Origin of the sequence: Enterocloster sp. 210928-DFI.2.20 (assembly GCF_020554465.1) — a bacterium.
In the GTDB taxonomy this organism is placed as follows: Bacteria; Bacillota; Clostridia; order Lachnospirales; family Lachnospiraceae; genus Enterocloster; species Enterocloster bolteae.
The window spans coordinates 57,672-115,342 of sequence record NZ_JAJCHK010000008.1; the positions used below are offsets into that span (position 1 = coordinate 57,672).

Genomic DNA, 57,671 nt, shown 5'->3' on the forward strand with positions numbered 1-57,671 from the left:
TGGTTATGCTGTGTGTGGGCAGATTGGTTATATCCTGTCCGTTAAACTCCACATTGCCCTTTTTTACCTTCACCCAGCCCACGATGCAGTTCATAAGCGTGGTCTTTCCAGCGCCGTTTGAACCGATGATGGATATAATTTCGTCATCGCCTATTTCAAGGGAAATATCATGCAATGCACAGACATCGCCGTAATAAGCGTCAATCCCATTGACTTTTAACATAAGAATCCCTCCGATTATCTGGAATCCTGCTCCACATACCGGCTTCCCAGGTATGCGCGGATAACCTCTTCATTGCTCTGTACTTCCTTTGGCGTGCCTTCTGCTATCATGCGCCCGAAACTCAGCACAGTTATGTAGTCGCTGATTTTCATGACCACATCCATGTTGTGCTCAATCATGAAAAACGAGTATCCGTCCTCATAGGCCTTATAGATAACATCCACCAGCTCGGCCCGCTCCGACGGGTTAAGGCCGGCCGCAGGCTCATCCAGAAGAATCAGTTTGGGATCATTCATCATGGCCCGTCCAATCTCCGATATCTTCTGGCGTCCATAGGGCAGGTTCTTCATCAGAGAGCCCCGCAGCTCATACATACCGATGCGTTTAAGGACCTCTTCAGCCTTCTCCTTAAGCCTCTTTTCCTCTGCCCGTGATCCTCTGATGTCAAAAATCCCCCGCATCATTCCCATGGGGGCCTGCTGGTGACCCCCCACCATCACATTCTCAAGCAGAGTCATGGTTGGAAATACTTTTATGTTCTGAAAGGTCCTTCCGATTCCCTGCCTGGCAATATCATGGGTGGTCATGCCGGTAATGTCCTTTCCCCCAAATTCCACCTTGCCTGACGTCAGAGGCAGCACTCCTGTAATCAGGTTTACGGTGGTGGTCTTGCCTGCTCCGTTTGGTCCGATGAGGGCGTGTATGGTGTGCTCCTTCATGTCGATGCTGACATTGTCAACCGCCACAAGGCCCTGGAATTTTTTTGTGATTCCCGTCACTTTCAACAGACTTTCCATTCTCTTATTCACCGCCTTCTGCATAGCTCTTTCCGCTGATTCTCTGATACATCTTCATGAACAGGCCTGTTGCCGCACTCACCCAGCCGTCCGGGAAGAATATGGCCCCCAGCAGGATGATAGAACAGAACACGATTTGATAGTAATTGCCCAGGAAACGCAGCATTTCCGGAAGGATGGTGACAATGGCTGATCCAAATATAGTTCCCACCACGGACCCCAGTCCTCCCACCATCAGCATAACCACATAGTTGGTGGACAAATCCAGGTTAAAGGTGGATGGGTTTATATAGCCCATATAGTGGGCATACATGGCTCCTGCCACGGTACCGAATATAGATGCCACGGTAAATGCCTTGATCTTGCAGGAAGCGATGTCCACACCGCTCATCTCCACTGCCTCCACGTTATCCCGCAGGGATTTGAAAATCCTCCCCCACTTGGAATAGGCAATGCGCCAGGCAATAAAAAAAGCAATGGCGGTAAATACCAGAAACAGGTAATACATTTCCTTCTGGCTCTGTATCTGGTAGCTTCCGATGTTATAGGGCCGTATATTGCGGATGCCCTGGGTGCCTCCTGTGAATTTCGGCGTATTGGAAATCAGCAGGCGCACCACCTCCCCGAATCCAATGGTGGTCAGGGACAGATATACCCCCCTGACTCTCAGGCTGGGATATCCCAGTCCCCTGCCGATAAGGATTCCCATGATAACTGCCGCAATCAGCCCCAGCCAGGGCGTCAGATTCGTGTATCTGGTAAACAGGGCAGAGGAATAAGCGCCCAGCGCAAAGATTCCCGCTGTGCCCAGATTCATCTGGCCGGTCAGACCAGTGATGAAATTCAGGCCTAATACCACGATAATATTGATGAGCACGCGGTTAAGGACCATCATGTAGTAATCATTTTTAATGAATATCGGCAGAAAAGCGCCAATCACAAGGGCTCCCACGGCGAAATGCAGTGATTTAAGTTTCAGCTTTTTCTTCATCTTCCCTTACTCCTTTCACGCCTTCTTGCCTAAGAATCCGCTGGGATGTACCAGCAGGAATATGATTAACAGGACAAATGACACAATATCTTTATAGACAGCCGGAAGAACCACCACCGCCAGGTTTTCCACCACTCCGATGAACAGACCGCCCAGGATGGCTCCAGGCAGGTATCCGAATCCTCCGATGACTCCGGCTGAAAAACCTTTGAGGCCTATGCTGGCTGCCATGGTGGTGGATATATTGAACAGCGGTATGATCAGCATTCCGATGACGCTGCATATAATGGAGCTGACTGCCGTTGTCACGCAGATGTTCTGGGCCACATTGATGCCCATAAGGGCCGCGGCCTTCTTATTCTGGGCCACACAGCGCATGGCCTTTCCTATTTTTGTAAAATTCATAAACAACTGAAGGGCCGCCACTACCAGGATTGCCACCACACATATGATGACATTGGCCTTTGTGACCATGAGTGTACCGATCTTAATGGTACCGCTGAGCCAGTTCTCAATGGTGAAGGGAACCGGTCCGTATATAAGCCGGATGGCCTCTGCCAGAATCCTGCCTAACATCATGGTTCCCATAACAGCAAAGATATTGGAACGCATATGCCGCAGCGGATTGAAGATTCCGGAAGCGATTACAGACCCCAGAATTCCCATGAGCATGAAAGTAAGCACAATGGCTAAGGGCTTGTTCATATTGAATTTAATGATGAAGGTAGCTGCAAATATATACGCCCCCACGGTGATGATTTTGTCATGGCTGAAGTTAAGCAGTCCTGTGGAATTCCATATCAGGGTATACTCGATGGCAACCAGGGCATAGATGAATCCCATGGCAATACCGCTTATCAATAGCTGAAGTATAGTGCCCATCATTTACCTCCTTTTCGTCATGACAGGGGCCGGATTCAGATTCAGGCCGGGTCCGTCCCCTGTCCTCCATAAGCCAGAAACTATTCCACAGAAACAGCTTTAATAAACTTTGGAATCTTGTTTTCAATCCGGGCCACATTGATATTGTGGACTAAATCATTATTCTCGTCACAGGTAATGACTCCTACGGGTACCTTTAAGTCTTTCAGTCCCTTGACAGCTTCCATAACAGCCTTGCGGTCCGTGGTTCCTGCTGCTTTGATTCCTTCTAAAAGGGCCACTGCGCCGCCGTAATAGGATGCTGCGTATAATTCCGGTTCGATCTCATACTTTTTCTCAAAGTTCTCTTTAAATGCAACAAGGGTGGGGTCGTCGCTGGTGGACACATAATCCGTCACTCCATACCAGCCTTCTATGTATTCCGCCTTACACATATCAATTACCTGCTGCATGGTAACGCCCGGAGAAGACACTACCTGCACATCCAGTCCCAGCTCGTATATCTGGCGGGCATGGATTGCCAGCTCCGCATCGTGGGTCCATATGATGACCGTATCCACGCCCGCGTCCTTCATCTTCATAACCTGAGGAGTAAAGTCCTTGTCTCCCGTGTTATGTCCTTCTTCCACATACTCCATGCCGTTGTCCGCACAGTATTGCTTGATAACGCCCTCTGCTCCTGTTCCAAAATCGTCATTGTTAAAGAACAGTCCCAGTTTCTTGCAGCCAAGCTCTTTTGCGTAGGCTGCCGCCGCCTCTGCGAAAATACTGTCAGAAGCCCTGCAGCGGAACAGATAATCATTGTCCAGAGTACTGATCTGCGGTGTGGTGCCGCCTGTGAAGGCAGCTACGCCCGCCTGCTTTACCACTGCCTCCACTGCCAGGGCATTGGTGCTTCTGTGGGGTCCCACGATACCCACCACGCCTTCGCCGATCAGCTTATTGGCACAGGTAACAGCCATGTCCTGGAGGGTCTGGTCGTCCACAATAGTCAGTTCTATCTGCTTTCCGTTGATACCGCCTGCTGCGTTGTACTCGTCCACAGCCATCTGTACCCCCTGGTTCATACGCTCCCCGTTCAGCGGATTGTCTCCTGTCATCATAGAAATAAGGCCAATCTTGATGACATCGCCCTCATCCGCGGAAACCTCACCGCCGGAGGATGCCTGGGTATCCCCTGCCTGGGAACCTGCGCTGCCGGAAGATGCCCCCTGCTGTCCTCCGCATGCTGCCAGTGACAATGCCAGGCTTACACTCAACGTAACTGCTGCCCATTTTTTCAACATAATACCTTCTCCTTTACTTTTGAATTTTTATGTTTTTAGTTACATGATATACTTAAAACCATCCCGGATTTGTTCCAGAAGTTCCATGTCATCCGGAATCGTAACCCGGTGAACATACGTAATCAGCTCCTCCAGCCCATCTTGGGGCATCCCGGCCTCCCTTATGCTGACAGGTATGCCCACCTCCCTGAGAAAAGCCTTCAGTTCTTCTATTTCCGCCTCCGGACGTCCGTTGACAGCCAGCTGAAGAGGCAGGGCCATGGCAACGATTTCCCCATGAAGATATTTTCTTCTCACGTCCTTGTACATACAGCAGACTGCATCATAAAAATTATGTGCAACGGCCAGCTGCTTGCCTCCTGTGGACAGGTCTGACACCATGCCGGTCAGCATGATATTCATGTTCACCATATCATCTATGAGCATGCTGTCCTTCCCGTCATCGAAATCCTTAAGGGCCTGTCTGGTGTCCCTCATGTACTTACTGTAGGTAAAATCCGCAATCTTTGTGGCTATCTCCGAGGTGGCAATCATACCTTCATCCTTCAGATGGGCCATGGTAAAGCTGAATTCCGGTTTTTTTGCCATGGCATCCACGATGCCCGACACAAAATAGCGCCTTGGACAGTCATTGACAACCAAATCCATGTCCACAATGACCCCGCTGATTTCATGATTCAGGAAACCGCTGTGGTCTACATTGCCGTCCTCGCCGTATACCACATACAGAACAGCGTAGGCCGCGCATGTGGCTGCGGATGTGGGTATGGTAAAGATACTGGCATCTGCCATATCCCCGGCTGCCTTGGCAATGTCTATGATACGGCCGCCCCCGATTCCTGCCACGATTTCAGCTCCCGATTCCCTGACCCTGGCAGCTACCTCTCCAAAGCTCTTTTCCGTGGAAGGTCCCTCAAATATCTCCGACTGAAATGTAATCCCGGATTTCCTGAGGCTTTCCTCCAGGACCTGGCTGGACTTTCCCTTCACCACATCGTCCCCGTACAGCAGGTAAGCCTTCTTTCCGAAAAATACCATCTCCTCTCCCGCACGCTTCAGTGCGCCATGGCACTGGATATAACGTCCGGCCCCTACCTGAATATGTTTACCTTCAAACATCTCTGTCCTCTCCTTTAACGCAATTTTTAATTTGTTATGGCAAAATAATAAATTAAAAATTAAAATTTTTTATTTGAGAGTACACGTTACCAAACTAAGTGCCGGACAACCCATGAACTCCTGACCTGAATTCATGGAAACATGGATTGCCTGATTCTTAGCTTAATGCCAAACTTCTTATATTAGATTACTGCATATAGATTACTGTTTTTTAAGCTGCTTCGTCCTGGAGCGCTGCGTGTCTTGGTCTGCTGCGTCTTTGACTGCTGCTTCTTGGTCTGCCGCGTCTTGGTCTGCTGCTTCTTGGTCTGCTGCGTCTTGGTCTGCTACTTCTTGGTCTGCCGCGTCTTTGATGACTGCATTTACTGCTTCCGCATCTGTTACTTCTGATTGGTGATGATGTAGAATATGTTGTTTATATGGCCGGCAATCATCTTTTCAGACTGCTCCATATCCTTATTCCTTAAGTACTCCAGAAGTTTATAATGGTCATCCACTGTGGAACGGAAATTCCTGTTTCTCAACGGCAGCACAAGGTAATTGGCCACCAGGAACTGGCCCTGTATCCTCTTATACAGCTCTGACAGATATTCATTCCTGGCCCCGGATACCAGCACACGGTGAAACCTCAGGTCTGTCTTGGACAGCTCCAGGAAATCCCCCTTATCCAGATACTCCTCACACTTTTTAGCACATATCTCTAGCTGGTCAAGCAATGAGGACACATCTGCTGCCGCTGAAAGATAATGCTCTATGGCATGCTTTTCAATCATAAGCCTTACATCACAGATATTCTTAATCTGGTTCTGGTCAAAGGTGGGAACCACCACACGCCCGTTGCTGAGCTTTTCCAGTACTCCGTCATTGACTAAAAGCTTCACCGCCTGAACCACCGGTGTTCTGCTGACTTCATACTTTTCGCATAAAACGTCAAGTGAGATAGCGTCATCCATCTTATATTCACCGAGGATAAAACTATCAATAATCTGATCGTAGATAATCTTATCTAAATTCTTTTTTACCCTCATCTCAACAACTCCTTTACTCGTACTATCATTATAAAGGATAGAATGAAATAATGCAATATTAAATTTTTAATTTTTAATTTATTTTTGTTGCTAATATACATTCTCCCCCTGTTTATCTCGTTCATCTTTAGTCAAATTGCGGATTGTTATCTTCATCCCCCATTGATATACTGGTTATAATCTATAAACCAGCGCTGTATTGTATCCATAACAGTGATTAGAGTGCCTGATACCACCATAATTCACACAATGCAGTACACACCAACAGAAGCGGAGGGTTTTGTATGAAACTGGAAAACATCTCAGATGTAAAAGCTTTTTTTGAAGCAGTGGACCAGTGTAAAGGAAAAATCGAACTGGTATCCCCGGAGGGCGACAGGATTAACCTAAAGTCAAAGCTATCCCAGTATCTTTCCATTGCCAATATGTGTTCCAACGGATATATTAAGGAATTGGAATTAGTGGTTCATGAAAAAGAGGACATGGACCGGCTGATAGAATTCATGTTAAGCGGTGAAAACCTGAAATAGAGCAAAATAAAAAGACAGGCCGCCGTGACAGCTGTTATTCGGCTGTCCCCGGCGGCCTGTTCTCTACCGACCTGCCCTATATGCCCATTGCCCTACATCACAAGCTTTCGCGGAAAGGTTCTGCGCATGGCTCCTATCATTCTCTCATTTGGTTCAATCAGTACCTTAAAATGGTCCGGACCCTTCTGGTATATAAGGGCGTACACCTTGGCATCCTTCCTGCCGGACGAAAAATCCTTTATCTTCATGCCCTGCTTCTCATAATCCTTAAGCACAAAGGAATCTGCCGGCGCCACAATCTGGATGTCATCCTTCTCACAGTCAAATATCTTCTTTCTCTTTGCCTTTCCCAGGATACGGTCCACCGACAGACCGCCCTCTGCAAACAGATATTCAAACTCCACACTCAGGTTCAGGAACACAAAATAGGTAGCCACACCTGCTATGGTCATAACAATTACTCCAAACACAGTCTGCAGCGCTGAAAGGACGGAAAATATACAGACCACAATCATGAGTATTTTTACAGGAACGGCATATGCCGGATCTTTTCTCTTCACAAGCCACTCTACATAGTTATCATCGTTCATAATGTCTCTCCTTTATCATTTTGCATATTACACATTATACAATACTTTATCCCATTTTTCCAGTCATATCATTCTTATGCCGGAGGAAAGAAAGAGCCTGCTCCATATTTTCCACGGTCCTGTGATTGATAAAATGTTCAATCTTTTCCACCAGCTCCAGTTCATCCTCCGTATGGTTGAGGGTACAGAAAAAATCCTGGAGCACCCGGTGTCTGTGCAGCAGATACCTGCCCTCCTCATATCCCTTATCCGTGACCATGATGGAGCCGTATTTCTTGAAATCAATATATCCGGCTTTTCTCAGATTATCCAACATTTTTGAGGCGGATGAGGGCCGTACGTGAAGGCTGGCAGCCAGGGAACTGACACGGATGGGTTCCCCCTCTTCCTCCATTCTGCACACCATCTCCAGATAATCCTCCATGGATGAAGTCATCTCATCGGAAGCAGAGCGTTCATATCCTTTCATGGTATAGAATCCATCTTTATCAGTAACCAAAGTGTCCCTCCTGTAATACTATATGAGTAAGAAAAAGTTTCCCTATCCTAAATCTATTGCGAGGTATTGTAATTATGAAAGAATTTCTATGTTTGAATGATATAAAACCCGGAAACCGGGCACGTGTAAAAGAGCTTACTTCCACAGGCAGCATACGCAGGCGTCTTCTGGATATCGGCCTGGTTGAAAATACGGAGGTGGAGTGCCTTGGGCAAAGCCCTCTGGGAGACCCCTGCGCCTACCTGATTCGCGGTGCTGTCATCGCCATACGCTCAGAGGACTGCCGCGGGATACTGGTTCAGCCCTGCACTGGTTTCAGCGAGCAGGAGGTAATGGAGGGCTGCACCAGCCTGTGAATTATCTCCCCAAAAACAGCTGTCGTAAGAAACATCATCTGACTCAGGTCAGATATGGAATTGCCTAATAAAAAAAGAAAAAGGAGTATTAAAATGGGTCTGACCAAACAATCCGTCGGAATGGGAGCTGTGGATTCCGGACTGGAGATAAAAAAACAGACACCTGATGATAAAATAATCGCCATAGCAGGCAACCCCAATGTAGGTAAAAGCACCCTTTTCAACAATCTCACGGGAATGAACCAGCATACCGGAAACTGGCCTGGAAAAACCGTGACCAATGCCCAGGGCTACTGTAAGACAAAGGAGCACAGCTACGTGCTGGTAGATATCCCCGGCACCTATTCCCTCATGGCCCACTCCGCGGAGGAGGAAGTGGCCCGCAACTTTATCTGTTTTGGCGGAAGCGACGGGGTTGTGGTTGTGTGCGACGCCACCTGCCTGGAGCGCAACCTGAACCTGGTACTTCAGACCATGGAAATATCGGACCGGGTCCTGGTATGTGTGAACCTGATGGACGAAGCCGCCCGCAAGAATATCACCATTGACTTGAAGGGGCTGTCGGAAAAGCTGGGCGTACCGGTGGCCGGCACCATTGCCAGGAAAAAGCGAAGCCTTGACCAGCTGATGAAACAGCTGGATGACCTGGTGGAAGGTACACAAACCGCCTCTCCCTACCAGGTGGAGTACTCCCCCATTATTGAACAGGCCATCGCCATGGCAGAGCCTGCCGTAAAGGCCAGGGTGGAGGGAAAGGTCAGCTCACGCTGGCTCACCTTAAAGCTTCTGGACAGCGACCCGTCCCTTATGAAAGAATTAAGGGAATATCTGAATGAGGATATACTGGAAGTGCCTGAGATAAGCCTTGCCCTGTCACAGGCCAGGGAGCATCTGGCCAAGTACGGCATTACCAATGAAATTCTAAAGGACCGCATCGTGGCTGCCCTGGTGGCATCGGCAGAAAAAATATGCCGTGATACGGTCCAGTTCCACAAAAACGGCTACAATGAGGGGGACCGTAAGCTGGATAAGATTCTCACCAGCCGGTTTACAGGCTATCCCGTCATGATAGGAATGCTGGCCGTGGTATTCTGGCTCACCATCACAGGCGCCAATTACCCCTCCCAGATGCTGGCGGACGCCCTGTTCCGCCTCCAGGATCAGCTCACCAAAGCCTTCATGGCCGCAGGCGCCCCCCAATGGCTTCACGGGCTGCTGATATTGGGAGTCTACCGGGTTCTGGCCTGGGTTGTCTCGGTAATGCTGCCGCCCATGGCCATCTTCTTTCCTCTGTTTACCCTGTTGGAGGACTCGGGTTATCTGCCCAGGATTGCCTATAACCTGGATAAACCCTTTAAGAGCTGCCATGCCTGCGGCAAACAGGCTTTAACCATGTGTATGGGATTCGGATGCAACGCAGCGGGCATTGTGGGATGCCGTATCATTGATTCCCCCAGAGAACGGCTTATTGCCATGATAACCAACAACTTTGTGCCATGCAATGGAAGGTTTCCGCCACCATACAAAGGGAAACAAAAATGTTCCTCGGCGCTGACAATGAAGAAACAGCCGAATTAATCCTACCAATATATGGCTTTGAGGATTGGGCTTCAAAACTGAAGGCCTATCGTAAAAAGAACCATATCACGCAACAAGAGCTTGCACAGCTTATGGACGTAAAACATCTTACCATTCGCAGCTGGGAACAAAAACAAGCAAAGCCACCTTACAATGTATGGCGGCTTCACAAACACTTATTTGATGATTCCATCAAACTCACGTGATTTCAGGTTATCCAGTATTTTATCAATGACGGCTATCTTATCATCGGTCGTTAGATTAGAACTGTTTAGCCTGCGTTCCACCACCTCTAAATGGAACTCATTGATTTTATCGGAAAGTGCGTGCAGATCCATATTGTCAGGAATATGGACAATAACATTCTGAACACAGTTCCTTTTCACTCACGCTCTCCCTTCGATAAATACCAGTCATTTTATGTTATGAAAATATCGGTATGTCCTATTACATCTTACGAAGCTGTTCCAATCCGGCACAGCTTCATTTTATGCTTTAAGTCAGCACCACTCCCTGTTTCTGCCTCTCCTCCCAAAATATCCCACCAGACTCCGGTACCATATCCAAGCTGATTCCTAACGAGATGTCAACCGCCCTCATATCTCTATGATCTAAGTGTCCTATGTACTCCAATAGCCTTGACTTATCAATTGTGCGAATTTGTTCCAACATGATAATGGAATTCTTTTGCAGAACGGAATTCCTGTTAATAAATACGTGGGTCGGCAATGGATGCTTCTCCATCCGGCTTGTAACTGCTGCCACAATTACGGTCGGGCTGTAGCGGTTTCCGACATCATTCTGGACAATGAGTACCGGACGTACCCCTCCCTGTTCACAGCCAACCACCGGACTTAAATCTGCATAGTAAAGATCTCCCCTGCATAACATTCTTTTCTCTCCTTCCTTTCTTCTTGACAGTTTCTGGCTTTCCATATAACGATATATTTCACCTGTGCCAATTGTCTGCGCCACTCTGACCCCACAATCGATATCTGGAGTGAAATAATATGGCAGCAACTGGTCCATTAGATGCTTGTCCATCCTCCTATCGTTCTCAATGCCAGGTCACGCAGCCGGTCTTGACAGGCGGCCCCATGATCTGGCATCGAAATCACCTTCTTTACAAGTTATTCTGCGCTTCTATTCGACACTACTCCAGAAGCTTGTCCAGACAGATTATTGGAGCCGGACAGGGCAGCCAATCCGCCTACCTGCAGCTAACAAACATCATAGGAGTTTCACCTCCGCCAGGTTCTCTGGCGGCCGCCCTTGCGTAGTCCCCGGTCATGCTGTTCAACAGGAATAGCATCCCGCAGGCAGTCATTGCGAGCCCCTCATGTCACTTCCGTTCCTCACGACCGGACAGCCAATGTAACGGATTGGCTGGATATGAACTTTTCAAGGTTCAATCCGGGATAAAAATTACCCCCTCACTGCTAGTGGTAAAAAAACAACCTAGTGATAACCAAAAAAATCAAATTTCCCAAAGTTTTTTAATCGAATAATATTTTCTTTTTTCTCTTGTGAATTGCTAGCTGAGATATGCCATAAGACTTCGCCATATCACGTTCACTTATCCCATCAAAATAGGCGATTCTGATAAACTCCTGATCTTCTTCTGGTAATTGTTCAATACAATATCTTAAGTGTTCATATAGAACATGGTTAAATGCATCTTCTTCCACATGAACGGTTTCATCTGGAAGAGTTTCTTCCCCTACTATTTCATCCGTATCCATGTTGCTATATGGAATTTCCTTATATATTGCTACCATTCGCAACAAATAGTTTTCTCTGGACTTTTCCCTGTAAAACTCCATGTACATGTCTTTTGGTACCTCCATGACCGCGTCTCCAATTCGTATAGCATATACCGGCTGTTCCTTGCATCTTGATTCTACGTATAACTGATATTCTTCATATGTGACCTCTTTAAAAGTACTTTCTTCATGGATGTAATATCTAATTTTCCGCATATTGCATTCCTCCAATTCTGGGATTTCCATTGCTGCAAATCCAGAACTAGAGGTGGTGCTCTACATGACGGTAACCGGTGAAACCTGAACAAAAAAAGACCATTACTTCCGTAGACACAAATGGAAATAACGGTCTTGATTTGATTATGATAACGGGAGCCACTACTGCCGAAAAAAACAAAGTTACATCCAAACTTATGTAACTTACCCCAACCATAATATAGACTGTGTATGCTGGTTGGATGATATCTGCAAGGTAATACTTCCACAAAGAAGTTCTGCCTTATACCATCAGCCCCTTATCCTGGCAAGCAGGATTGTACACAGACGTCTCTCCTTATCCATTTCTGACAAAGAGATTCATCAATACCCGTTTCAGTCCAATATCTTTTCTTCCTGTCATAAAACATATAAGAAGCGCGACTTTATCACGCCCCCTGTTATCTTGTTTTTCAAAAGAAAACGGCGGCCTTGAAATTGTTATTTCAAAACCGCCGCTCTCTCAAAGAGACAACACGAAATACCCCCTCAACGACGTTTTTTTCTTTCGCCGTTATTGCGGCGGAGATTTCGTGGAATTCGGGCCAACTTGGCCCGAAGTGATTATTCAGTTTATCTTAATCAGTCTAACTTACTTTGTAAATTTTATCGCGATATTATCCATTGGCATTAGTTCACGGGAAATGATGGTTAATTTATTAGGTGCTGCTACATTGGAATTCGTATACTCTACGCTATACTTTTCTCCATCAATCAAAAGACCCACTTTGCCACTTTCAAGCATGAAGTTTCCGGGTTCTTTATTTTGGGATTCAGGTTCCCATGTGCTTTCAATGTAATAATTTGCCCTATCCGAATTAAGAAATGTAACATCTATATTGCTTATACCTGCACTGTCAATCAGCACATTCCCTTTAATAGTTCCTGACACAATGGCTGTGCTTCCGTATGAATATAAACTAAGCTCTTTTGATATAGAAATATTAGCGGCACTAATATCAGCTAAAGTGCTATTCAATTTAAGACTTCCGCTATGAAAGCCATTGAGATTTATTTTTGAAGTAGCAGTTAGTTTTGCATTATTTGCCATGATATTTTGTAAATCAATAGAACCGATGCTCACATCAACAGAAAGTGTTTTTATTTCAAGGTCATGTGGTATTGTAATGATGATTTTATATTCTTCATTGTTAATATCATTAAAAGATTGGTTGTTTTCTTCAAAATCATCACGGTAAATAAGTGTCCCGTTATCATAAGAAAAAGAAGCGTGATTGACAAGTTCTCCACCGATTTCAATTTGTGGCTTATCTCCATACAAAATTGTTAAATTACCAACAGTCGCGGAAATATCAATAGTTGTTATATCATGTTCATTGTTAAGAATAGTTGTCGCAGATTTAATACTATGAAATTTGTTATTTGTATCGGCATCAAAATTGGCTGCATATGCCCCAATAAAGGAGAATCCACAAAATAAAATAACAGTAAAAACAAAAGTAATTGCGATACATAATTTTGATTTATGTTTATATTTCATAATTGCGTCTAACCTTTCTTTCAATAGTTGCTTACCCTCATTTAGAGTAACGGAGGCAATAGTATCCTTGTAGTTCCCTCCCATACCCATCGCATTTATCAGGGTATCACCATAAGCCCGTCGTCCTCTCGCGTCCATTGATTTTATAACTGCCTCGTCACAGGAAAGTTCACAGAGCCGATTAACTTCCCAGCCCATAAGGTAAACAAAAGGGTTGAACCAATGGAGGCAAGTTGTAACTTGCACCAGCCACTTATAAAACATATCCCGCCGCTTGTAATGTGTCAGCTCATGCAAAATGGTATTTTCAAAATCGGATTTTGAAAGTTCAGTAGTGGGTAGCATGATACAGGGACGGAAAAATCCAATCAGAAGCGGGGACGAAATCAGGCTATTTGTGTAAAGCCTCACAGCCCCTTTTATGCCGGTTTGCTCAACTAGTTTTCCTACAAGCTCCCAAAGTGCCATATCCGAAATCTCAATCCGTCCAGCCTTAATATACTTAACAAAACTTTGATATACAGTTATTTTCCGAATGAGCAACCCAACGGCGACAATCAACCAGACCAGCAAGCAGATAACGGCGATGTTTTGTTTTACCATTTCAAATCTGTTGGGTGTTGCCACTTTATCAGGCTTCAGCTGTTCACCGTCACTTGCACCGACTTGACCGGGAACGTGGTACTGATCGGGAAAATCTATTTCTGGCGAATTAGGCGGTTCCGGTTGTAGGCTTGTGTCCGCCTGTATCATGGTATAGTCAAAATGCTGAAAAGCCATTCCCATAAGGTTCGTTTCCGGGGCAATGGGGAGCAGTAAACGGGCAACAACAATCAGCCAAATATAATACTGCCATCTTTTGCTTAATTTGTCCTTTATCAAAGGCTTGCACACGAGCAAAACAAAAATCAGTAAGGCCCCAGAAATAGTTAATGACAGGATAATTTTTAATAGCCCATTCATTCCACCTTGCCACCGCCTTTCCAATGCTTTTTTAAGTCCTCGTACTCGTCGGCTGAAATCAAATCCCTTTGTATCAGCGTTGAAATCAGTTCTTTTGCGTCCCCCTCGTAAATCTTTTCGAGAAAGGATTCCGTTTGCACCGCCTGATACTCTGCCTCGGAAACAAGGGCGGTATACTTGTTCCGGCGGCCAATCTTGTTTGTTTTCAAAAATCCCTTGTCAATCAGACGCAGAAGCAAAGATATAATTGTGTTTTTTGTTGTTGACATATCCTTTTTTTCCAATCCCTCGACTATTTCAGCATAAAGGGCTGTCCCGCCATTTTCCCAAATAGTTTTCATTAACTCCAACTCAAAATCCGATACTTGCTGTAACATATCGCTACTCCTTTTAGATTGCACCTTGCTATCTACAAATATGATAGCACTTTGCAATCCACCTGTCAAAGGTTCGGTATATCCTCTATTTTTCAGGGTTGCGCTAAATAGCAAGCAATTCAACTGTGGCCACAGTTAAGATTTTCTGCGAAAATCGCTTGTTGGGGCCAGCCCCAACCCCTTGTCCGCTCTGCCTGTGACTTCGGGCCAAATTGGCCCGAAGTCTCGGCATCGCTGTGGCGTCGCTTTGCTCCTTTTCCGTCCATACGCTATCGCTCCTGTTCCTTGTTTTGCTCTCGCTGGGTATCGCCCAGCAGAGCATCAATATTTGCCTTGACCGTTAAGACCTCCCGCATTTTATCCTTTGCCGCTCTATACTCCGTATAGGCGGCTTTTTCTTTACGGCCAATTCCCGCCACTCGTTTGATGGCATGAAAAAAGGGCTTAACTTTTCAGTCAGGCCCTTTACGGCCTCGAGCCAACTTGGCCCGAGGTTTAGGGAGAAATCCTCCTTTCCGCCGTTACATGAGAACACCGCCCATAGTCTCTACTTGGGCGGTGTTCTCATTGGTTGGCAGTCCATTATTTTGTTTTTTTATCATGTATCACTTTGTACACTGACGCAAGTATCTGCTGTTTTACATGTTACACTATCTCACAATGGGTAATTCGCTAACTACAATCGTATAAATTCATCTTTCCCAACCGTCTCGCTCTCCACCTCTATTGGGACGACTAAATAATGAACATACATATCGAAAGTCATAATGGAAGAAAATTTATTTTAGATAATAGGACATATCTAACATTAGTTTCCAAACTCTGTCAGTTCCATCACTTCTATGTTTGTTGAAGCATTATCAACGCGATATAATAATTAATGAGGTCCCTGAATTCATCATTTAAAATTATCAACAAACGGTTGTATAATATCCCCATATTAATCTCCATTCCGTCGCCTTTCAGTTGGCGGACCAAATAGTAATGAACGTGTTTCACCTTCAAATTTTCGTACTAAAATTTACTTACTTATAAGATATAAGGCATCCTGGCATCAATATCAAATACTCCCACCTGTTTGCTGTTGATATGCAGGTGCGTCTCGATTTACCAAAGTGAGTACTATCTTTTTGGAAATGTCAAACCTCATTATCTATTTTTATTGCCAATCTTAGTAGAATATATTTCTTTGTTCTATTTAACCCCGACAAGTCATTTGCCTAAATAATTAATAGGCTAACCGCAATAAGTGGTTGAAAATCCAAATTTTGAATAATAAGCTTTATGATGCTCACAGGTTGAAATCTGTTGAAGAATGTCATACGAATTTACCGAGTAAGATGATTCTTGCTCGGTATTTTTATGCCATTGTAGAAATACGTGTTTCCTCAATAACTGGTTGAAAAACAGCCCTGTTAGTAGTACAATGATAAGTAGAGATTCCTCAATAAGTGGTTGAAAATGAGCATTTTATATCAGCTCTATAAGCTGATTTCAGACATATTGATTTATGAAAAATACGATGCAAAAGGAGAATGATAATGGCTGAAACACAGAAAAAAACGAATCTTGATTATGTTAACGAAATATGGAACATTGCGGATTATGTAAGGGATGTTATTTCCCGCGCAGATTACAACAAGGTGGTACTTCCGTTTGCGCTTCTTCGCAGACTGGAATGCGCTCTTGAACCAACACGAGCTGCTGTATGTGATGCAGTAAAAGAACACGAAAAGGACTGGGGACGTGAATCCGACAACTATTGCCAGTATTCCGGCAAGGCGTTTTATAATGTTACCCCGTTCAGACTGAACAATCTTGGTGCCGGTGATACATACGCAGCTCTCGATTCATATATTAATGGTTTTTCACCGAATGCCCGTAATATCATGCTGAAGTTCGATATGGAAAGCACCTGCAAAAAACTCCAGGATCACGGCATGCTTTATTCGGTATGTCAGAAGTTTTCTGCCCTTCCGTTCGATTCAACTACGGTTTCTGACCGTGATATGTCTGATATCTATGAACATCTCATTCAGAGATACGGCGATGAGATCGCGGAGGATGCCGAGGACTTCATGACTCCAAAGGATGTGGTTCGTCTTTGCGTAGGCATGATCTTTGCAAACGATGATGAATTGATGAGTTCTGATACAGGTATTGTTCGTACATTGTATGATCAGACCTGCGGAACTGGAGGATTTATCACAGACGCGCTCGACCTTCTGAATGAGTGGCATGAAAATAAGGAAATGAAAGCTCCGGCAGTTATTGTCCCTTATGGCGAGGAACTGTCCGGCGTTACATGGGCGATGGGTAAGGCAAATCTGCTCATTCGTAATGTTTCGGATGAACAGAAAGACGTTTATGACCAGACCAAGGATTTATCCGCACATATCGAAAACGGAGACACTCTTTCAGATGATAAGTTCCCAGATATGAGATTCGATTACTGCGTATCTAACCCGCCTTACGGTAAAAAATGGGAAAAGGAAGCTGATGAAGTAAGGTCTGAAGCAGCGCATGGATTCGCCGGAAGATTCGGTGCAGGACTTCCTTCTATTAGTGACGGATCCATGCTTTTTATTCAGAATATGGTTGCTCATATGAAGACCGCTGAGGAAGGCGGCAGCAAGGGCGGTATTGTGTTATCTGCATCTCCTCTCTTTAATGGTGATGCAGGTTCCGGCCCTTCCGATATCCGAAGATGGCTTTTCCAGAAGGATCTCGTTGACTGTATAGTGAAGCTCCCGACTGACATCTTCTTCCGTACCGGAATCAATACCTATTTATGGATCTTAAATACAAAGAAGGATGAAGCACGTAAGGGCATGATCCAGCTTATCGATGCTTCTGATTGCGGAGAACTTCGCAGAAAGTCTCTTGGTAACAAGCGTAAGGATGTCTCGGAAGATAAAATGAAGTGGATCATCCAGACATATATTGACGGACATGACCATGGTAAATCCATGCTGCTTCCGGTCGAGGAATTTATGTACCGTGCTGTTACGGTTCAGCGCCCATTAAAGCAGGTCATTACCTTTGATCTTGATAAATGGGATGATTTATTCACCATCAAAGCTATGCAGAAGCTCTCTGATGGCAATAAGGACTCTTTGAAGCGTGCAGTAGCAGCTTATGATGGACAGACAGTAAAGTATAACTGGTTTATCAGTCACTCTTCCGATTTCAGAGATAAGCTTGAAAAACCGGAAATCACCAATAAGCAGCTTCAGGACGCATTTATTAAGGTGTTTGGTGTAAAGACAGAATCGGATGAAGATATCGTTTACGATAAGAACGGAAAGCCAGTGGCAGATGCAGATTTAAAAGATACGGAGAAAGTTCCACATACACAGGATATCAACGAATACATAGAGAAAGAAGTATATCCGTATGTGCCGGATGCATGGGTAGATGAATCCGTGATAGATACCGGAATCATGGGCGATCAGAAAGTTGGGATTGTCGGAACACAGATTTCCTTCGATAAGTATTTCTATCATTATGAAGCTCCTCGTAATCCGGAAGACATCATGGCTGAAATCAAGGCATTGGAGCCGGAAATTGAAGCAGCTCTGAAAGGGGTGTTTGAATGAGTAGGGAAATGAAAGAATCTGGCGTGAAATGGATTGGAGAAATTCCTGAGAATTGGGATGTTTGTAAAATCGATTCATTATACTTTCCTCGCTCTACAAAGGTGAGTGATAAAGACTATCCTCCATTATCTGTTACAATGAAAGGTATTGTTCCGCAGCTTGCATCCACAGCAAAAACAGACGATCACGACAACAGAAAATTGGTTAAAAAAGGTGATTTTGCGATTAATAGTAGATCTGACAGACGAGGTTCATGTGGAATATCCGAATATGACGGTTCGGTATCATTGATAAATACCGTATTACAGCCTCGCCACGGAATGAACAATGAATATTATAATTGGCTTTTTCATTCTGATATGTTCTCATCAGAATTTTATCGGCTCGGTCATGGAATCGTTGATGATTTACGTACAACATCGTGGCAGGAAATGAAAAAGATGGTAATACCCGCACCATCTCCTGTCGAACAGCAGCAGATCGTCCACTTCCTCGACCGCAAGTGCACGGCTATCGATACTGCTATCGAAAAGACGAAAAAATCCATTGAAAAACTGGAAGAATACAAGAAAGCAGTCATTACAAAGGCAGTTACTAAGGGAATTGACCCGAATGCGAAGATGAAGGATTCTGGTGTGGAATGGATTAGAGAAATTCCGGATGGGTGGAAGGTTGCGAAAACCAAGTATTTGTTTCGCATCCTCAAACGTATAGCTGGACAGGAAGGATTTGATGTTATTTCTATTACTCAAAAAGGATTGAAAATAAAAGACATTACTTCCAATGAAGGACAGGTGGCGGAAAATTATAGTAATTATCAGTTCGTTTTCCCTGGCGACTTTGCCATGAATCACATGGATCTATTAACCGGATGGGTTGATCTCTCGTCACTCACTGGCGTAACCAGTCCAGACTATCGCGTATTCCATAAAATAAAGGAATCGGTAAACGATGATTACTACAAATTTGTATTTCAAAGTTTGTATTTTAATAAAGTTTATTATGGATTAGCGCAAGGAGTTGCTGAAGTAGGCAGAAAACGTCTTCAGGCTCCAGCATTTAAAGAATTAAAACTTCCTTGTCCACCAGATAATGAGCAGGCAAAAATTGCTACATACATCAAGAATAAATGTATAACGATAGATGCTCTTATAGCAAAGAAGCAAAACGCAATTAGTAAATGGGAAGAATATAAGAAATCTCTCATTTACTATGCAGTAACAGGAAAAATTGATTGCAGAAACGAGGTGATTGAATGAATGCAGAAATGATATTCAATGAATTTGCTAAATATGCGGAAACTAATAGAGATTATTACACATTTGGAAAACATGGCATTATCGAAGATGTACTCGCCTTTATGGGATTACCCTCGAAAAAATTCTTTGGTGCAAGTTCGGCGGTTCATGCAGATAATTTGGAAACCTTACATAATTTTTAACCACTCATGCTTCGAATGAGCAGCTTAAATATGTTTATGATGTTGCTAAAGGAAATACCAAAACACCAGAAATTTCACCACTTACAGACTGTGGTGGAAAAGTTTTCGTATCAATGCCAATGAACAAAGAAAAATGCCAGTATGTCGATGAAATTCGTTTTGGCATTGAGAGTGCTTTGAGAAATACAGGAAACATACCATATTTCTTGGATAAAGATTCTCACAACGATAATATCTATGTAAAAATGCTCGATGAAATAACAGCATGTAAATTTCTTGTGGCTGATTTAACCTCACAAAATAACGGAGTTTATTATGAAGCTGGATATGCAAAGGCATTAGGTAAAACTGTAATTATGACATGTAAGGATACAGATTTCAAAGACAGACATTTTGATATTGCACAGGTTCAGACGTTATCATGGAAGAATGCTGATGAACTGGCTTCTGTATTAAGTCAACAGATCAGAAAATCTGGATTGGCATAAAGATATGACGAAAGAATTTGACCTCAACATAGAAAAAATACTGGAAAACTGGGAAGTTTACCATGCCGTCCGTGAAATTATCGCAAATGCTCTGGACGAACAGAAGCTGACAGGAACTAAAGAAATCTGTATCCATAAAGAGAACGGTGTCTGGCATATCACGGATTACGGAAGGGGCCTCAACTACCACCATCTTACGCAGAATGAGAATGACGAAAAACTATCTGCAGAAGGGCTTATTGGAAAGTTTGGTGTTGGACTGAAAGACTCTCTTGCTGTGTTCTATCGTAATGGGATTCATGTGACGATCCGTTCCTGTTATGGAGTGATCACTCTAAAGCAGATGAAAAAGGCTGGATTTGATGATGTTATGACGCTTCATGCTGAAATCTCAGATCCGGATGATCCAAACATGGTCGGCACGGATGTTTCACTTGACGGCTGTACTGATAAGGATATTGAAAAGGCAAAGAACCTTTTCCTTTGCTTCTCGCATGAAACCGTACTGGAAGACACGGGCTTTGGTGCAGTTCTTGAAAAGCCGATTCATGCAAATGCAGGTATCTATATCCATGGTGTGAAGGTAGCGGAAGAAGGCAATTTTCTCTTCTCTTACAACATTACGAATCTTCCAAATAAACTTCGGAAAGCCCTGAACCGTGAACGTGATAATGTCGGTCGTGCAGCTTATACAGACTCTATCAAAAACATCGTAAAAAGTGTTGAAGATGAAGTGGTTCTCAGAGCCTACATGCATGATCTTGAGCAGGTCACGAAAGGCAGCGGTCATGATGAAATGAACTGGATCGATGTTCAGCTTTACGTTCTTGAGCAGCTTTCTCGTAAAAACGACAAGCTCCTGTTTATTACAGGGGATGAGGCGGTTAAACGCCGTGCCGAAGTATCGGATGCGCAGGATGAAGGGTATCAGATCTTCATTATCCCAGATAAACTGAAAGAAAAAGCAAGATCGATCCGTACAGTTATGACACTTGAAAAATATAGACAAAGCAAAAATAATACCTTCTCGGGTGATGCTTTAAATATCTCCGATTTCACACCAGCTGAACAGGAAGTCTACAATATGATGCCTGAAATTTTAGCATTTATGGATGGGCTTCCGGGCGTAATTGCAAGTGTGAAAATATCAGAAGAACTATACACGGATGAAAAGAAAACCATTACATTAGGTTTATGGGATGCCAAAACACGCACAATCTGGATTCGACGGTCGCAGCTTAGTTCCATCAAAAGCTTTGCCGGAACTTTGATCCATGAATGTACACATGCTGCAAGCAAATGCGGTGATGTATCAAGAACATTTGAAACAGCACTTACAGAAAACCTTGGCAGACAGGCTGCCTATTATCTCAGATAAGGAGGGTAAGAAAAATGCCTGATGATCTTAGACTTGAAACAAATTTTGAACATTATATTAGCCGGAAGCTGGATGACCTGTCTGACAGTGGTTGGCAAATCAGCGAAAACGATAACGGCTTTGACGCAGATACTGCGCTTTATATGGATGACTTTATCAGCTATATCATGGCTACTGCTCCACAGAAGATCGAAAAGATGAAGAAAGACCTTGGTGGAAGTTGGAAGTCAAACCTCGAAAAGAATCTTGTACATAGCCTTGAAGTGGATGGTACAGTGCAGACGCTTCGAAATGGATTCTTTATGGCCGGATATCAGACGATTGAGTGCTCCGGTCATTATCCAGATGATGTACGTATCCCGAATATTAAGGAAAAGTATGATGCTAATATTCTTCGTGTCATGCATCAGGTTCATTATCAGACGGCTGGCAACAAGTCGCTTGATTTAGTGTTCTTTATCAACGGCATTCCGGTCGCAACAGCAGAAGTAAAGACAGAGCTTACACAGACAGTCTATGACGCTATCGAGGAATATCAGACTCAGAGAAAGCCGATTGAGCCGGGGACACGAAGAAAGAATCCGCTTCTCATGTATAAGCGTGGTGCTGTGGTGCATTTTGCTATTTCAGAGTCGGAAATCTGGATGTGTACGAATCTTGAACCGGAAGTACCACGTTTCCTTCCGTTCAATAAGGGCACATCTGATGGACATGCCGGTAATGATCCAATGCAGGAAGGTGATATCGATTATCCGACTGGATATTTTTGGAATGAGATCTGCCAGAAGGAAAACTGGCTTCGTATTTTCCATGACTTCATTTTTGAAAATGTATCAAAGAAAGAGGATGCTACAGGGCGCTTAAAGGAAGTCCGCACACAGTTATTCCCGCGTTTCCATCAGTGGAGCTGTGTGACAAAATGCTTAAATGACGTAAAGAATAACGGTGTTGGACAGCGATACCTGATCGAGCATTCCGCAGGTTCCGGCAAGACGGAAACGATCTCATGGACTGCACACGAGCTGATCAACCTTCGGAAACTGGATGGGGATAAGGTATTCTCATCTGTTATTGTCGTTACGGACCGTGTAGGCTTGGACTCCAATATTAAGGGAACGATCAAGCAGCTTAAAAAGACACCAGGGCTTATTGAAATGATCGGTGGAGATGCGGATACACGTTCACAGGGTGCAAAGAACAAGCAACTTGCCGAAGCACTTCATCAGCGTAAGGAGATCATCGTTGTTACCCTTCAGACGTTCCCATTTGCGCTCGATGCGATTGCGACGGATGATATGCTGACTGGTGCAAATTTCGCGGTTCTTATTGATGAGGCACACTCTTCTCAGACCGGACAGTTTGCAGGAAAAATGAAGGCCGCTTTAAAGCTTGCAGCGAAAGACAAATCAAAAAAGACCGGTGAACCGGATGCAGGCGTTACGGATGAGGAAATGATCCTTGCATATTTCCAGAAAGAACAGAATGACCACTCATGGCCGGAGAACGTATCTTTTTTTGCTTACACTGCTACACCTAAGCCAGAAACAAAGACACTGTTTGGACGGGATTCCGAAAAGATTGATAAAAAGACAGGACGCCCGATTCCAGAGTCTTTTGACCTTTATCCGATGCGGCAGGCAATCGAAGAAGGATATATTCTGGATGTTCTGAAAGGATATATGCCTTATAAAACAGCTTATCAGCTGAAAGATGAACTTGCTTCCGATAAACTTGTAGATGAGCGTGCTGCAATGAGGACGATTGCCATGTGGGAATCTCTGCACCCGACAAACGTTATGCAGAAGACACAGTTTATCATCGAGCATTTTATGAAGAATGTTTCCAAGATGCTTGGTGGACAGGCAAAAGCAATGATCGTAGCAGCTTCTCGCCCAGCAGTTATTCGTTATAAATATGCGATTGAAGCGTATTTACACGCACATCCAGAGTACGATCGGGAACAGGTTACAGAAGCAATCCGTTTCCAGGTTCCGGGAGAACCGCTTGTTGCATTCTCTGGAAAGGTGAATGGTGCAACGGCAATTATGGATGAAGATGAAAATACCATTACAGAATTTGACTATTTGAAAGAAAATCCGTTCGCAGCCATTCGCAGGGATTACGATTATACGGAAGAAAATTCAAATAATATTGGCTGGCAGAAGGTAGACGCTGCTTTTGATAAGCCTGAGAACCGCATCATGATCGTATGCGACAAGTTCCAGACAGGCTTTAATCAGCCGAAGCTCTGCGCTATGTACATTGATAAGTCTCTTTGCAATGATATCGAAATTGTGCAGACCTATTCTCGACTTAATCGAACATTCTCCGGTAAGGATCATGTATTTATTGTCGATTTTGTAAACGACCCAGATACTGTCGAAAGAGCCTTTGCAAAGTATGATCACGGGGCAAAAATGGAGCACGCTCAGAGGCTTGAGATCGTCTATGACACGAAGAAGCGTCTTGATGAGCGGGATCTCTATACTCAGAATGAGATCGATACATATAAGGTGATTCGGTATAAGTCCATTGATGCGCTCTCTGCATCTATGAAGGACGCTTACCGGAAAAAGCTTTTCATGTCAGTATCTGCTCCCGCTGAAAGATGGAATAACGCTTACAAGGCAAATCATAATGCTTATGCTACATGGTCTGCGAACAAAGAGGAAGCAGAAAGAACGGGTAACAAGGATTTGCTTGAAGCAGCAAAAGAACAGCTTGAAATCATTTCTAAAGAACAGGAAAGCCTGCTCGACTTTAAGAAGGATTTAAAGAAATACTGTTCTGCATATACCTATATTTCTCAGATCGTAGACCTTGGAGAGCCTGACCTTGAGATTTTTTATGGGTTTGCGAAGCTTTTACTGAAGCGTCTTGATGGTACACCGCTTGAAGATATTGATATATCGAGTCTTGTACTTTCTGATTATCGTATCAGTGAGCTTACCCACAAGCCGTCTGATGATGAACCTGTACTCCGTCCAATGGGCGGTGGCGCGGGAACATCCAAAAAGAAGCGTACAACGCTCAAGGAAGTTATTGCAAAGCTGAACGAAGCATTTGGTGAAAACGTCAGCCCTGTAGATGGCGCAAGAACGGTTAACGCAATCGTTGATTCCGTATCTGCGGATGATGTAAGCCGTATTCAGATTCGTAACTCTACCAACAGCCGCGAGGCAATCATTGCAGACGGCAGACTGGAAAATATCATCAAGGTAGCTGCATTGTCACTTAAGAATAATGAACTCGGACAGCTTGCAACGCAGATTCTGGATGATCCGCAGGCGATCAAGCCGATTGCAGAAATGATTTACGATCTTGTAAATAAAAAGAAACACTTAGATGTCGAAGAGATCTCTGAGTACGCGAATAACAAGGAGTAAACATATGGCAGATAATATGGCTTTAATGCTTCTCGGCTTTAAGGACTATGATATCGAAGGCATTGAAGATGCATATGATAAAGCTAAACATTACAAGCGCATTTCTCTGACATACAGCGGGGATATCCCTGCTGTATGCCCAGTATGCGGAAACCCATTGTATAAACACGGCAAAAGAACATTACAGGTAAATGACACCCCGCTACAGGGATGCCCGGTTGTTCTGAACATTGAGATACCTCGTATGCGTTGCCGAAATGATGGGAACAAGCATATATGGACGCCGGAACTTTATAATGTAGATGAAAACCATAAAATGACAAGGCGTGCGCTTCTTGCTCTTACGGAACACTCTATGAGGACAACATTTGAAGATGCTGCGATCGACTTTGTATTAAGCCCGAATACAGTGAAGAATGTATTTGTCGATTTCTTAGAAGATAATCGCAAGAATCTTCGTTTCAAAACTCCTACTTTCATCGGTATTGATGAAATAAAGGTAAAAAAACTGGGTGAACTCACAGTCATTACGGATATCGAGCATCGCACGTTATACGATATTCTTCAAGGACGCAATCAGAAAACCTTGACAGAATATTTCATGAGCCTCAGAGACAGGGAGAAAGTGCAATGGGTATGCTCGGACATGTATCGTCCATTTGAGAAATCGATATCAGATGCTATGCCGAATGCACGATGGGCAATCGACCATTTCCACGTTGTTATGAAAGCCAATGAGGCTGTCGATGCCGTAAGACGCGAGATTCAGAAAGGCATGGCCCGTGTAGATCGTATCAAAACTAAAAAAGGGCTTGCCTACACTTTGAAAACACGACTTAAAGACCTCGATCCTGAAGATGCCGCTAAAATCAAAGCTGCGCGAAGCAATCCTGAGCTTGCGCCCCTTGCAACGGCCTTTGATCTCAAAGAAGACTTTTTTAATATTTATGATGAAAACCCATCATCCAAGGACAATGCAAAGAAAGCATTCAAACAATGGGAACAATCTATTCCGAAGGATGCAATATATGATAAATTTCGAGACCTTGCCGCTACGGTCCACCGCTTTGAAGATCAAATTTTTGCCTACTGGGATTGCCCTATTGCGATTTCTAACGGCTATACGGAATGTACCAACAGACTTATTCGTGAGAACAATCTGCGTGGACGCGGATACTCTTTTGAAGTCCTACGCGCAAGAACTCTATACCGAAAAACAAACCTTCGTGCAATGCTTGAAAACGGCCTTATAGATGTAGGTCCAGTCATTCCGGAAGATCAGCCAGTCTTTCATTTTGAAAGTGCCAAGGAGGATGAAGATGAGGATTTTGAGGATGACTATGAGCCATTCCCAAATCCAGAAGAAGAATAATTTTCAACCTGACGATCAAATTACCACGGTTTACAAAAATAGTAGTTTTCAACCTGAGCACTATTTTTCAAACCGTGGATTTTTTATAATTATCATTATCTTTTTTCAACCAGTTATTAAGATATCGTATAGTTTCAATGCGTAGGTTTTCAACCACTTATTGCGACCAAACGAACATGAGAAAAGGGTATCCGTATAAGCAGTTTCAACCACTTATTTCGGATACCCAATTAATATGAAATAAATTCTCGTACTTTCCACTAAAGGTGAAACTGAAAAACTCTACAAACCGGAAGTTGTGTAATATATTGCAATCTTTTAAGGCTAATTTCCTTCAATAACGGATATGAGATTGCCGTGTTCGTCATAGTATGTCGTTCGTATAACTGTGTATTTATCTTCACTTCCTATCGGATCGAAGCCGCCTTTGCCATAGTACTCCTCAATTCGCTCCATTTTTCCTTCTAAAAAAGGACCCTTGTATTCATAATAATGCACATAGGTTTTCAGCCATCCATCAACATGGGCAACATATTTTACATTGTCTCGTTCTACGATATGCTCCTCATTCGCAAAGGCAAATATGGTAATAGGGATTATTACACTTCCTGTTACTGATACTAAAATCATGAATATACAGATTAGAACGTTCTTTAGTACCGATTTCCTGATTTTCAAAAGAAGTTGTATCACTCCGGCTATGAACCCAGTTGCTAACATCAGAAGAAACAGAATCAGAACCCATTTTCTAAATACAAGATTAAACATGTTCAAAACAATACAAAATGCAATATATATTAGAACCAGGATTATTGTATCCAACAGTATTATCATTGGAATATACTTTTTTATTCTTTTCACAAGTATTGGTCACCCTCATCTTCAAATTCCGAATTAACGCGCTGTTCAGCTCATCAATAAATAGGAATTTATGGTCTCCAGAAGTCGTCTCGTTCATCATCACGATAAAAGAATGCCACAAACTGTTCATAAATTGCCCCTGTCTACCAATTCATCAATACATCTAAAGTTTTAGTTCTGGAGCATCCTGCTCTAATTCATTCTCCTGCTGCATTTTATAATCCGGTATTATATTATGATAACGTTTCAGTTGATACTTTAATACTTTCACACCTCTGGAAACAGGTTCCTTCTCTAAGACAGTCTGTAATTTTTCATAATCAATCATCAACCCGATTCCTGCCTCACGGGCCTGCATCTCTAAACTGGCTGAAAATGGCTGACCATATACTTTTTCAAGATTCTCTTCCACTGTTTCTTCGTCGAAACGATCCCAGTCACTTAACAGTGAATTTCCATTATCAAAAATAGGCGCCGCTTTATAAACTCCCGTCGATGCGTCCACAATTAGTCCCAAATTATTAAAATGCCTGTCTGTATTTAAAGTAAGCATATCCAGAGCCAGTATTTGTGATAAATACATTGAGCAATCCCACCCTGTATTCTCTAATACAAACTTTCTTACAAAGCCAATGCGGTCTGCCACCTCTGATATTAAGCGTATTCTCTCCTGCAGACTTTCCCCAGTGAGCAGGTCATACAGTCTCTGGAAGCTCAGGAATGATTCGTTTTCTCTAATAAAACTTTTTGAACGGCATCCCGCCCTTCCATTAATCGTGCATTGTTCATATTTAACATAACTATCAACATTAGAGCACTCCAGCACCTTTGAGACGAGATATTCCGAGTAACCTTCATATCCCAGATTATTTACTTTATACCAATATCCTTTCTCATAATACTTGGGCTGTGTTCCCTTTGAACTCCCTTGTACCATCACCAAGGCCTGTGGACTCAGCACGTATTCTTTTACACTCATCTCACCTTCACATCCTTCCATGTTATCGTCTCACCTGGAAACCGAATCCAAAACAAATCTTCGTATGTAACTCCATGTGTAATCTTCATCCATTTCCATGGATTATTATAAGTAAGACCGGCCTGATTGAGTATCTCCTTAAGGTCACTGCGTCCATCCTCGTAGCATCGGTCCTTCAAAAAATTGTAAACCCGTTCCAGATCTAATTTATTACCACAAAATGGCTGCCTGATACAATCCGGTATCAATTTTTGAATTTCCACCTTCTTCTTATCTTCTGATAGCCTTACTATCGCTACCGGCTCATCCTTATGCATCACAGTGAATTCCATATCTCGTTCTCCCTATACATCCAAGTCTGGCAATCAGACAGCACAACGCTTCTGATAACATTATAAACGGTTTTTCCCGTTCCGGTATTTGTTTATTCGGCGTTGCCGTGAAAATGCCGTTGCCGCCGGAGAGGGCAACGGCATTTGAAATGGCAGGAAAACAGGCTGTGCTTGTCCGCCGACAAAGTTATTGTGGGGCTGTCCGTCCTCTCAAAATTGAAATGGGCGGGAAAGCCATTTTAGAGCTTTCCCGTCTTGATAACCCATCAGCAAAGGCGGGCGAGGCTGTCAACGGCGGCGCTGTAAGCGCAGTTCATCTTGACCGTTGCCTGGCTCGGCTGGCTTTGCTATCTCCCCGGTTATGCGATTGCGTCTTATACCAATAAGGCGCACCCAGCAAAATATTTATAGTTGCCACCATATTGTTTCTTCCCGTCTTTTCTCAACGAAACCACAGCGTTGTAAAATGCGTTGTGAGGCAGAACCGTCGATGTCCGTTTCCGCGATAATATGGGACACGTTTTCTTGTTTCAAAGCCCACTTGCACATGGCCTGCACTGCTTCTGTCATGTATCCGTTGTGCTCAAACTCTTTTCCCAAACCATAGCCAATTTCGACCTCTTGATCCGTATTCGGAATATCCTTGAAATCAGCGGAACCAACGACAACCCGGTCACTTTTGCGAACCAGAAACCAGAAGCTACGCCATAAGTAATCGTTAGAATACTTTTCTGTTTTTTCTAATTGCCCTTTAACAATTTCGAGAAAAAGTTCCTCCATAGGCTCTGCTTGATAAGAACAATTTAAGTCTTTCTCCAGCTTTGGTATGTTCTCTACCCACAATTTTAATTGATAGGGAAGTAATGGCACTAATTCAAGACGCTCCGTTTTCAATATCATTTTGCTACCTCGCTCATTTTATCTTTGTTCGCCTTATCCGCCTAATGCGTACTTGTCATTTTCTCTTACCTCTCTGCAGCAAATAGCTTTTTGCCAATTCGGATTTTTGGACAATCCGGGTTAGCCATTGTTTTTCTTCCTCTGTCAGCTTGCTATAACGCTGCTTTGTCTGCTTGCAAAATACCATCAACAGTTGTTCCGCCCGGCTGCTGAAATAATCGCCCTCCCGCACATGGGCGGCTTGCAGCACTCCGGCAGTCTTGTCATGCTCACCCGGTTGGTACTTCTCCACGATTTCAGCCCTCGCCACGTCTACCCATGCGTTCAAGTTTTGTATCTGCGTAGCAGCGATACCCTCCACATAAATCTGTATATCAGCCAGTAGCTTTACAAAATCTGTGTGCTCCGCCAGTTCACAAAGCAGGACGATATCAATTCGCCCGCTTTTCAGCAGGTCTATCATCTCGTCACTCAAACGCAGGTCTGCAAGATCGGCGTTTGGGTGATTTTTCGTTTCCGTTAATCCCAGCAGATAGTCGGCGGTCACGCCGTAAAACTTCGCCAGCTTGATAAGGGCATAGTGGCTGATGTCCTTGAAGTCGTCCGCTTCTTAGCTCCCTAGCGCAGACTTTGAGAGATGTGTCTGCTCCACAAGCAGTTCCAACGTCAACACACGCTCCACACGCAGGTTTTTTAGGCATTCCTGTATTGTCAACTCAAATCTACACACCCCATCTTATGCTTATTTCATGCGTTCTTGACACCCGCTGCACTCTCTGTCATGGATAGAAATGATACCCCGGCATTTGGGGCAAGTATATTTCTCTTTCTGCTGTTCCATGAACCTTTCCAAACCGTGTTGACGGACAAACTCGCTATTCTCCATAAGGCTTGCCTGATACCTTTTGTTGTAGCTTTTTTCAAGGTTTTTAATTAATTTACAAGGATAATCGGGACATTCAAAACAATAAGACAGCCCTTTGCCCTTGATACACTCTTTTATCTTGCACTTACGGCAGTGTTCCGGTTTGCCCATATCGCTGTTCAAGCAACCGGCACACGTTTTTTTATGATAACAATGCTTATAGCAAACCAAACAGTTCATGCCGCAGGGGGCAAACATTGCCGTATCAATTTTTTCTTTTGGCATTTTCATAGTGCGCCCTCCTTGTCGGCTTACTGTTTCTATCATTTTACCACACATCCGAGAGCGTGGAAATAGTGTCTTTGCGGTGCAGATTTCCAACCTTTCGGATATAGGGGACGGACTCAAGCAGGAACTTATGAAGAGTATAGCGGACTTGACTGTGGAAGCCACAGTCTTATCATGTACATCTGCCAACAGTAAAAACCTCAGCGTACATCTGAAAGTTCTATACTGCTTACCATGCTGGTGGCGGTCCTATTATTTCATCTTCTTGGTACTCAAATATCTTCGTATAATATGCCTGTCCATGATTCAGCGCGTACTTACTGTGATATAAATGTATCGTCAGCCTGTTAGGTGTGCCATTCATTGTACGATGCTGCCTTACGATTCTGGTCACGGTTCCATCAGCATCCCATGGTTTATATACAACCACAAATTCTGTCCCCGCTTCTGTATATAACGATTCCAACCACTTGATTATGAATTACACATCTTTTTCCAGACCTCACAGGTGAATTGTTTATTAGCATTGAAAAAGCGATATGCGCCTCTTTGCGGAAATCGCATATCGCCTAATCCTCTATCCGCAGCCCTTTTTTAGGAGCCAGTATCTGTTTATTCATCACTATCTGCTGAAACACTTTCATGGCTGGATTCTTCCGCCAAATCAGCCTGTTCTGTTTTGTCTGCTTTTATGTCAGCCTCAGTATCTTCAGGTAAACTCTCTCCATTGGCTGAACGGTCAATCTTTGCTTTGAACTCTGAATGAGCAGGATTATTCACTTTCGCGTCAAATCCTATGGGAAGATATTCCTCAGGGATTACTTTCTCATAATCAATGTCCGTAAAATAATTACAGAATGTTAATTCCACATAGATGATTTTTCTTTGCGCTTCATCTCCCATGGCATAGATATATCCGTTATAGTCATTTGCATATACAGCAAGAAGCGGATAAGGAAATTCCGTTGCCCCATATATAAAATAATCTTCAGGCATTGGAATCTGCTTTAAACGTTCCTTCTCTGCGTCATAGTCATTCTCATCACAGTGATAAACCAGGAAGCTGAAATAACACGGATCCCAGGGATTATAATATTCGTAATAAAACTCTTCTACCTTTGCGGAGTCAGGCAGTTGTTCCGGAAATATGTCACTGAGCAGCAGATAAGACTCCCCTGTTTTCTTCCAGACTTCTGTGTCCCTGGTGCGGTGGATTCCCTTCGCACCAAAGTAGGACTCATAAGCCCCAATATCGGTAACTACATTTTTCTCCACCCAATGGGTGAAGATGTACACGGCTGCGGTGACTATGGTCCCCAAAACCAAAATAACGACCAATACCGCTCTGCGTATTATTTTTGTTCTCTTTTCCATAGTAATCTCCTGAATGATTTAACCGTCCGTTGAATAGTTAAAGGAAATCGCGGGCACTACCTCTTGCTCATCCAACAGCAGGCCAATCGTAATTGGCAGCTCGCTGGACACCCGGAACAATGGCCTCTGCTTCCTGAGCGGTCATGCCCACATGCAGACCGCATACCAATTTTACGTCTTCTCCGATGATTGCGTAGCCGGAATATTGGGGAGTCAGTTTCTCAGTGGAAGTATATGTATAATAAAAATGAAGAAAATTTCCATCATTTAACGTACTCCATATTACAGGACTGCCTCCGAAAGTCCCTTCCTCCTCCTTTGCAGGTTCCAAAGAGAACGCTTGGATAAAATCATAATTGGCATGTGCCTGATACCCCTCAAAAGATACTTCACTCTTGCTTTTCCAGCCGATTCCAAAACAGAATATATCCATCCGTATAATTCATCTTGATAAGAAGCTCCCCCTTATCACCGGCTTCCAGGGTCATAGTCAGCTGTTCCTTCCGAACATCCGGTTCATATGTGGTGTAATCAGCTGTAATCACAGTTCCATCCAAATTCCAGGTGCCTTTTCCCCCCTGATTGATAGATACATAGTAAGAAAAATCGCCATGTTCAGAGAGCAGCATTTCATTTCCTAAATGAATTCCGGTGCCAAATTCTTCCGCTAGAGAACGTTCATTTGCCGCCTGTGTTTTCTCCCCGTTGATTTGCCATGTTCCCGCAAGGTCTGATACGGTATAGGAATCTGCGGTTTCTATTACAGATGAATCTGCGGTTTCCGTACTGTTATCCATGACATCCTCCACTGTTTCACGGAAAGCTGAAGCTTCCTCATTGCCAGAGTCTTCCTGGGGCAGCACTTCAGCAGCAGTTGTCTCTATGCTAACCGTTCCGCTTTCCTCCGGCATCTGTTCAGCCTGACACGCAGTAAGTAACAGCACACCTGTTATGAACAATAATTTGCTTAATTTCACACACTTCACCTTCCGTCGTTTTTTCTGTTTTAAACCGCAATCATCTAATAAACAAAAAATCCATATCCCATCTTTATATTATAAATCCCATAGCATGACAGTGTGTCCGAGTGATTTCCATCTTCATCCACAAAATTCCAACCCGGATACCATTTGAGGAACTCTTCCGGCACTTCCGCAATTTTTGTATCCGGCGTATACAAAAGATACTCCGTGCCGTCCTCCATACCATATGGTTCAGAATATTTGTTCAGAATACCATCTTCAATCCATTCCTCACCCTTCTCTTTTTCTGCTGTGATTTTAGATAATGTCATGGAATATGTATGGCTGTCTATCTGACTGATGTTATCAAACTGTCCACTGAAATCACAAATATAATGCGTTCCTTTCGGATAGTCGTCCCCCCGGTCTCCCATATCTGAATCAAGGTATGCGCCGTTAAACGAGCCGTCCTGGTTTAATACAATAACGGTTCTCCACGCGCCGGCCCCGCTGCTGAATACGAATTCCAGCGGAAACACATCCGGAAGTTTTGCTTCATTTAGTATAACTGGTTCTTTCTCATAGCTGCCGGTATTGACAGTTCCTTCCCCGGAAGCGCCTGTTCCTGACGGGACTTCTTCCTCTGTTTTACCAGGAGCAGTGCCCTCCTCGTTTTCCGCTGTTCTGCCGGGAGCAGTTCTCTCATTGCTGTCAACATCCTCCCTGATGTCCTCCTGGGTAAATGCTTCAGCAACAGTTGTCTCTGCACTGACCCCACTGCTTCCTGACGGCGTCTGTTCTGACTGACAGGCAGTAAGAAGCAGGACCCCCGCCACAATCAAACATTTGCTTAATTTCATAATCTCCACCTTCCCGGCTGCAGCCACTTTTGGTTCCAGCCAGTTACATTCTTTACAACTTCATTATCCGGCAACCGGATTATCCGTAAACACACTGTTCACTTTCCCATCCTTTACAAGAGCCGTTATACTGATACGGCCTCCTGTGATAATGGAATTTTCCTTACTGGCATCCTCTGGAATTTCGCCGGCAGTCTCCGTTCCATAAGATGTAGCGTAAATTACTGCCATAGGAATGTCAAGCGTTGGATGGGTATAAGATTCAAGGCCAATATCGTTACCACCAAATTCAGATCCCCCTGTTGTCCAGTCAACCATCATATGCGAAATCGCTCCCAGGAAATGAATTCAATACATCCAATGCGAACACAATAGATATCTGTATGTTTTCTGTTCAGTCTTAGAATAACACAGAGTTGTTTCAAAGTTGTATCAAAAGGCATCCATTTTCTTTCGAACATATTAATTTTTTCTAAAATAAAGCAACAGCCCGATGAAATCCAGTATTTGATATGCTTTCCGGAGCTTTTGTTTTTCCGAGTTTTAGAGAAAAAGTTAAATAAGTGATACACATGTATTGAAATCCCAGGAAATAAGTGTTTTAATACCAACTATTAAAAAGCGCCAGACACATCTCTGTATCCAGCGCAACACCATCACTGTTCTATTATTTTTGTCTGCTTCTCTGTGAAAGTCGGGTGCTTTTTGTTCTGGAGCAACTTGCTCTAATTCATTCTCCTGCTGCATTTTATAATCTGGTATTATATTATGATAACATCACTTGACAAGGGCATACAGCCCATAGTCAAGTGCGGTGAATAGTTGAAAGTCAGATTTTCCACTCAATGGCGACACATTCACCCGTGGCGCGGATTTGAGAAATGAGGCTGTCGGCCACCTGCCGCCTGTCATCGAAGTCAATCTCTTCCCAGCGGTTGAGATACACCGATAACCGCTCGATCTGTTCCGGCGACATACTTTCCGCAGACAGGGCCGCGATTTCCTTTGACAGCGTTTGCCGCTGTGCGTCCAATTCCTCAATCTTGGTGTTGGCATAGGAGATCAAAACCGCGCTGGCCCCGGTCAGGATATTCAACAGCTTTTCAATTTCATCTTCCACATGGGCCAATTCCACCTTTAGGGCGGTGAGCTTGGGATTAACCGTTTCCCGCTTGCCTGTCAGGGAATGGAATTGAGCCATCTTTTTTACCATTTCACCGTAAATAAACTGCTCAAATTCCCTTGTTCGGAGCGTCCCACAGCCCGGACAGCTTTTGTTGTCCGCCCGCTTGGAGCATCGCAGGTATTGAACGCCTGACGGGTTCCCCACGCTCATTAAGGCGTACCCACAGCGGCCACACTTCACTTTCCCGGCCAGCCAGGTATTTTTCGCCTTGCACCCGTTCTGGAATGTGGTGTTTGCCATCAGCTTTTTCCGACAGCGGAGCCACACATCCGCCGATACCAGCCCCTCGCTGGGGGCCACCACAAGGATCTGGTCTTTCAGATGCTTGTTTTTCCGCGCCTGTACGTCCCGGCCCTGGTAGAGATAACAGCCGTTTATCCCCGCGAAGTCCGCCGCCTCGTTGATCACCACCGTACCCTGGCTTTTGAAAAATTCATACATTTCCAGGTCGGCCTGGGCGTAAATGGGGTTGCGGAGCATTTGGGAAATAAAGCCACGGGTTAGCTCCTTGTCTTAAATCAGGATGCCCTCGTCCGCGAAGTACCGGGCGATGTCCGCCGTTTTCGGGTCGGGCTTCATCATCTTTGTGCGGATGCCCTGAATGGTGGTGGGTTCCAGTTGAAAGCCGAACGGTGCCGCGCCGCTCATGTGAAAACCGCGCTGGCAGCGGGAATAGTAAGCGTCCGTTACCCGCTTCTGAATGGTTTCCCGTTCCAGTTGGGCGAACACGATGCAGATGTTCAGCATGGCCCGGCCCATCGGGGTTGATGTGTCAAACTTTTCCGTAGAGGACACAAACTCCACGTTGTACACCTGAAAGGTTTCCATCATGGTTGCGAAGTCCAGAATGGAGCGGCTGATCCTGTCCAGCTTATAGACCACCACCCGCTTAATCAGGCCCCGCTTGATGTCGGCCATCAGCTCCTGGAATTTGGGGCGGTCGGTGTTCTTGCCGGAATAGCCCTTGTCGGTGTACTGCCGGAAGTTACCCCCTCTCAGCTCATATTTGCAAAACTCGATTTGACTTTCAATGCTGATACTGTCCTTGCGGTCTACCGATTGCCGTCCGTAAATTGCATCTTCCCGAATGTTCATTTGGTACTCCTTTCCGTTTCAGGAGCTACCAAACCTTACACCTATATTATACCTCGGACGGCACGGAGCGGCAAGGATGCGGTGGAGAAACGCAGAAAGACATCGCCCGAAAAGCGCTGTCTTTCAACCTTGCCCCACCTCTGGCCAGGATGGCCAGAAGAAAGCATAGAATATCCATTTCAATCTGCTGTAAATCAGGTTCGCCGCATTTGCCACGCATCCCCGGCGGGGAATATCCCAGGCCGCTGTCGGTACAGCTGTCATAGTTCCACGATACCGCCGCCGCAGAAGCTGGCGTATACCGCAGGACTCCCCCTCAAGTCTGTGGGAGGGCGTGAGCAAGTTTCATTATCCCCCACGCTGTCCTCGCGCCCGGCTTGCCACAGCCGGGTCAAAGGCTTGCGTTGATCGCTCGGTCAGCTCCTATTTCACCTCCTCGGAGCGTTCCATCCTGGCGGCGCGCCTTTTGTCGCTATCGCACGGGTTTTGTACCTGGGATATTGTGTATTCAGTTGTCGTAAACAGAAAGCCTCCTATTTATCAGGCGGATTAGAGGGTAAAAGTCCTCTCTCAAACAGAATTTTCGAGAATTTTTTTCAGGTTGAGCAGTCCCCGGTCAATGGAGCCGCTGATCCGGCTGAGCCCCACGCCCTCGGCCCGCGCAAGGGCGGCCCTGTTGATGCCGAGTATGTAATGGGCGTAGATGCGCCGGGCCTGGACGGGCGGGAGTTGGCCGATGGCCGCATAGAGGACGGCCCGGTTTTCCCTGTTTTCCATCACCTGCTCCGGGGTCAGCGGAGGAAAGGTCACGACCGCCTCAAAGCCGGGGGTGCTGTCCAGGGAACACTCATCATGATCCCGCTTGCGGCGCTTGTAGCTGTCGCACAGGCGGCCACCAATGGAGAGGGTCACGGCGATCTCGTCAGACACCTCCAGCATGACGCGCTCGGTCAGGTGGGGGTAGTAGTGGTTCAGAATGATGGTTTTCATAGTTGCCTCCATTTCGATATTGGGCGGTTGACGGGTCGGCAGATCGAAATGGAGGAGCGGCGGGGAGCGGCACCCGGGGGAGCAGCTCCCCACAGCCTCTGGCCACGATGGCCAGAAGTGACAGGAAACGACAACGCCCGCACAGCGTTGTACTGTGCGGGCGCGTGAAGTGACATAGTTCTTTATGTACTTACATATTTCGCGTTCGTGGTCGGAGTAACCCGGCGGAGGGGCTATGCTTTTTTTGACAGGTTAGAGGGGGGCAGGATAAAAAAGGACATGACGATACCTCCCGGATACCGCCGTGTCCTTAAAAATGGGCGACTTTAACACACCCTCCGTTTTCCGTTTTTTCAAAAGAAAGCGGCGGCTTGAAATTTTCTATTTCAAAACCGCCGCAAGGCACTTATTTTCTGTTTAGGGCATACAAATTTTCAGCCACCAAACAACGGTTTTTTATATACCGCTGGGCCGATAATAGTTATCTGCTTGATGGTAAAGTTTGCATAAGAGCAAAGAAATGTTGTGCTTCGCCGGTACTGAAATACGCATACCAGGCATCCAATGTATCTGGTTGAAAGACTCTCAATCGTTCAATGATTTGCTTTGTCCACAGTAAGGCCCCGGTGGAATTTGCGGTAATCAGGTTGTGATCCGCAACAGATGGTTTGTCAACATAGAAACCTTGTCCCTTGTAGCTGGGCGAAACCATGTCGAGATAACCCACCCCGTTGCTGGTGTGTAGCTTTTGATCCAGCAGGCCAGCATTTGCCAGCGCAGCAGTTGCGCCACAGATGGCACATACCATAGCACCCGCAGAAAGAAGTTCGCTTGCTTTTTCAATAATGGCACCATGGTTAGGATTATCCCAAGTATTTGCTCCCGGTAACAGCAATACGCTTTCCACATTTACTGCAATATCGTTGATGACACAATCGGGAATAATGGTTAACCCACCCATTGTTTTGACTGGTTCTTTTGAAATGCTGACTGTTTTGACTGACACCCCCGGCGCGTCCTTTTTGAAAAAGCGTCCGGAATTTAACTCCGCTATAACATACCCCAACTCCCAGTCGGCCAAGGTGTCAAGAGCGTATACATAGACTGTAAACATAACATCCTCCCTTTTCTTCTGTATTTGGTTTACTTGCGCCTTTATCATATCATCCAATCGTTGACAGCAATATGGCAACAATCTATAATATATAAAAGATTGTTGAAAGGCGGCTGCCAAAATGAAAGTTGACAGGCTTGTTAGCATTATTATGATGCTTCTGGATAAAAAGCGCATAGGCGCACAGGAATTAGCAAATACATTTGAAGTTTCGCCTCGAACAATTTACCGAGATATAGAAGCAATCAATATGGCGGGGATTCCTATTCGTTCCATATCAGGAGTTGGCGGCGGCTTTGAAATTATGCCGGAATACAAGATTGATAAAAAGGTTTTTTCGACTGCTGATCTTTCCGCAATCTTGATGGGACTTTCCAGCCTTTCAAATATGGTACGAGGTGATGAACTGGTAAATGCCCTTGCGAAAGTTAAAAGTTTTATCCCCGCTGAAAAAGCGAAAGACATTGAAATAAAGACAAATCAAATTTGCATAGATTTAAGTCCATGGATAGGCAATAGAACTATACGACCATATTTAGAAACGATTAGAACAGCTTTACAAGACTACAAACTGCTTTCCTTTGAATATACAGCTCACCGCGGAAATAAAACTGTACGGACAGTTGAACCGTATCAACTTGTATTAAAAAGTAGCCATTGGTACTTTTATGGGTACTGCTGTACCAGAAACGACTATCGCCTATTCAGGCTATCCCGTATGTCAGAGCTACAAATGGAACAGGAAACTTTTGTTCCGCGAGATTATCAAAAACCGATTTTGGATTTTAAGGAAATTTTGGTAGTGATGCAAACAGAAGTCAAAATTCGCATACATAAATCTATATTGGATAGAGTGCTTGAATATTGCACCTTCGACCACTTTACACCAGATGGCGATGAGCATTACTTTGTGAATTTTCCATTTATTGAAAACGACTATCACTATGATATTCTTCTCAGTTTCGGAGATAAATGTGAGTGTCTTGAGCCACTACATATCCGCACAGAAATAAAGCGCAAAATACAGAATATGGCTGCGATATACGATAATTAAAAGGCCCGCAGCATAATAAGAACACCACTACATTTTTGTGGGAATTTCTGGAGAAGCGCGTTAGCGGCAAGCAAGGCAAGTGTATAGACACTTGCGATTCTCGCGCCGCGAAAATGCTTGTTGGGGTTCCCCCAAACCCGATGGACTTCTGGCCATGCTGGCCAGAAGTCCCCCTGTCTGCGGCCCTGTCGCTCACCGCTCCTGGGCCTTATTACCTTTACACCCTATGCGGCTACTTCTGGTTAACGTGGCCAGAGGCAATATGCGTCCTACGTCCCCCGCAGGGAAACAGCGGGGGGATTGGGTTGACCGTTTCCCACAAGGTTATTTACTACTGCTGGACTGTGGAAAATTCAGCCTTTGAAAGCCGCTTGCGACAAGGGTTTCAAAGAGTGGTTTTAGAGGGGATAGCATGTCTATATTCCCTGCGCATTATTCCGCAACACGAGCAAACAGCTTGACAAATCCTTCATCCTGCATTACTTCAAAGACAATCTCATCACCGTATTCGATGTGGGAATATCCACCATCCAGATAGCCATAATATGTATTTTCTCCACCAGTAAATTCCAAATAATACCCAATACTTGCGGGGTAGGCGCAGACACTGGCTACTACCTGCCCTCTGTTTGTAAAAACAACATGGGTCATGCCCTCACTGACGCTTTCTTTCAGTGCGGGACTCTTTGAGCCGGTGACCCACTCAATGTGGTCGATTGATGTATAGGGCTCAAATGTGTATACAGATGTCCATTCAAAGGGAACGACCTCCTCCAGAGTAGCGCTGTCACTGTCCAGCGTAGATAGTGCTTTTTTCAGTTTGGCGTTATTCAGATAGATTCTGGGATCTCCGAAAATGAGATAAAAAGCCCCCAATGCCACGACAATTCCAAGAATAATACTGTGCCACAGATTTGATTGTTTCCATGCTTTCTCATCTTCAGGGCTTAAAACCCCTGCCTCCCATTCACCATTTTCCATACGCAGCCGTTTATGCCTTGAAACATACCAGCACAACCAGATCGCATATCCCAACGCTATCAGCAAAAGTACACTCAAGATAACTCTGAGCAACGTTGTTACGGGACAGACCATAGCTAAAAGGCAAGCTAAAAAGATCAGGACAAACGGGATATCTGCCGCAACGTATGCAAATTTTCCAAACAGGTCACAATACAAAACTTTTCCTTGTCGCGCCTTTTTCACATCCTCGTCATAGGCTTTCTGAGAAAATGCCGTAACCAGCCCTTTGACAGACATATATCCAATGAATATGATCCAAAACATATCCGGCAGCCCATCAAAGGTCATCACTTTCATAACAACAAACGTGCAGCCCAGCAGAGATGCCAGCAAGGTTCTCGGACTAACTAATTTCATGGAAACACCTCCTCACAGTTTTAGTGTCACCACCACAAAACTCATTTGTCGTTCCGTTTATTCCATTCTACCACAAATCCGAGAGCGGAGAAATACAGAATACACCGTTCACCACCGGAATCTTTAAAATCAGGACCCTGTTCTTTTGGAAGCATCCGCTGGCGCTGTTTCCTTCTGCTGCTTTTTCAGAGCTTCCTGCCTTTTTTTATATTCTTCCCGAACCTTTTCCTGGGCTTCCTTCTTTTCCTGTTCCATCTTAAGATAGAGTTCTTCAGTTTCATAGAAATTAATCCAGATGGTATAGCCCCTGGAATCAGCGGGTTGCGTAATGCTGCTTCTCTGCACACCGCAGTATCCGTTTGAAAGCTGTACGCCCCATTTAAGCACCTTGTCGTCATCTGGCACCTCAAGCTTGGATAATGCGCGATAAACCTCCTCTTCATCCTCAAAACCTCCATAAAGGATTGTGATGAAAATGATTTCCTGTTTCCAGTCCTCCCAGGCAAACGGTTTATCATTCACCATATGGCTTTTGGCGTCAAAGATCGTGCTCATATAGCGATTGCCATCAACGATTCCGCTGATAATACCGCCGTACAGAATCGTATCAAGGCTGTCCTCGTGGTATTTCCTCTCCGGGTCGCGCAGCACGTAATTAGAGTATACTGTATTTTCCCGGGTCAGGAGCTCCTCGCTCTCGTCTTCTGAGATGACACAGGGCAGATTAAGGCTGTCCACGGTTTTCATGATAGTCCCTTTGTCTAATGGAAATTCCGGTTCAGCCATGGATTCCTTCGGAATGCTGTCCGGACCTTCTGTATAGGGACTGTTTTCCACACAGGCTGTCAATGTCAGTAAACCCGCTATAAGTAAACCTAAAATTATATGTTTTTTCATTGGCTTCCTCTCCATTGAAATCCCAGTTCGATTCCTCACCTTTTTGAGCCTGCCGGCTCGGCATATATAAAAACCACCCCATATGCACCATATGATAAAGAAGATCCAGCGGTACTCAAGGGCATTTTGTATCTGGACACGCAGGACCCTCATTTTTATGGGTTTGGTAGCAAAAACAGGAATCAGGGACAGCTCCTTGTCACGATACATTTGCTCCAGGACTTCGGCATATCCCGGCATGTCTGCATCACACAAAAACACAGCCACTGCTTTCCTGTACATAATCTGAAGCGCTTCCCCTGTACTTCCCGCTTCTTCAATGCAGTATTCATGTTCAAGTGCAGTATGCAATATTTTTCGGTCTTCTTCTGTGTTACTACGTAACAGTTAAGCCTATCGGCTGAACAGATGGGTTTAGCACCGGCTAAAAAATAGCCAGTGTGCCCATGAATAGACTTGACGGTTCTTCGCTTTGCGTGGATCCCGTTCGCTCATATTGTTGTCAAACGGAACCCCAAAATCATTCAGAAACAGCAGATGGTTTCTCTTGCTTCCTATGATAGAAAGTTTAACAGAAAACAAGGGAAAAAGCAAATTCCGGGATGACTGCTGTTCGTCAAAGTGACGGTGGATAACTTTGGGTGATTGGACACATCCGGGGAATGAATGAGCGGAAAAATCCGGGAAGCAGACGCCTGGGCAGTGGTTATCCCCGGCAGCTGTCTGGAATGAGATTCTATCCCCCGAAACGTTCATGGCATGCCTTCGGTGGTGGATAAGCAATTGGCAAGAATCTAAAAAATCCAGCATATTTGCACTGACTTCTCATGTTCTATATGTTTAATGGAATAACATTTAGAGTGTTTCGTTCAGCCAGTAGGCTGAACTTCGCTATATCCATTCGAAGGCACATTCCTCTCTGCCATTTCCAAACTGCATCGGAAAAGTTAATCCTTTATGCAGAATAATCAGACAATCCATTCCCGCAGTACTTCCATCAAGCGTTTTACGTCTATGGGCTTTGCGATATGGTCATTCATTCCGGTGTTATGAACCTTTCCAAGAGCCGCTGAAAAGGCGTTTGCTGTCAGGGCCAGAATCGGAATGTCCTGCGCATCATTACGTGAAAGTGAACGTATTGCTTTCGTTGCCTGACAGCCATCCATTGGTAAGATGCGCCTGCATCCCGTACTGGATAGACCTTTCTATATCTTCCTCAAATGCATTGGCTGAAAACGCAATAATCGGGATACGTTTGCTGTCTGGATGCGAAGCATTCCGTATCGCCTTTGCGGCTTCCAGGCCGTTCATCACAGGCATTTGAATGTCCATAAAAATAATGGAGTAATATCCTTTTGAGGAGCCGGAAAAAAGCTCTGCCCCTACAGCGCCATTCTCAGCGACATCAACTACCGTCCCGGCCTCTTCCAGCAGGGCAATGATAATTTCACGGTTGATCTCATTGTCCTCTGCCAGCAGGATTCTTTTACCTCTCAGGACTTCAGACAATTCCTATTCGGAAATCTCTGCGCCGTAGTTTTCTGCGGGGGGGCTCTGACTTCTCAAGAGGAAGTTCAATCACAAATTTTGTTCCTTGATTCAGCTTGCTTTCAACAGATATAGTACCCTTCATCAGTTTTACCAGGTTATGTACGATAGAAAGTCCAAGACCGCTGCCTGTATACACGTAGGTGAAAGAGAAGCGTTCCTGTTCAAATGGGATAAAAATCCGCTGCATGCACGCTTCGTTCATTCCAATGCCCGTGTCCTGAACCGTAAAACGCACCACGCTGCTGCTGTCATCAATGTCCCTCTCCTCGTAAGCTAGACTTACCGTTCCATGTTCTGGTGTGAATTTAATAGAATTGGAAATCAAATTAATAAGACATTGTTTAATCCGTATTGAATCTCCCAGAAAATCCGCATGGATGGATGACGGGCAGTCCAGTTGAAGGTCCAGTTTTTTCTCCTTTGCAGGGTTGGTTTCCAGTTGAATCACCGTATCAAGCAGCTCGCGCATGTTAAACGCAGTGTTGGAAACCTGCATTTTCCCACTCTCAATCCGGCTCATATCCAGCACATCGTTAATAATAGAAATTAGGTAATCGCTGGATTTTTTGCCTTGTTCAGGCAGTCCGTGACGGTACTTGGATTGTTTATGGAACGCAGCGCCAATTCATGCATTCCTACTATGACATTTAGAGGAGTGCGGATATCATGTGACATTTTATTCATGAAGTCACTTTTCATAGCAGATTTTTCATTTTCCAATTTCATTTTCTGCTCTCTGCTGACATGGTAATAGACCCAGATCAAGAACAGGACGGATAAGGTCAAAATCAGAGTGGCAATCATGATAATCACATGTTTCATCCCTGCGAATGTGCTTTCGGCTGTGATCGAGATAGGAATTGTCATAACAATATTCCGGTCATCATCCGGAAAGCTCTGAATCATCCATATATGTTCTTGAATTGGGACAATAATCTCCGTCTCCGTTTGGTTCTCCAGTGCCTGCTCAAGGGACCGAACCAGTTGGTCTGAGACGCTCTCACGATGAAGAAGCTGTATTAAATTGTAACCGTTGAAGTAATCATTTGCTTTGGAGCTGGAGGGGCGCAGCAGAATTACACCATTCTCATCCACTACATAGGATGCTTCCAGATATATCCAGCCTTTTACCCATATAGTTCTGACAATTCCGGAGAAAATGTTTCCCGGTTCAGAGCGTCGATTTTTTCGTATTCCTCCTCTGAGATAAAGCCATCTTTTAGCATCAGATTTAGCAGTTTCCGGGCTACACTGTAACAGACTTCGTTCGTTTCTTTTTTCTGTTCCATGATTCTGCCTCCTAATGAATGGATAAATTGGGGCTGTCTTCCGGTACTGCTAATACTGAGTCCTTTAACGCAGAGGTACAGAGCACTTCAAGCCGTCCCTGCGCCGGCGAGTAAGCCTCCACTCCAAAGCTCTGTAAATACTCTGCATAGGCAATGATGTTTCTCATATTACGGCTGATGCGGTCGGGACCGCTCACCACCAGGATATTCACTTCCCCCTGTGATACCACATCGGTCAGCGCCTGAAGACCGGGCCGTTTTATATCCCGGTAGTAACCAATGTCCTGGGAATGTCCAACTACCTCCCACCCCATACGGAGGGCATATTCGGTCAGCTTCTGATCCTGCCATTTCAAGCTCCCAAACTTGTCCTCTGATACATTGCTCCGGGTATATACCCATGCCTTTTTCTTCTCGCTCATAAGATCCTCTCCCTCTTTTTCTGAATTTATTGGTTCAATCGGATTTCAAATTTATAAATGCCGGTCTTACACCTCCCTGCTCACTGCTAGTTACCGGTGTCAGGCCAGCATAGTATAAATCGTCTCTTACAATATTCACTTTGCTTCCCCCCTCTCTTACCCGATTTTCTGGAAACAAAAAATCCCCTTACTCGTATTTGACAAGGGGATGTAACTCTATGTAGTTTTATTCAGTTCTCTTATCCTCCCACATCTGTCTCCAGTCGATGGTATCATAATTTCAGGGGGTGGGATTAGCTGTTTATGCTCTCCCAAATCGCATATACCTTGCCACTGTCTTTTTTCTATCATTCCTCATGATCTGCTTCCTCCTCTGACGATCTATTCTTTCTGTACCACATCATATCTGAATCATCCCCAATCAGCTATCATTATATCCAATAAAAATTGATAGTACTCTTAGCCTATCTGACAAAAGTTCACTGTTTCGATCAAATATATCTGATGGCGGCGGTTAAGAAACAGCCGCCGCCATACAGTATAAAAACGTACTTGTTCTTCATTTCATCTTATTTAATACATCATGCTCCTATTCGGCACACCTCCCCGGAGTCTGGCAGTCGATTACAACCGGCCCTGGCAAGGTCGTCATGGGTTACAGCTTCTTTACTGTCCCCAGCCGGGATCTCCGGCTGCCGCCCTCATTGCGTGATCCCTCGGCCAAGAGGGGCTGTGACTGGACGGAAGTATCATCATAGGCTGCCCAGGTCATGGCGGGATGGCCCGGCCACGGGCCATTTTCAGAACAGAAAAAACCGCTCTGCACCTTAGATATGATTGGATTGGCAGGACACTAGAGAGCCTGCAGGTGGTCGTGGCGTATCTTTCTATGCCGCTTTCGCTTTCGCGCTGAACAGCTAACGTATCGTAATCGCTGGATATGAAATTTTCAAGGAACAACGGGGACTGAATAAGCCCCTTCACTCCTATAAAGGAAAAAGTGAAGGGGCCCACAACCTCAAAATCAAAAAATTTATTCTATTTTTTTACGGAGCTTTCTCAGAAGCCGTTTCTTCCGCTTACTCACTGCCTGCTGAGTGACTCCAAGACGGGTTGCCAGTTCACCTTCCGTAATCCCAGAAAAGAATAAAGCATCAATTAACAGCCGCTCCTCCACGTTCAATTCATACAACGCCTGGTACAGTCTGCGGTTATCTTCGGCCTGGATCATTACCTCCTCAATTCCCGGAGCAGATCGGACCACATGGTATTCCGCGCTCACACCTTCCTCCTGGAACCGTTCCAGCGACATTTCGATCTGCCGGATGACACGATTTTGATATCGCTCCGCTTCGCGGGCTTTATGATAGGCACAATAAACTTCTCTGCTCACTTCCACACGTTCTCTCTGTACAATAATGGTATAAGTCCTTTCTTCCGCCATAGGGCTTGTCCTCCAATTCTAAAATTTTCGAAATTGAAGAACAAGCGCGGTGGTGAACGGCACCGGAAATTACGGTGGGTTTTTCTCTGTTTTAAGCCAATCCTATTTATTAGACCGCATTATGCTCTAGATATCGCTGCTTTTAATCAGCAGCGGCGCAGAACTTAGCCAACGCAAAAAAGATCCCTCCAAACAGTAGCAGTGCCTGGAGAAATCTTTATTTATGAACGCGGGAATAGACTCTGCCCGGCAATGCTTTTTTTTGACGGACAGTTATGCCATCTGGATGTTAAATAATCCCCACTCTTTTCGTGTCAGGTTCAATTCCTCACCGCTCAGCGTTACTACCCTTCGATCCGGATCTATGATTAAATCCATGCCGAAAGCCAAGGTATAACTTCGATCTTCCGGCTGTTTTAGGTTCACATACAAATCCATCAGCGCTTCAGCCTGTGCCAGACACTCCTCCAGCTCATATGGCTTCTCCATATATGCATGAGCGCCTGCCTGGTATGCGGACAATTTAGCCTCCTGCCCCGGCTTGGAAGATAGAACCAAGATAGGAATCGTTTTGGCCCGTTTCATGATTTTTAACAGTTCATTCCCATCCGCTTCCGATAGGGCTATGTCCATAATACAAGACAATAATTCTGTTCCATGAAGTGTTTCATCCCTTCGGCTACTGAAAAAGCGTAATACACGTCCGTAGTCGCATCTTGCAATGCGTACTTTATCTGGCGGCATACATTCAAATCATCATCAAGAATCAGAACCCCGATTGTCATTGCTGAAAATACGTCTTATGTATCGCAAAGTTTCAATCATGTCGTCTATGGCTGTGGATTACCTCTGAGTTTTATTCTGTTTTAAACCTTAAATTACATTTTTATCTTCGGGTATGATCTGAACCACCAACTCTGAAACAGCCAGATTCAGCAGCTGCTGGGGTTTCACTTTATCAGCGTCCACCCCGGCTCCCCGGCAGAGCTGCTTCATGTCTTTATGGATGTTGCTCCTGTGATATACCCCACCGTGAGCGGTCCTGAACACCGGACCGCTGGTGATCTGTTTCCACTGGCAATACTCTAACAGTTTGAGCTTTAAATCAGACGGAATGTACAAAACCCGTCTGCTTCCCTTCCTTGTCAGAACGATATACCCCTGTTCCACTGCTTCTCTGGTAATAAGGGGATGTTCACTGACCCTTAACTGTAACGCGCACAGGGTCTGCATAAGCAGAGACAAACGCTGGTCTCCCATACGTTCTGCCTCCGCCAACAAACGCATGTACTCCTTTACCGTTAGCCGGGACCTGCACAGTCCCTCCACCGGCTGCAGCTTTGGTACCTGGATTTTACATTCATTCCAGCCCGCAAAACTGAAAAACGTATTGAGTCCGTTCAGAATCGTAATGATACTCCCTGCACTGTATCTGGACTTCAATGCTTCCTCATACTCGGTGCAGACGCTCCGATTGATTTCCCTGTTCCGTACATAATGAAAAAAATTTATCACATCCCTCCGGTAGCGCTCCTGTGTGGACCCGCTGTATTCGTTCTTCAGTGAGTCAGCATATGACTCAATTAATTCTTCCGTCAAGATTCTTTGCTGCATTCCTCAACATTCCTCCATACAATGTCTTCGGCCCGTAACACCTGTTCCTCAAACGCGGTTTCCGGCATAGGCCGGTAATAATAATAGCCCTGGGCTATGTCACAGTGCAAATTCCTGAAATATTCCACCTGCTCCCTGGTCTCTATCCCTTCGCAGATAATCGCCGTGTGGGTTTCTTTCGCTATCTCGATCAGCTTTTTAAGCACCAGCTGGCCCTTGGGGTTTTCGAAATTGGCGGTCAGGCTCCGGTCCATTTTCAGCACATCCGGCTCAATCAGCATCAAAAGCCCCAATGCCGTATAACCGGTTCCGAAATCGTCAATGTCCAGACGGAATCCGCGGTTATGCAGCTCCGCCGCCAGTCTCTGGATCATCTCGTTGTATTCTGTAAAGGCGCTCTCCGTCAGCTCGAAGGCAATCAGGTCATGGGGGATTCTCCATTGGTCTACAACGCCGCAGAATTCCTCCACATATTTCCGGTCCTCCAAATGGAGCCTTGATTGGTTGATGGACACCGGCGGTACATGATAGCCGGAATCCAGCCATCTGCGCATACTGGCGCACAGCTTCTCCAGCATATAGAAATCCAGTGTCTTGATGAATCCTGTGGTTTCAAACACCGGTATGAATTCGTCGGGCATCACAATCCGTCCGTCCGGCTTGACCCACCGCACCAGAACCTCCGTCCCTATCACCTTCCCCGTATCCAGGCAGACCTGGGGCTGGAAATACATTTTAAAATCGTCCCGCTTCATGGCGAATCTGGCGGTCTCCACCAGCTCCTGTTCCCTCAGCTGGCACCGTTCAATCTCCGGATCATAGTAGATATAGTCATCTTCCAGCCGCCTTCTGGTGCTCCTGTAATGCTGCGCCAGCATGGCTTTATCTAACATCCGCTTGACCGACTCTTTGTTTCCCGGCTCAATCAGGCACACGCCGCCCGAGAAATGAATACTGATATTGAGTGTTTCCTCGGTCTCCTGACTGACAAATTTCTCTTTAAAACTGTTGATTCTGCGGTCCAGCGCCTCGCGGTCTTCATAGGCCATCAGGATGGCGAAGTTATCCTTCTCAATGCGGGAACAGATCTCCTCTTCTTCACACAACTTTTCCAGGTTACTGGCTATCTCCCGCAGGATGTGATCCCCGGTCCGGTATCCCAGGATGTGGTTGATATAGCGGAACTGGTTGATTCCAAATTTCAAAATGGCATACGGGCGGTCCGGATGTTCCTTCAGGATGGCCTCGGCATGTTCCACAAATCCCTCCATATTAAAAATTCCTGTCAGGGAATCCATCTTCCGGACCTCATCAATCCTTGTGGCCGCCATCTCAGCCGCGGCTTCCTTGATAAACCGGTAATCGCGGCGTCCCCTGCGCGCATTCAGATAGGCCGCGCCCTCCTGCGCCTTGTCCGGCATCGAATTGTGGAGATGGATGATTCTCCATCTCCTTCCCTCCTTCCGGTAAATGACAGAAAAACGCATATGTTCATCAAAAACCAGCTCTGCCTGGTGAGGTGTCCTGACGTCCATTTCCGCCAATACGCAGACTACATGTTCCGCCGGGAACTGTACCTGGTATTCCTCGTTTAACAACAGGAAGCTTCCTGTATATATTTCTTTCTCCTTCTGGAAATGTTCCTGTGCCTCTTTAAAAGAGCGGCATATTTCCCCCCTTCCCGTCCCAATCCAGGTAATGTCCTTTGAAAGACATTTCTCCAATGTCACATAATCTCGTTTCACGAAATATAGACGCGAAAGCAGCTTTGTTAACTCAATTGCCCTCTCTCTTCTCATATGTTATCTCCTATGGCCGGCCGGGATCTAACTCCGGTAGGCCATTTCATTCTGGTATCATCATCGTTTCAATACTACCAATGCTTTTTTACGAGTCCTCTTCGTTCTCCTTCTTTTTATGATCACGCCTGTAGGACCCGTGTATAACCATAACCAGCATTGCGGCAGCGGCTGCTATAATTACTGCCACCCACCAGGGGATTAAAACATTGACGATGTGCGTTCCCTGACTCTCCACAACTTCCGACGATGTTGCTTTTCCATGTCCATCATCTGTTGATGACGCTACCGCAAGGGTCGTTGTCATAGTCCCGTCTACTCTTTGTTCCGGTATCAGCGGACTGTTGCTGCACAACAGTGCATATTGGCTGAACCGATCCGTTGCAAACTGGAAACGAGTCCCATTTAAAAGCATCTGTGGTCTCAAATAGCTGACCTGATCCCCGTGAATCCGCAGAACAATGTAATGCTCATAGCCTCTGCACGCTCCCGGCATATCCAGGGTGATCCGGATCGGATGTTCCAATCGCTCTATGGGAATTAGTTCTGCCCCATTCTGTTTTTCTGCTTTTTCAAAACTGATATCCAGGTTCTGTACCCGGCTGTCAGGCGGCAGTTTTCCTCCTAACATATAAGCCGCGGCTACAGAGCCATCATTATTCAGTTGTTTTACATCGAGGCGCAGTTCAATATGCTTCCCCTCACTCATAATCTCCATCCTGTCCTGAAGACGGATGCTGTTCACAGTTTCCATCTCCTCAATGGCCGGATTTAAATCACCGTACGCACCGGCCGATATGGGACGAAGTGCAATTCTAAGTACGCTTTCCGCTGCTGTCCGTTCATCTACAGATGAACGCAGGCGCACGTCACTCATAGCCGCCGGGAATTCCACCCGGTATATTCCTTCTGTCATCTGTTCGATAGACACAGATGGGCTTACAGCCCAAAGCTCTGCTGCTGTTCCATCTGCGGTGAGCGGCTGTACCTCAAAGCTTACCGTCTCCCCATTGCCTCCGTCAAGATTGCCGGAGCCACATATCACCTGGAATTCTCCGTCTGTCTCATTCCATACAGGCTGAATCCGGGTTCTGTACTCCGGTTCTGTGCCTGCCAACAGATCAACATTGTATCCGAGTATTCCTTCATGGCTTACCTTTGTTCCATTTGTTGTGAATTCCCACACACCGAATCCACCACAGTATGGATTTACATTCCCGGCTTCATCGGTCACAAAATCTCTGGTAATGTCCACATAATAACGGGTCCCCGGCTTCAGCGGCACTGTTAAGGGAACTTCCACGGTCCTAAGGCGGCGGTTGACATCAATGCCTGCGGTCCTGGCCTGTATTTCACAGAACAGCGTGCGGCTGTCATAATCCCAGATTCGGACCTTTCCATTGTTGCCTGCGATTTGCCATACATCCTCGTTGGTATAGAACAGTAGGCTTGAGTCTGTCTCCATCGTAGTATCCATCCCATTAATGAGTGCCAGATAAAGCATCGGCTCTTGTGTATCTCTAAGGGCGGTATATCCACTGCTGACCGTCTCATTTCCAGCCTCGTCCTTTACCCGGAACATAATCCTTTCTTCATCCATCACATCCTGATCAATCAAAAGGCTTCCAGAACCGTTCCAATCCTTCCAGCCGGTCCAACTGCTGCCTCCATCAAGGGAATAGCACCAATGCCGTATTCCGCTGGTTATGTCTTCCGCTTTTGCTGTCAAATGCTTTTCACCACGAATCCACACGTCCTCTGCCTCTGTAAATGCCTTATCTTTCGGCAGATTCGTCACCCTCAAATTCTCAGGCGGCGCTGTATCTACCAGAATTCGTGTTTCAAACTCTGTCCTGTCGCCAAATACATTTTCCAGCCATACATGAAGCTTCCATCTTCCATCCTGTGGTATCTTGGGCTGCTCTAAATCCTGATTCTCTGCACCGGTTGTACCTGGTCCTGAAGTAGTCAGGAATAATGTTCCTTCCGGCTCCTCTTCTCCTTCCGGATATAATGTGTACCATGTGGTCAGCTGACTGGCTCCCGATTGTTTAACAGGTATGATCTGTATTTCAGGTACTGTTACATACCATCCATTTTCTCCATTAGGATTAGGGGGTTCTAAGCGCACCTCCAGTTTCTGGTCGCTGATTTTTGACAAGTCGATATACTTCTCATCCTTTGTAAACGTTTGGGTATTACCTGCTACATCCGTAATCTCAATCCTGTATAGTCCATTACCAGCTGTGGAAAATGTACCGGTCAGCACACCATCGTCTACCTGGCAGACCGGAATAATGACCATATCTTCATCTTTTGTAACTGTCACTGAATCCACGGTGAGACCACTGCGCTCATCTTTTGCCTTAAATGTAACGGTCTGATTTTTATTAACCGGAACCTGGGGCCATCCATCCATCTGTGTGATAGTTGGAGCAACTGTATCAATGCTGAAGTACTCCGTCCGCTCTGCTTCGTTTCCACTGTTATCCAGGGCCGTTACAGTTACCGCCAGATCCGTACAGTCAAAATCGAGTACCGGCGTCAGGACCGCCTCATATTCCGCGGGTGATTGGTCTATCCATATGCCGCTGTCCAGGATTCTGTCCGGCCCTTCATTGCCGCTGACATCGCGTTCTGCACAGGAAGCTGTTGCTGTGGCCACGCCGCTCTTTCGGTCAATGACCGGTACGGTTATATCAACCTTCGAGGCATTGAACCATCCCGCCCCATTGGAGGACTGCTTTGTCTGATAACGTCCAATTTCCGGCGCGCCTTCCTCTGCAATCCATTCCAGGCTTCCGCTCTGACCAGTCAGTATATTAGGGGCTTCTGCATTTCCAGCCTTGTCCACGGTGTAGTACCAGATCTGTACCGTTCCGTCCGTATCTGTATTCAGTTCAAAGGAAAATGTTACATCAGCTCCACTTTTAGCCAGCTTCATCTGTCTCCATGTAAATCCCTGGTCCAGACTGTAAAAGGCCGCCGCCGGCTGGCTCATATGATCCTGTGGATGCAGGGTAATACACACTGCTTCCTTAAAATAGTTACCGCTGGTTATAAAGTTTCCCACACGGCTCAACGGATTGGTGTTTACTCTGGAAAATGATACCTTCGGGTCATGATATGTCACCTTCTCGCTGTCATAGCGGATCACTTGGCTTAAAGGCATCTCCTTATCCACGGTATTGCCGGCCTCATCTTCCAGATACCAAAAGAGTTTATAACGGCCATCTTTTGGAATCTTTAACTGTTCCTGGCTGTCTTTGGTCCACTGGCTCACATCCGCTGCCTTGGGAGCCTGGGCATTCTCATCTGTCAGGCACCAGTAGACATGGACCGGTGCTCTCTCCGGATCTGTAGTTTCCGCATGAATATAGATCGAAGGCGGCTGGCTTCCGTTATACCATGCCTCGCCATACTTCATGACCAGTTCGCCATCTGTAAATGGGGTCACACTTACTACCCCGGATTCAGGCTCAACTGCATCCGTATTAAAGGATAGGGGCTGTTCCTCCGATGAATCATAGCAATTGCCCGCTATATCCCACACCCGCACCTGGATCTGGTCTTCTTCATAACTGCCATCCGGCACCATAACCACGTTAAACTCGTCCGTCCCTGTTTTATACGGGGCCGGATCACTCCAGGTAACTCCGCTGTCGAAGCTTACCGCATAGACATCAACACCACTTCCTCCGTTTTCTTCATGATCAGACGCTTTGATTGTAAGCCTGCTGTCACCATTCCAGCCGGGATATTCCTGATACATCCCGCCGTCAGGATCGCCAAATATGACTTCTACGTCCGGTTTCGTCTTATCCAGATTGAATATCGTCGTATATTCATTCGCATTCCCGGCATTGTCATAGGCTTTAATATGAACCGGCACAGCAGTCCCTTCCTCGCTCAGGATATCCTTCCATGTATATGTGCTCTCGCGGCTTCCGGTACCGGAGGCGGTTCCGGTCAAGATGTCCTCTCCCAGCTGTTCGGTCTGTTCCCCGCCGGTTCCCAGCTGCCATGTCACACGGTTTATTCCGCTTCCTGTATCTGTAATCACAGAATTAAGAGAAATATCCTCCGTATACCACAACGTCTTCTTGCCCGCTCCATCCACAACTTCCCTGGAAGCGTTGGAAGACGTTGCCGTCACACCCCCAATTTCAGGAGGCGTGGACTCCAATGCCCATAGATCGGAATCATTGGTTCCCAGCACATAGCGTGAGGACACATTATCTGCATAATCAACCGCCTGTACCGTGATCTTGCCTGTGGTCTCCTTTGGTATCTCAAATGTATATTTCGTAACCCCCTCTACCTGGATTGGAGCCGCCGTTTCAGGTGCCCCTCCATTAATGGAGAATGTTACCTGTCTGATTCCGCTGCACGCTTTTTTCACATGTCCCTCGGTTTTCTCGGGAACAGGGTCTTCTACCTCCACAATAACCGTCACAGAGTCTTTGAAATAATTCCCGTACTGGAAAAAATGCTTCATGCCGTCAATGACATTTCCATCTGTATCGGAGAATGTAAAGCTTCCGAACTCTGGTTTCAGGCAGTCCCAGCGGATTGTAGTAATCTCAGGAGCTGTATGGTAGCTTACATTTCCCGCTCCATCATAGCTGAAATAGTACAGATCATATGCGCCCTGTACCGCTTCTCCATATTCGGGCGTTTTTCCATCCGGACCGGAGTATGCCCCCCAGTCATCCCTTGGCAGAGTCACCTGTTGTGCATCTCCATCCGGTTTATTCCAAGGCAGTACATTTTTCAACCCATCGCCGGGCGCATTTAAATCAATTCCATCCCCTTCGTTGGTTATATACCATACCAGCGTTTCTTTTGAACCGACCGCCTGCCCTTCCGGCAGTTTCAGCTCAATTCCCGGTTCCCCGCCGTTATACCACTGACCGTTAAAATGTCCGTTTGCTCCCGGCATGATGTTAAATACCGGAGGGCGCGGAGGGGTGACGTCCAGGGTAAGCTGGTTACTGATTTTCTGAGTAATGGCTTCCATGCTTCCATCCTCATGTTTCATCTCAACATCCGCATACAGCTCCGCGGTTTCAGACATATTGCCGGCCTGATCCCAGACACGAAGCATAATGGTATAGGTTCCTTCCTTCTTGATGATGGATTTAGGTGCGTGATTGACATCCCCATCCCAGGCCTTCGGCGTATCCCATGTCGTTCCGCCGTCCAGGCTCCAGCTATACCGCCAGATACCGCTCAGGGAATCTGAGGCTTCTGCCGTGATCTCCACATCCGTATTGTACCAGTCGGACGGCTGCCCTTTGGTCATTCTCATGACCACCTCAGGAGCTGTCGTATCAATATTGTAAATTGGGGCATCTCCTGGTGTTGTGCCTGTTAATCCTCCATTATCTACTGCAGTCAGAGAGTATGTCAGTCCTTTTCCCTCCTCCAATACAGCTTCAAACTCTTTACTTTTTACTTTTGTATAGTTATTCAGAACATAATTAACAGCCTGTCCGCCAATATCTCCGGTAACCACAGCCAGGCCGCTGTCCGCATCATACGCTTCGATGGACAGCTTTACGTTCTGGTTGTACCAATGATTTTCATTTGGACTTCCATGGGCGGTCACCTGGATTTCAGGAGGGTTATCCTCAACAATCAAGTTCCCATTGCCATCTGCATTGAGGATCATCGTTCCGGTTACATTGCCGGCCCCGTCCTCTGCTTCCAGCCTGATGGTTCCCTCCGTACCGGCTTCCAGATCAAAATACATCTTTGACAGCTCAATTTCCTTATAAACGCCGTTTATGTAATAGCCGATTTTGGCCAGGCCGCTTCCTCCGGTTTCATCCTTAGCATTCAGCTTGACACGCACTGTTTCGTTAAAGAAAAGGCCAAAACTTGCCATATTGGCAATCGCCGCCGGCGTACTGCTGTTCAAATATGTGATTTCGTAAGCCGGACTCTCAAATCCCGGCGCCGTATGATCCCAACGGATTGTCTCCGTCTGCTCCGCGGATTCATTTCCAGCTTCATCCACCGTTTTATACGCCAGATTCCAAACTCCATCATTGTCCGGCACAGCCCACACGCCGGTACTATATTGAGCCGGCTTTGCAAAACCGTTCTTCCACAGCTTCCATTGCACAGAAGTCGGCGCTTCCAGGGTTCCATATGCAGGTGCCTGGATGGTTGCCGCAGGTGCCTGCACTCCACGGTACCATTTAAGGCCTCCGGTATCGACAGAATCGGCCACTCCCTTGATCTGGACAGACGGCGCTGCTGGGGCCTTTGTGTCAAGACGTACAACAATCTGTCCCGGCTGGGTGACAAACACATTTCCAGCTGAATCTGTATAACGCAGGACCAGGCGCTCATACACGCCGTCACTGTTGATTACAAAACTGTCCCCAGTGTAGGCCCGGAACGTATTCCCGTCCAGCGCGTACTCCTTTTTGCTAATTCCACTCATAGCATCACTGACCGCAGCGGCTGGGTTTACCGTCACCTGGCTTTTCTTCCATTCTCCTGCCGGTGTAACGGATACCCGCTCCATTTCCACCTCCGGGGCCGTGCGGTCAATCCACACCGATACTTCCTTTGAATTGAGATTCCCGGAGTTACCTGAGGCGGATATCCGGATCTGATATTTTCCATCCTCCAGATCCGGCAAGCGAATTGTAAAGGCGCCATCCGCCGATGGAGTAAACTCAAATGGATACCCATAATCATATCCCCCCTTATCGTTGAGCCTGCCGACCTCATAGGTCACATACCGGTCCATCAGCCCGGAGGCAGACCTGGCAATCTTCCCTTCAATTTTGGGTTCTAAATCCCTCACCCAGCTTCCGGCTGTCCCGGGGGTTTTGGTAATCTGGATTTCCGGCGCCTTCGTGTCATAAATCAATCCATCCGAGCGCAGGTACAGAACATTCCCCGCCCGGTCTTCTACCCTGACATAGACAATTCCCTTTTCTGCTTCAAAGCGGAAGCGGACCCCTCTGGTCCATTGTTCCTCCGCAAGACCGTCCAGTTCATTCTTTGACAGGTTTTTGCTGCTCACCATATAGGATATTCCTGTCTGTGTCATGCCGGAATCATCCTCCAGCTGGACGCCGCTTAAATCATCTGAAGCAGTCAGCTCCACATCCTGAGGGACATTATAATAATGATTGTATTCGACTGTATCCATAAACACAGGCCACACCTGATTTCCAATAATAATACTTCCTTCAGGTGGTCTTGTATCCTGTTTAAAATAGATGGATTTGGCTTTGCTAATTGCCCCATTCGTCGTTCCTCCGGTATTGTCCTTCAAGAAATAGGTGACTCCGGAAGTTATATAGTCGCCGTCCGGATACGTGATATGGTCACCCCACTGTTCATCCTCAAGAGAATTGACCGCACTGATTAAATAGTGCTCCGGAGCGCAGACATATACCTGCGTGTTGTACCAGCCTTGCCTCTGGTCGGCCTGCGTCAGCTCTGAAAAACTTCCTCCCGTCTTTTTCTTCAACACCGCTTCCTTGTCAATGACCGTGGTCTGGACAATGGTAAGATTTCCTGGCGTAAATCCCTCCCCATAGCTGAAACTGTAATTTTGATTGGCCGGATGGCTGGAAGCAGGTGATAAAGCCAGGTTGCTGCTGACAATTTGATACATCTTGCCCGCCTTTACTTCCCAGGCCCCATCCAGACGCAGCATACCGGTAAATTCCGGCTCATATCCGGAAACCGCTCCTGTTATAGTGAGATCGTCCGTCAGACTGAACACCGGCTCGCTTAGCCCTGCATTATATTCCAGAAAATGATCATTGGCCCTTACCGTAAGCGTCTTTGGCTGAATTGTAAATGTAAGCGTCCTGCTGGAATTAAAATTGCCTGTACCCTGAATGGTAACTGAAGCAGTTCCAGCTTCCACATGATTACTATAGGACAGCGTATAATCTAATTCTTTTGTTAAAATGTGTTCGTTGCCATCCTTGTCAGTAAACCGCACAACCGGCAGCGGCTCCTTCTTCAGGCCGTTGA

51 protein-coding genes and 2 pseudogenes (2 of these 53 cut by a window edge) are annotated in these 57,671 nt (G+C 45.6%); 12 read left to right on the forward strand and 41 right to left on the reverse strand.

Features of this window, described 5'->3' with window-relative positions; translation table 11 throughout:
- The 7 genes from LI015_RS09670 to LI015_RS09700 all read right to left on the reverse strand — a co-directional run.
- Positions 1 to 223 carry the beginning of an ABC transporter ATP-binding protein gene (locus tag LI015_RS09670; protein ID WP_002569938.1) on the reverse strand. It extends 488 nt beyond the left edge of the window, so only the first 223 of its 711 coding nucleotides appear in the window; its start codon is at positions 221 to 223; its stop codon lies beyond the left edge, outside the window.
- A gap of 14 nt (positions 224 to 237) precedes the next feature.
- Complete coding sequence (locus LI015_RS09675; protein ID WP_002569939.1) at positions 238 to 1,044, reverse strand: ABC transporter ATP-binding protein; 807 nt, start codon at positions 1,042 to 1,044, stop codon at positions 238 to 240.
- Complete coding sequence (locus LI015_RS09680; protein WP_002569940.1) at positions 1,025 to 2,011, reverse strand: branched-chain amino acid ABC transporter permease; 987 nt, start codon at positions 2,009 to 2,011, stop codon at positions 1,025 to 1,027. Before LI015_RS09680 ends, LI015_RS09675 begins: the two co-directional genes overlap by 20 nt.
- 15 nt (positions 2,012 to 2,026) lie before the next feature.
- Complete coding sequence (locus LI015_RS09685) at positions 2,027 to 2,893, reverse strand: branched-chain amino acid ABC transporter permease (RefSeq protein WP_002569941.1); 867 nt, start codon at positions 2,891 to 2,893, stop codon at positions 2,027 to 2,029.
- Between the two features lie 80 nt (positions 2,894 to 2,973).
- Positions 2,974 to 4,179: an ABC transporter substrate-binding protein gene (locus LI015_RS09690; RefSeq protein ID WP_002569942.1), complete on the reverse strand. Its 1,206-nt coding sequence runs from the start codon at positions 4,177 to 4,179 to the stop codon at positions 2,974 to 2,976.
- A 39-nt stretch (positions 4,180 to 4,218) separates the two neighbouring features.
- The gene (locus tag LI015_RS09695; protein ID WP_227124724.1) at positions 4,219 to 5,298 is read right to left on the reverse strand and encodes an iron-containing alcohol dehydrogenase family protein; all 1,080 of its coding nucleotides are present in this window, start codon (positions 5,296 to 5,298) and stop codon (positions 4,219 to 4,221) included.
- 380 nt (positions 5,299 to 5,678) lie between these two features.
- Positions 5,679 to 6,326 (reverse strand): GntR family transcriptional regulator, encoded by a 648-nt coding sequence (locus tag LI015_RS09700; protein ID WP_002569945.1) that lies wholly within the window; start codon positions 6,324 to 6,326, stop codon positions 5,679 to 5,681.
- 284 nt (positions 6,327 to 6,610) lie between these two features.
- On the opposite strand from LI015_RS09700, the gene LI015_RS09705 reads away from it, so the two are divergent.
- Positions 6,611 to 6,856, forward strand: a complete 246-nt coding sequence (locus LI015_RS09705; RefSeq protein WP_002571921.1) for a hypothetical protein — start codon at positions 6,611 to 6,613, stop codon at positions 6,854 to 6,856.
- Between the two features lie 92 nt (positions 6,857 to 6,948).
- Here LI015_RS09705 and LI015_RS09710 read toward each other — a convergent pair whose 3' ends face one another.
- Entirely contained in the window at positions 6,949 to 7,446 is a 498-nt protein-coding gene (locus LI015_RS09710; protein WP_002569947.1) for a DUF6106 family protein, read from the reverse strand.
- Between the two features lie 46 nt (positions 7,447 to 7,492).
- Positions 7,493 to 7,945: a metal-dependent transcriptional regulator gene (locus tag LI015_RS09715; RefSeq protein ID WP_002569948.1), complete on the reverse strand. Its 453-nt coding sequence runs from the start codon at positions 7,943 to 7,945 to the stop codon at positions 7,493 to 7,495.
- Positions 7,946 to 8,019: 74 nt separating this feature from the next.
- On the opposite strand from LI015_RS09715, the gene LI015_RS09720 reads away from it, so the two are divergent.
- The 3 genes from LI015_RS09720 to LI015_RS28995 all read left to right on the forward strand — a co-directional run bounded on the left by LI015_RS09720 (position 8,020) and on the right by LI015_RS28995 (position 10,085).
- A complete protein-coding gene (locus tag LI015_RS09720; protein WP_002569949.1) occupies positions 8,020 to 8,301 on the forward strand; it encodes a FeoA family protein in 282 nt (93 codons plus the stop codon).
- Between the two features lie 93 nt (positions 8,302 to 8,394).
- Positions 8,395 to 9,879: a ferrous iron transporter B gene (feoB, locus tag LI015_RS28710; RefSeq protein ID WP_002569950.1), complete on the forward strand. Its 1,485-nt coding sequence runs from the start codon at positions 8,395 to 8,397 to the stop codon at positions 9,877 to 9,879.
- Positions 9,840 to 10,085, forward strand: a complete 246-nt coding sequence (locus LI015_RS28995; protein WP_195420554.1) for a helix-turn-helix domain-containing protein — start codon at positions 9,840 to 9,842, stop codon at positions 10,083 to 10,085. The genes feoB and LI015_RS28995 overlap by 40 nt, the downstream gene beginning before the upstream one ends.
- Here LI015_RS28995 and LI015_RS09735 read toward each other — a convergent pair.
- The 5 genes from LI015_RS09735 to LI015_RS09755 all read right to left on the reverse strand — a co-directional run bounded on the left by LI015_RS09735 (position 10,056) and on the right by LI015_RS09755 (position 14,738).
- Positions 10,056 to 10,265, reverse strand: coding sequence for a hypothetical protein (locus tag LI015_RS09735; protein ID WP_117626492.1), 210 nt, complete (start codon positions 10,263 to 10,265; stop codon positions 10,056 to 10,058). The two genes, LI015_RS28995 and LI015_RS09735, sit on opposite strands and share 30 nt — an antisense overlap.
- A 109-nt stretch (positions 10,266 to 10,374) precedes the next feature.
- Positions 10,375 to 10,770, reverse strand: a complete 396-nt coding sequence (locus LI015_RS09740; protein WP_227124726.1) for a type II toxin-antitoxin system PemK/MazF family toxin — start codon at positions 10,768 to 10,770, stop codon at positions 10,375 to 10,377.
- Positions 10,771 to 11,375: 605 nt separating this feature from the next.
- Positions 11,376 to 11,858, reverse strand: coding sequence for a sigma-70 family RNA polymerase sigma factor (locus tag LI015_RS09745; protein ID WP_227124733.1), 483 nt, complete (start codon positions 11,856 to 11,858; stop codon positions 11,376 to 11,378).
- 631 nt (positions 11,859 to 12,489) lie between these two features.
- On the reverse strand, positions 12,490 to 14,361 hold the full coding sequence (locus tag LI015_RS09750; RefSeq protein WP_227124735.1) for a M56 family metallopeptidase: 1,872 nt from the start codon (positions 14,359 to 14,361) through the stop codon (positions 12,490 to 12,492).
- The gene (locus tag LI015_RS09755) at positions 14,358 to 14,738 is read right to left on the reverse strand and encodes a BlaI/MecI/CopY family transcriptional regulator (RefSeq protein WP_227124879.1); all 381 of its coding nucleotides are present in this window, start codon (positions 14,736 to 14,738) and stop codon (positions 14,358 to 14,360) included. The genes LI015_RS09750 and LI015_RS09755 overlap by 4 nt, the downstream gene beginning before the upstream one ends.
- A 1,541-nt stretch (positions 14,739 to 16,279) precedes the next feature.
- On the opposite strand from LI015_RS09755, the gene LI015_RS09760 reads away from it, so the two are divergent.
- The 7 genes from LI015_RS09760 (at position 16,280) to LI015_RS09790 (ending at position 26,402) form a co-directional block, all read left to right on the forward strand.
- Entirely contained in the window at positions 16,280 to 18,337 is a 2,058-nt protein-coding gene (locus tag LI015_RS09760) for a type I restriction-modification system subunit M (protein ID WP_227124737.1), read from the forward strand.
- Positions 18,334 to 19,596 (forward strand): restriction endonuclease subunit S, encoded by a 1,263-nt coding sequence (locus tag LI015_RS09765; protein WP_227124739.1) that lies wholly within the window; start codon positions 18,334 to 18,336, stop codon positions 19,594 to 19,596. The genes LI015_RS09760 and LI015_RS09765 overlap by 4 nt, the downstream gene beginning before the upstream one ends.
- Complete coding sequence (locus LI015_RS09770) at positions 19,593 to 19,778, forward strand: hypothetical protein (protein WP_227124741.1); 186 nt, start codon at positions 19,593 to 19,595, stop codon at positions 19,776 to 19,778. The genes LI015_RS09765 and LI015_RS09770 overlap by 4 nt, the downstream gene beginning before the upstream one ends.
- Positions 19,779 to 19,891: 113 nt before the next feature.
- Positions 19,892 to 20,266: a nucleoside 2-deoxyribosyltransferase gene (locus LI015_RS09775; RefSeq protein ID WP_227124744.1), complete on the forward strand. Its 375-nt coding sequence runs from the start codon at positions 19,892 to 19,894 to the stop codon at positions 20,264 to 20,266.
- A gap of 4 nt (positions 20,267 to 20,270) precedes the next feature.
- Positions 20,271 to 21,644 (forward strand): hypothetical protein, encoded by a 1,374-nt coding sequence (locus LI015_RS09780; RefSeq protein WP_227124746.1) that lies wholly within the window; start codon positions 20,271 to 20,273, stop codon positions 21,642 to 21,644.
- 14 nt (positions 21,645 to 21,658) lie between these two features.
- Positions 21,659 to 25,030, forward strand: coding sequence for a type I restriction endonuclease (locus LI015_RS09785; RefSeq protein ID WP_227124748.1), 3,372 nt, complete (start codon positions 21,659 to 21,661; stop codon positions 25,028 to 25,030).
- Positions 25,031 to 25,034: 4 nt separating this feature from the next.
- Positions 25,035 to 26,402 (forward strand): ISL3 family transposase, encoded by a 1,368-nt coding sequence (locus LI015_RS09790; RefSeq protein WP_227124750.1) that lies wholly within the window; start codon positions 25,035 to 25,037, stop codon positions 26,400 to 26,402.
- 324 nt (positions 26,403 to 26,726) lie between these two features.
- Here LI015_RS09790 and LI015_RS09795 read toward each other — a convergent pair whose 3' ends face one another.
- From LI015_RS09795 to LI015_RS09860, 14 genes and pseudogenes are all read right to left on the reverse strand, one after another.
- Positions 26,727 to 27,263: a hypothetical protein gene (locus LI015_RS09795; RefSeq protein WP_227124751.1), complete on the reverse strand. Its 537-nt coding sequence runs from the start codon at positions 27,261 to 27,263 to the stop codon at positions 26,727 to 26,729.
- A gap of 163 nt (positions 27,264 to 27,426) precedes the next feature.
- Positions 27,427 to 28,263, reverse strand: coding sequence for a hypothetical protein (locus LI015_RS09800; protein WP_227124753.1), 837 nt, complete (start codon positions 28,261 to 28,263; stop codon positions 27,427 to 27,429).
- The gene (locus tag LI015_RS09805; RefSeq protein WP_024725748.1) at positions 28,239 to 28,574 is read right to left on the reverse strand and encodes a hypothetical protein; all 336 of its coding nucleotides are present in this window, start codon (positions 28,572 to 28,574) and stop codon (positions 28,239 to 28,241) included. Before LI015_RS09805 ends, LI015_RS09800 begins: the two co-directional genes overlap by 25 nt.
- A gap of 405 nt (positions 28,575 to 28,979) precedes the next feature.
- Complete coding sequence (locus tag LI015_RS09810) at positions 28,980 to 29,474, reverse strand: GNAT family N-acetyltransferase (protein WP_227124755.1); 495 nt, start codon at positions 29,472 to 29,474, stop codon at positions 28,980 to 28,982.
- Positions 29,475 to 29,529: 55 nt separating this feature from the next.
- Positions 29,530 to 30,204 (reverse strand): annotated as a pseudogene (locus LI015_RS09815) (helix-turn-helix domain-containing protein).
- Between the two features lie 12 nt (positions 30,205 to 30,216).
- The gene (locus tag LI015_RS09820; protein ID WP_117626451.1) at positions 30,217 to 30,630 is read right to left on the reverse strand and encodes a DUF3795 domain-containing protein; all 414 of its coding nucleotides are present in this window, start codon (positions 30,628 to 30,630) and stop codon (positions 30,217 to 30,219) included.
- Positions 30,631 to 31,239: 609 nt separating this feature from the next.
- The gene (locus LI015_RS09825) at positions 31,240 to 32,001 is read right to left on the reverse strand and encodes a hypothetical protein (RefSeq protein ID WP_227124757.1); all 762 of its coding nucleotides are present in this window, start codon (positions 31,999 to 32,001) and stop codon (positions 31,240 to 31,242) included.
- A 67-nt stretch (positions 32,002 to 32,068) separates the two neighbouring features.
- Positions 32,069 to 32,434, reverse strand: a complete 366-nt coding sequence (locus LI015_RS09830) for a hypothetical protein (RefSeq protein ID WP_227124759.1) — start codon at positions 32,432 to 32,434, stop codon at positions 32,069 to 32,071.
- On the reverse strand, positions 32,391 to 32,978 hold the full coding sequence (locus tag LI015_RS09835) for a hypothetical protein (protein WP_227124760.1): 588 nt from the start codon (positions 32,976 to 32,978) through the stop codon (positions 32,391 to 32,393). The genes LI015_RS09830 and LI015_RS09835 overlap by 44 nt, the downstream gene beginning before the upstream one ends.
- A 44-nt stretch (positions 32,979 to 33,022) precedes the next feature.
- Positions 33,023 to 33,823, reverse strand: a complete 801-nt coding sequence (locus tag LI015_RS09840; RefSeq protein ID WP_227124762.1) for a hypothetical protein — start codon at positions 33,821 to 33,823, stop codon at positions 33,023 to 33,025.
- A 63-nt stretch (positions 33,824 to 33,886) separates the two neighbouring features.
- Positions 33,887 to 34,144, reverse strand: coding sequence for a hypothetical protein (locus LI015_RS09845; RefSeq protein WP_227124765.1), 258 nt, complete (start codon positions 34,142 to 34,144; stop codon positions 33,887 to 33,889).
- 508 nt (positions 34,145 to 34,652) lie between these two features.
- Positions 34,653 to 36,104, reverse strand: a pseudogene (locus LI015_RS09850) (recombinase family protein).
- Positions 36,105 to 36,674: 570 nt separating this feature from the next.
- A complete protein-coding gene (locus tag LI015_RS09855; RefSeq protein ID WP_227124767.1) occupies positions 36,675 to 37,094 on the reverse strand; it encodes an RNA polymerase sigma factor in 420 nt (139 codons plus the stop codon).
- A gap of 481 nt (positions 37,095 to 37,575) precedes the next feature.
- Positions 37,576 to 38,208 carry a DJ-1/PfpI family protein gene (locus LI015_RS09860; RefSeq protein WP_227124769.1) on the reverse strand — a complete coding sequence of 211 codons (633 nt, stop codon included), beginning with the start codon at positions 38,206 to 38,208 and terminating at the stop codon, positions 37,576 to 37,578.
- 121 nt (positions 38,209 to 38,329) lie between these two features.
- Here LI015_RS09860 and LI015_RS09865 point away from each other — a divergent pair, with 121 nt between their 5' ends.
- Positions 38,330 to 39,262, forward strand: coding sequence for a helix-turn-helix transcriptional regulator (locus LI015_RS09865; RefSeq protein ID WP_227124771.1), 933 nt, complete (start codon positions 38,330 to 38,332; stop codon positions 39,260 to 39,262).
- A 432-nt stretch (positions 39,263 to 39,694) separates the two neighbouring features.
- On the opposite strand, the gene LI015_RS09870 is transcribed toward LI015_RS09865, so the two are convergent.
- The 13 genes from LI015_RS09870 to LI015_RS09930 all read right to left on the reverse strand — a co-directional run.
- Positions 39,695 to 40,642 carry a hypothetical protein gene (locus LI015_RS09870; protein WP_227124774.1) on the reverse strand — a complete coding sequence of 316 codons (948 nt, stop codon included), beginning with the start codon at positions 40,640 to 40,642 and terminating at the stop codon, positions 39,695 to 39,697.
- A gap of 129 nt (positions 40,643 to 40,771) precedes the next feature.
- The gene (locus tag LI015_RS09875) at positions 40,772 to 41,539 is read right to left on the reverse strand and encodes a hypothetical protein (RefSeq protein WP_227124776.1); all 768 of its coding nucleotides are present in this window, start codon (positions 41,537 to 41,539) and stop codon (positions 40,772 to 40,774) included.
- A 968-nt stretch (positions 41,540 to 42,507) separates the two neighbouring features.
- The gene (locus LI015_RS28715) at positions 42,508 to 42,705 is read right to left on the reverse strand and encodes a response regulator (protein WP_227124778.1); all 198 of its coding nucleotides are present in this window, start codon (positions 42,703 to 42,705) and stop codon (positions 42,508 to 42,510) included.
- On the reverse strand, positions 42,659 to 43,048 hold the full coding sequence (locus LI015_RS09885) for a response regulator (protein WP_227124780.1): 390 nt from the start codon (positions 43,046 to 43,048) through the stop codon (positions 42,659 to 42,661). Before LI015_RS09885 ends, LI015_RS28715 begins: the two co-directional genes overlap by 47 nt.
- Positions 43,041 to 43,610 (reverse strand): sensor histidine kinase, encoded by a 570-nt coding sequence (locus LI015_RS09890; protein WP_227124782.1) that lies wholly within the window; start codon positions 43,608 to 43,610, stop codon positions 43,041 to 43,043. Before LI015_RS09890 ends, LI015_RS09885 begins: the two co-directional genes overlap by 8 nt.
- A 26-nt stretch (positions 43,611 to 43,636) precedes the next feature.
- Positions 43,637 to 44,185 carry a histidine kinase dimerization/phospho-acceptor domain-containing protein gene (locus tag LI015_RS28360; RefSeq protein WP_227124784.1) on the reverse strand — a complete coding sequence of 183 codons (549 nt, stop codon included), beginning with the start codon at positions 44,183 to 44,185 and terminating at the stop codon, positions 43,637 to 43,639.
- A 32-nt stretch (positions 44,186 to 44,217) separates the two neighbouring features.
- Positions 44,218 to 44,379, reverse strand: coding sequence for an SHOCT domain-containing protein (locus tag LI015_RS09900; protein ID WP_227124786.1), 162 nt, complete (start codon positions 44,377 to 44,379; stop codon positions 44,218 to 44,220).
- Positions 44,380 to 44,390: 11 nt separating this feature from the next.
- Entirely contained in the window at positions 44,391 to 44,801 is a 411-nt protein-coding gene (locus LI015_RS09905; protein ID WP_227124787.1) for a recombinase family protein, read from the reverse strand.
- Positions 44,802 to 45,834: 1,033 nt separating this feature from the next.
- Positions 45,835 to 46,245 (reverse strand): sigma-70 family RNA polymerase sigma factor, encoded by a 411-nt coding sequence (locus LI015_RS09910; RefSeq protein ID WP_227124789.1) that lies wholly within the window; start codon positions 46,243 to 46,245, stop codon positions 45,835 to 45,837.
- Positions 46,246 to 46,518: 273 nt separating this feature from the next.
- Positions 46,519 to 46,890, reverse strand: a complete 372-nt coding sequence (locus tag LI015_RS09915; RefSeq protein ID WP_227124791.1) for a response regulator transcription factor — start codon at positions 46,888 to 46,890, stop codon at positions 46,519 to 46,521.
- 228 nt (positions 46,891 to 47,118) lie between these two features.
- A complete protein-coding gene (locus tag LI015_RS09920; RefSeq protein ID WP_227124793.1) occupies positions 47,119 to 47,859 on the reverse strand; it encodes a tyrosine-type recombinase/integrase in 741 nt (246 codons plus the stop codon).
- A complete protein-coding gene (locus LI015_RS09925) occupies positions 47,841 to 49,658 on the reverse strand; it encodes an EAL domain-containing protein (RefSeq protein ID WP_227124801.1) in 1,818 nt (605 codons plus the stop codon). Before LI015_RS09925 ends, LI015_RS09920 begins: the two co-directional genes overlap by 19 nt.
- Before the next feature lie 88 nt (positions 49,659 to 49,746).
- Positions 49,747 to 57,671, reverse strand: partial view of an Ig-like domain repeat protein gene (locus LI015_RS09930; protein ID WP_227124803.1) — the 3' portion only. It continues 2,554 nt past the right edge of the window; only the last 7,925 of its 10,479 coding nucleotides appear in the window; its start codon lies beyond the right edge, outside the window — the gene reads right to left on this strand; it ends in the stop codon at positions 49,747 to 49,749.

Excerpts from the sequence above, each read along its gene's own strand:
- LI015_RS09845 (WP_227124765.1), bottom strand. The coding sequence starts at position 34,144 with ATGATGGTTGACTGGACAACAGGGGGATCTGAATTTGGTGGTAACGAT.
- LI015_RS09840 (WP_227124762.1), bottom strand. The coding sequence starts at position 33,823 with ATGAAATTAAGCAAATGTTTGATTGTGGCGGGGGTCCTGCTTCTTACT.
- LI015_RS09690 (WP_002569942.1), bottom strand. The coding sequence starts at position 4,179 with ATGTTGAAAAAATGGGCAGCAGTTACGTTGAGTGTAAGCCTGGCATTG.
- LI015_RS09740 (WP_227124726.1), bottom strand. The coding sequence starts at position 10,770 with ATGTTATGCAGGGGAGATCTTTACTATGCAGATTTAAGTCCGGTGGTT.
- LI015_RS09785 (WP_227124748.1), top strand. The coding sequence starts at position 21,659 with ATGCCTGATGATCTTAGACTTGAAACAAATTTTGAACATTATATTAGC.
- LI015_RS09920 (WP_227124793.1), bottom strand. The coding sequence starts at position 47,859 with ATGCAGCAAAGAATCTTGACGGAAGAATTAATTGAGTCATATGCTGAC.
- LI015_RS28715 (WP_227124778.1), bottom strand. The coding sequence starts at position 42,705 with ATGGATGGCTGTCAGGCAACGAAAGCAATACGTTCACTTTCACGTAAT.
- LI015_RS09855 (WP_227124767.1), bottom strand. The coding sequence starts at position 37,094 with ATGAAAACCATCATTCTGAACCACTACTACCCCCACCTGACCGAGCGC.
- LI015_RS09905 (WP_227124787.1), bottom strand. The coding sequence starts at position 44,801 with ATGAGCGAGAAGAAAAAGGCATGGGTATATACCCGGAGCAATGTATCA.
- LI015_RS09675 (WP_002569939.1), bottom strand. The coding sequence starts at position 1,044 with ATGCAGAAGGCGGTGAATAAGAGAATGGAAAGTCTGTTGAAAGTGACG.
- LI015_RS09870 (WP_227124774.1), bottom strand. The coding sequence starts at position 40,642 with ATGAAATTAGTTAGTCCGAGAACCTTGCTGGCATCTCTGCTGGGCTGC.
- LI015_RS09910 (WP_227124789.1), bottom strand. The coding sequence starts at position 46,245 with ATGGCGGAAGAAAGGACTTATACCATTATTGTACAGAGAGAACGTGTG.
- LI015_RS09700 (WP_002569945.1), bottom strand. The coding sequence starts at position 6,326 with ATGAGGGTAAAAAAGAATTTAGATAAGATTATCTACGATCAGATTATT.
- LI015_RS09890 (WP_227124782.1), bottom strand. The coding sequence starts at position 43,610 with ATGAGCCGGATTGAGAGTGGGAAAATGCAGGTTTCCAACACTGCGTTT.
- feoB (WP_002569950.1), top strand. The coding sequence starts at position 8,395 with ATGGGTCTGACCAAACAATCCGTCGGAATGGGAGCTGTGGATTCCGGA.
- LI015_RS09925 (WP_227124801.1), bottom strand. The coding sequence starts at position 49,658 with ATGAGAAGAGAGAGGGCAATTGAGTTAACAAAGCTGCTTTCGCGTCTA.
- LI015_RS09710 (WP_002569947.1), bottom strand. The coding sequence starts at position 7,446 with ATGAACGATGATAACTATGTAGAGTGGCTTGTGAAGAGAAAAGATCCG.
- LI015_RS09755 (WP_227124879.1), bottom strand. The coding sequence starts at position 14,738 with ATGTTACAGCAAGTATCGGATTTTGAGTTGGAGTTAATGAAAACTATT.
- LI015_RS09705 (WP_002571921.1), top strand. The coding sequence starts at position 6,611 with ATGAAACTGGAAAACATCTCAGATGTAAAAGCTTTTTTTGAAGCAGTG.
- LI015_RS09775 (WP_227124744.1), top strand. The coding sequence starts at position 19,892 with ATGCCAATGAACAAAGAAAAATGCCAGTATGTCGATGAAATTCGTTTT.
- LI015_RS09720 (WP_002569949.1), top strand. The coding sequence starts at position 8,020 with ATGAAAGAATTTCTATGTTTGAATGATATAAAACCCGGAAACCGGGCA.
- LI015_RS09760 (WP_227124737.1), top strand. The coding sequence starts at position 16,280 with ATGGCTGAAACACAGAAAAAAACGAATCTTGATTATGTTAACGAAATA.
- LI015_RS09790 (WP_227124750.1), top strand. The coding sequence starts at position 25,035 with ATGGCAGATAATATGGCTTTAATGCTTCTCGGCTTTAAGGACTATGAT.
- LI015_RS09680 (WP_002569940.1), bottom strand. The coding sequence starts at position 2,011 with ATGAAGAAAAAGCTGAAACTTAAATCACTGCATTTCGCCGTGGGAGCC.
- LI015_RS09750 (WP_227124735.1), bottom strand. The coding sequence starts at position 14,361 with ATGAATGGGCTATTAAAAATTATCCTGTCATTAACTATTTCTGGGGCC.
- LI015_RS09825 (WP_227124757.1), bottom strand. The coding sequence starts at position 32,001 with ATGGAAAAGAGAACAAAAATAATACGCAGAGCGGTATTGGTCGTTATT.
- LI015_RS28995 (WP_195420554.1), top strand. The coding sequence starts at position 9,840 with ATGTTCCTCGGCGCTGACAATGAAGAAACAGCCGAATTAATCCTACCA.
- LI015_RS09820 (WP_117626451.1), bottom strand. The coding sequence starts at position 30,630 with ATGAAAATGCCAAAAGAAAAAATTGATACGGCAATGTTTGCCCCCTGC.
- LI015_RS09745 (WP_227124733.1), bottom strand. The coding sequence starts at position 11,858 with ATGCGGAAAATTAGATATTACATCCATGAAGAAAGTACTTTTAAAGAG.
- LI015_RS09865 (WP_227124771.1), top strand. The coding sequence starts at position 38,330 with ATGAAAGTTGACAGGCTTGTTAGCATTATTATGATGCTTCTGGATAAA.
- LI015_RS09810 (WP_227124755.1), bottom strand. The coding sequence starts at position 29,474 with ATGATATTGAAAACGGAGCGTCTTGAATTAGTGCCATTACTTCCCTAT.
- LI015_RS09770 (WP_227124741.1), top strand. The coding sequence starts at position 19,593 with ATGAATGCAGAAATGATATTCAATGAATTTGCTAAATATGCGGAAACT.
- LI015_RS09900 (WP_227124786.1), bottom strand. The coding sequence starts at position 44,379 with ATGGAACAGAAAAAAGAAACGAACGAAGTCTGTTACAGTGTAGCCCGG.
- LI015_RS09830 (WP_227124759.1), bottom strand. The coding sequence starts at position 32,434 with ATGGATATATTCTGTTTTGGAATCGGCTGGAAAAGCAAGAGTGAAGTA.
- LI015_RS09860 (WP_227124769.1), bottom strand. The coding sequence starts at position 38,208 with ATGTTTACAGTCTATGTATACGCTCTTGACACCTTGGCCGACTGGGAG.
- LI015_RS09765 (WP_227124739.1), top strand. The coding sequence starts at position 18,334 with ATGAGTAGGGAAATGAAAGAATCTGGCGTGAAATGGATTGGAGAAATT.
- LI015_RS09875 (WP_227124776.1), bottom strand. The coding sequence starts at position 41,539 with ATGAAAAAACATATAATTTTAGGTTTACTTATAGCGGGTTTACTGACA.
- LI015_RS09685 (WP_002569941.1), bottom strand. The coding sequence starts at position 2,893 with ATGGGCACTATACTTCAGCTATTGATAAGCGGTATTGCCATGGGATTC.
- LI015_RS09800 (WP_227124753.1), bottom strand. The coding sequence starts at position 28,263 with ATGGAAGGATGTGAAGGTGAGATGAGTGTAAAAGAATACGTGCTGAGT.
- LI015_RS09780 (WP_227124746.1), top strand. The coding sequence starts at position 20,271 with ATGACGAAAGAATTTGACCTCAACATAGAAAAAATACTGGAAAACTGG.
- LI015_RS09805 (WP_024725748.1), bottom strand. The coding sequence starts at position 28,574 with ATGGAATTCACTGTGATGCATAAGGATGAGCCGGTAGCGATAGTAAGG.
- LI015_RS09695 (WP_227124724.1), bottom strand. The coding sequence starts at position 5,298 with ATGTTTGAAGGTAAACATATTCAGGTAGGGGCCGGACGTTATATCCAG.